Below are 52,872 nucleotides of genomic sequence, written 5' to 3'. Positions count from 1 at the left end.
CCTTTTTTTGGTTTTGGGTTTCCCTAAACAGCACTTGTGGGTGGTTTCCCCCCCCCCCCCCCCCCCCCCGGTGCAGGTCGTTCAGGGAGAAGCGGCCGACGTCGTCGCGACGGATGCCGAAGCCGGCGATGATCAGGTCAGTCACTGGCCACCCCCCTTCCCGCGCGCCTGGTCGATGGCGGCCGTGGCGATGGCACAGAATCTGTCAGCCGCGAGATTCGCCACGGTCAGATCCTCCCGCGCCGCTTCGAGTTCAGCCCTGCACTTGTCCCATTTCGCCTGCACTCGGTTCCGCTCGCCGGTAGCTATGCTCACAGCTCGATTGGACGCTTCGAGGGCGGCGGCGGCTTCAATCCGGGCATCGTGCTCGGCCATGATCGTCTCACGCATCCCGTCAATGTCGGCGTGCGCCGCTTCGAGGGCGTCGAGTAGCGCGGTGATGTCGCGCATCCGCACCGCAGGCCAGCCGTCCGGCTCGTGGTCCTGCTCCAGCACGCGCAGACCCTCGATCAGCTCACGCATGGCCCTTCTCCTGTGCCCGCTTCATGCGCGTGATCGTCCCGCGCAGCGCCGCGCGCTGCCGGCGCAGGGTCTCAATGGTGTCGGCGCGATCCCGCGCCAGGCGCTCGTAGTAGTCGCGCGCGGCCATCAGCTCGGTGTGGCGCTTGGCCATGGCCTCGGTGGCGTCGGCGATGCGAAGCAGGCAACCAAGCTGGATGTCTTCCCGGTTCGGGTTGCTCTCGCCGGCAACTTCACGGCCCCAGAGGGTCTTGGTGTTCTTGCGGTGGTCGATGAAGGGCATCACTGCACCTCCGGTGGGGCGCCCGCGCGCTGGTACTTCGCCTCGTACTCCCGCCACGGCACCTTCTCCCCGTCGACCAGGAAGCCCCAGCTGCCGCGGTAGGCCCAGGTGATGAAGAGCGTCCAGACCCCGCCCGGGCTCACGCTGGTGATGTGGTGGTAGTCGCCGTGCTTGATTGGCGCTGTGTCACCGGGGAGACGCGGCACGAGCAGACCGTAGGACGACCGCCGCATCGGCTTCCGCTCGACGTACCAGCCCTTGAGGATGATGGTCCGCGCGTCCCACGGGTGGTCGTGCGGGTGGTCGGCCTGGTCCTCGCGCAGGATGTGGTGGATCCGGACCGAGGGCAGCCACGGCCAGCGGCGGCGGTGGCGCGCGCTGTCGTCGGCCTGGTCGGCCTCGCCCTGGCTCCCACCGCCGTAGGGGTTGAACAGCCACCAGCGGCTCATGTAGCCGGGCAGGTGGAAGTAGGGCGCGCGCTGCGCGCGCCGGATCAGCCAGTCAGCGACCGAGCGGCGGGACACGATGAAGGCGACGATCTTCCAGATCACGGCAGGGGTTCCTCATTGGCCGGGGCGACGTCGTAGTCGGCACCGGGGTCGAAGTGGGGCGGGAGGTCGGCGATCTCGTCGCGGCCCAGGCGCTGAGCGCGGATCCACCGCTGCCGGCGGATCTCGAAGCGGCTGGGAGGGCGCACCTGGGGCTCGGGGCAGGCGGCCTCCGCGGTCATGCGGAGCCCCGCTGTACGATCGATCGCTTCCCGGCGGCGTCCGGCGCCGTGACCACGCCGAGCAGCTCGAGGGCTTCGATCAATCGCGCGGCCGCGTTGTATCCGAGGCCCATCTCGCGCTGCACCCGCGAGATGGAGGCCACGCCGGACTCCCGAACGATTTTCTCTGCGCGCGCGACTTCGGCGAACTGCTCCGGAGCGCGGCGGAACTGCTCGGCGGTCAGCGTCACGGAGGGTCCGCCAGGGGTGCTGATCGTTACGGTCTCGATCCCCTCCATGGCTGTTGGCAGGGGTGCACTGCGCGCCCGCTTCTCCCGGGCTGGCGCTGCAACCCCACCATCGGGCCGGGACAGCCGCAGCGCAGGCTCGAGCACATCGAACAGCCGCCCGACCTCGCCGGCCATCAGCGCGAAGCGCGCGTCGAGCTCGGCGTGCACGTCTTCGTGGTCCGCCCCGTCGAGCGCGTCGACCGCGCCGTCCAGGAACTTGAGCTTGCGCACGACCAGGTCCTCGCCGAGGACGAAGGACACGTGGTCGTCGAGGGTCAGCGCCAGCCGCGTGACTTGCTTGCCGGCCTCGAGGTGCTCGCCGATCTCTTCGCCGCCCAGGTCCTGCCGCTGGCACCGGACGACCGCGCCGCTGTCGCCGGCGTCCTTGAGCTCGCACTCCTCGCCCAGCGACAGGCCATCCGGGAGCGGCTCGCCGGAGATCCAGCCGGTCAGCACGGTGCGCGGATCGACCTCCGCGTTAAGCGGCAGGGCCGGAAAGCTGCCCAGCGCCTGGCGCAGCGCGGAGACCACGGCCTCGCCGGCGCCGCGGGACGACGTGTCGACGATGCAGAGGCCGCGGGCCAGGTCGAGCATGGCGTCGGTGCGCGACGGCCGGACGAAGGCGCGCGGCAGCAGCTCGTGCACCAGCTCCTCCTTCATGCGCTTGCGCGCGCGGCCGCCCGGGCGCCGGCCTTCGCGCTGCTCGGCGTCGTCGATGCGCTTGGCCAGCTCGGCGTTGACCACCGCGGCCGGCAGCAGCCGGTCCTCGCCACCCACGGCCACCCACACGGCGTTGCCGACCTGGTGCGCGACCGCGGTAGCGCCGCGGCCCAGGGGCGGCACGAAGCCGCTGGACGAAAGCTCGAGAGGACCGACCGGCCGCAGCGGGCAGGTGGCGAGGGCTTCTTCCAGCGCGCTGAGGTCGAGCGAGGCGGGGAAGCGGAACATGGTCAGGTTGCGGAAGAACATCAGCGGGCTCCAATAGGGCGAAGGCGCATCGGGCGCCCGAAACGAAGGTCAGGGCGCTGGCCGCGGGCCCACGCGAGTTGAAAGGCCTGGCCCAGCTCGCGGCGAAGGCTGTCCATGCGGACGTCGGGCTGCATGCGCAGGAACACGGCGTCGAGGCCGTCGCCCAAGAGCTGCAGCGGCTCGGCTGTGGGTGCTGGTGCGCGCCGGCCATGGGGAGCCGTAGGAGGGCGGCGTAGGGTCTTCACCAGCAGCCGGGCGTTCACGCTGCCTCCCACTGGACGGTGTGGTCGTTCCTGACGGGAACGGCAGTGGATCCCTCGGGAAGGGAGGGCAGGCCGATTGACGCGGCGCCTTCGCGCATCGCATCCGCCTTGCTCCCGGCGTAGACGTGGACCGGACCGGACAGCCCGGGGACCAACACGACGTAGCGGAGGAGGGCGCTCACCTCGGCGCCTTCCTGCGCTCGGGGTAGATGCCGGACTCGTATGCCCGCGCCAGGACGCCCTTTGCGTAATCGGACACGTCGTCGAACTCGAGGATTCGCGCCGCCATCTGCAGATCGGCTGAGGACTGGACCTTCTTGCGGCACTCCGCCTTCATCACCACCCGCATGTGGCGCAGCTCGCCGACGATCAGCAGCAGCGGGATCGATGCCAGGAGCGCCACGGCCAAGACGGCGCTCAATGGAGATCTCCGGAGCGCAGCACGACCAGCGACTTGCTCACGACAGAGGACGCGACTCGAAACCCCGCAGCGAAGAGTTCTTCAGCCGGATCACGTTCCAGCCAGCTGGCCCAGGCACGGGCGTCTTGGAGGATCGCCTCGGCGTATCGGGCATAGGTCAGATGGCGCTGCCGCTCGTGCTCGCGAAGCTCGCCCCAGGCGACCTTCCCGTCACCGCAGCAGCCCGCGCACTCGCTTTCATGACCGCATTCGCAGCAGTCCGCGACCCCTTCGCCATGGCACTCCAGGCAATCAACCAGCGTCTCGTCGTCGGTCTCCTCGAGCTGGAGCTTCTGCCAGGCCTCGAACCTGATGGGCCGGAACGATGCGCTCATGCCTGCGCCCCGCGTACCGCGACAGCGGCCGAGAGTGCGAACGCGTCTGCGGAGCGCTTTGCAGGACGGTGGACGCCATACCACAGCGGCCCGAGCTGCTGGGTCACGCGGGCGTCGATCTCGCACTCGGTGGCCAGGCGCTGGACCTCGCGCAGCTCGCGGCGGGTGGGCTTGAACGCGCTCATGCCTGCGAGTCCCAGAAGGCCAGGCCGGAGATAACGCACTGCGAGCGGGCCGACAGATCACCGGGGAGGGGAGAAGCCCCGGTGGGGACCGTCGAGGGGGCGACGCTGTCGACCCGCTCACAGGCGAGGGGAAGGGCATAGGACTCGGACGCCACGGCGTCGACCGCGTCGAGCGCGGCCTGCCAGCGGTAGTCGTCGAGGCCGTCGCCCAGGATCGTGACGAGCTCGGGGTAGCAGTCGGGCACCCCGGTCGTCTTGAAGAGGTTGAGGTTTGCGCGGGCAATCACCGCGCGCTGCGACCAGTCGTCGGCCGTGGCCGTGGTGTAGACCGCCACCGCAGCGCAGGTGCGGGTGTCGTGCACCCGGACGGCGGCGAGCTCGGCGTCGCGGTGGTCGGCGACCCAGCCATCGGCCCGGTTGAAGAAGACCACGCCGGCGATCAGCGCGGCGACGATCAGGCCGGCCCGCGCCGCATGGTTGCGGTCGGTGGCGCGGCGCCTACGGTTCTGCTCCCCCATCTCCGTCTCCAGTGCCCCGGTCGGCGGCTGCCGGTTTCGTGGGGCGTGTCAGGAGACTGACAGTTGTCGCGAATGCTGTCAACACCCTGACAGGTGGGAGATGAAAATGCCCGCCGAAGCGGGCTCGAAAAGGGCTGTACACTACGCGGGCAGCGACCTGCGCACCCGGTGCCGAAGGGGCCTGCGCATTACTTCTTGGGGGGAGAGGGATGGCAGATTTCGCGTTGAAGCACAATAAGCACGCGGCGCACTTTACCTGCGTGGCTACAGGGATGGCGGTGTCCGGCCCCTCCCCAGATGGATTCGTCCACTTGACCTACTATCGGGATCGTGTGGACCTGGTCGAAGAGTTGTTCGAGATGCCGGATGGCACGGACATGTCCAACCCCGCCGGGCCCGTGACCCTGACGAAGAAGGACCCCCCCAGCAGAACAGAGATCAGTCGCGAGGACGTGGTCACCGTGCTGGTTCCCGTCGCACTGTTCGAGAGCTTCAGCAAGGCGTTCTCTGGGATGTCTACGAATCTGGCGACGTTCGGCGAGGGCCCCTGATGTCGGCAATCGACGCCGCCACAACGAATTCTTCAGGCTTCACCCAGTACCCTGTGGCGGTGGTTTCATCCGGACCACCTGGCAAAACAACGGTTTCTGTAACGCTGAGCCAGACCGCGTCGAAGCTCATCGTGCACCGAGATTCGGTGACGACCGGAGGAGATGAAATGACCGACCTTGCCAAGCTTGATGAGAGGCTGAGATGCGTCGAGCAGGACGTTGGCGTCATCAAGGAGCGACTGACGCACATGCCCAACAAGGCCGACCTCTGGAAGGCTCTCGCTTGGGCTGCAGGCTTAACTCTAGCGGCGATCGGCAGTGGGGGACTCTGGATCATTCAGCAGTATCTATCCCCAATTCTCCAGAAACTCGCGCAGTAGAGAAAAGCCCCTCGCGAGAGGGGCTTTTTGTTTCTTCTGGCTCGCTCCGGACTACTCGCCCGGAGGGCTACCTAGCCCGGATCGAAGCTGCTGCTCCTGCATCTCGAACAGCACCTCCTTCGCCTGCTGGAGGTCGTCCGCGATCCGGAAGAACACCGTCACGCACTCCAAGCCGATGCGTGTGGCCAAGATCCCGACCACGGACGTGACCACCATCGTGGCGTCACCGGCAAGGACGCCGTAGACAACCCCTATCCCGCCGCTAACCAGCACCAGAACGAAGACGGCGACGGCCAGCCACGGCGTCACCATCGTGCGGAAAAGGATGAATCCGTCCTTATCCTGGCGTGAAGTGCGGCGAGCGCGCACCGACACCAGTGCGCGCGCTTGGGCGCTGGCCGCCGCGGCTTTCCTCTGCGCCTCCACGTTCGCGTAGATCGCCCCGCATCCCGGGCATTCGGTCTCCGGCGCCTGGTCCTCAGGCCGTCGCTCGTACTTACACAGCAGACACAGCTTCCCCATCCCCTTGCCCTCCCTGTTGGCCCCTCAGTTGAATCGATCCACCCGGTTCCGCAGGTACACCTTGCCCGCAACCAAACCACCCTTCGGGAACGGCAGGGTGGGGTAAGCCTTGTTGTCGCTGTGGACGTGGATCCCGGCGGCCTCGCCGTGGTCCACCAGCCGCTTGATCTGCTGCCCGTTCCCCAGGTTGACCAGGTAGATGCCATCCCCGTCGTATGTCTTCACGCCGGTGTCCATCAGCAGCGACTCCCCCGGTTCGATCGTGGGCAGCATGGAATCCCCGCGCCCCGTCACGAGGACCAGCCGCCCCGGAGGCGGCACAAAACCGACTAGGCCCCGGATGTACTTCTGCGTGTAGTCGACCGCCCGGATCACCTCCGGGAAATCGTCGTTGACCCTTCCTTCCCCCATCTCTCCCTCCGTGCCCATGTCAACGGCACGAACATAGTCGGGGGGCGTCTCAGTCACGGAGACCGTTTGGGGAGCCACGCCGTCTATAGGGAACCCATCGTCGTCGCTGGTTAACAGCAGCCACTGGGGACGCACCTTGTAGGCGCTCGCCGCAGCGTGGAGGTAGTTGCCGCTGATCGATTTGGCGTCCTTCTCCCAGCGGATCACCGTGGTACGACCGCAGCCAATGGCGTCAGCCGCCGCCTGCTCGTTGGCAAAGCCAGCGCGCTCGCGAGCGAATCGTGCGCGGGTAGGGAAGTCGCGAGGCTGCTTCGGCATGTCAGGAAGCTTACAAAGCGCCTCAGTCAGTCGGTTGACATGAGCTGTCAGCAGGCTGACAATCGGCGGCATGATCACCAAAGAGCAGGCCATCTCCCTGTTTGGCTCCGTCAAAGAGCTGCAGGCCGCCCTCGGGCTCAAAACGCACTCCGCCATCTACATGTGGCGCGACGGTGAGCCGATCCCCGAGAACCACGAACTGAAGATCCGCTACCAGCTTAAGCCGGAGGCGTTCAGCGCTGATGGACAGCTCCTCTCCGGCACCGCTGGTGCCCAAGGGCCGAGCGCCCCGCTCGCGGAGGGCGCCTGAGATGCCTGGGGTAGAACCGCTGGTCACGCCAGCTGCTCGTGCTGAGCAGGCTGCGCGAGCGCGCGCGTATGCGGCGGCCAGGCGCCGGTGCGACCAAGCGCGGGCCGACTGTCTCGACGTGGAGGCTGAAGGACTGGAGGAGCTCGCCGCCTCGGCTACGGGGAGTTTCCGCGAAGTGCTTTCTCTGCGGTCCACCCTTGCATCTCTTGAGTCATCGCGAATTCGAGATCGTCTTGACTCATCGAGTTCACCTGCGCCGGAAGCCAGTTGTGCTTCTGCATCAAGTAGTACCGAACCGCCTGAATGCCGTCCAGACGCTTCCAGCCCTGCTTCGCCGCGAGCTCGTCGCCGAAAAGCTCCATCAGGTACGCCAACTGGCCCTGCGCCTGGTGAAGCCCCGAGCGAGGGTCCTCTGTGAACGTCCTCTTCGTCATGCCGGTCTCCGGGTGGGTTGGTGTGGTCGCACACCCAGCCTACACCGGAGGCCGGCACCTTCTTTCTGCACCAGACAGGCGCAATGGCCGCCGGCCACCACAGGACTGCAGCCAGCTCGCCCGGGCCCGTAGCCACATCGAAGTGGCGCAGCAGCCCTATTCGGAGCGGGGCAGGGAAGCGGATCACGTTCATGGCCCCAGCGTGCCGCGCGCGCGCCGGGCCGTCTCCATTCGAGGTGCCCGCCCGTGAATGTCCAGGACGCGGCCTACGCGACCGTCCGCTGCTATCCGGGGGGCTCGGAGTCCCTGGCACCCCGGGTCGGAATGACCGGGGCGGTGCTGCGCAACAAGGTCAATCCGAAGAACGACCGCAACGTGCTGAGCCTAGCCGATGCCGATGCACTCATGGGCGTGACCGGCGATCACCGGATCCTCCACGCCCTGGCAGCCGAGCACGGATACACGCTGCAGCCCATCGAAGGCGATGGCCCGGGCTGCCTGATGGACGCCGTGCTAGCGACGTCGGCGGCGAAGGGTGACCTCTCCTCGGTGATCGCCCGCGCGATCGCCGACAAGGTGATCAGCTCCAACGACCTGTCCGAGATCGGGCGCGCATGCGCAGCTGTGCACGCCGGCCTTGTGGCGATCGCGCAGGAGGCCGCGGCCGACGCCGCGCGCGCCGCGCAGGCCCCGGGGGACCGCCTGTGATCAGCTCGGCGCCCGAAGGCTGGAAGCTCGCCGCGTTCCTGTTCCACCGGCTGGATGACCAGCACCGGGAAGAAGCCCGCGCACTGGTTCCCGAATACGCGGCCCTGGAATGGGTGCTCGCGCACCGCGGCATGGAGCGGAAGATCCTCGCCGAGCGCATGGCGCGCCGCTGGCGAGTGTCCAAGTCGACGGCCTACCGCTGCCTGGCGTGCATCGATGAGCTGGCGCTCCCGACAGGGGAGGGCACCGCGGCATGAGCCACGAGGCCACCAACTGGGCATGGAAGCAGCCCGTGCCGAACAGCGGCGCGAAGTTCGTTCTGCTGGCGATGTCCAATCGCGCCAACCCGGACCAGCGGGGGCGGGTGGTGGCGTTCACGAGCATCAAGTACCTGGCCGACGCCACCGCGCAGGACCGAAAGACGGTGGTCACCAACCTCGCGAGGCTTCGCGAGTGGGGCTTGATTGAGGACACCGGCGAGCGCGTTGGGAAGACCAAACAGGTGCCCGTGTACGAGCTGCGGTGCCCTCCTGACCTGTTCTCGGAATACACCCAAAACCGGAACAGTTCCGAAAACGGACCGGTTCCGAAATTCCCGGCAAAGAGTCCCGTTTTTCCCTCGAAACAGGCCCAAAAACGGGACACGGATTCTGCTCTTGATTCTTCTTCTGATTCAAGAGCGAGCGTCGCCTCCGGCTCCCGCCTCCCCCTCGACTGGAGTCCTTCGGACGAGGACCTCGCCTTCGCTCGTCGGGAGCGGCCCGAGATCGACGCAAACGCCGAGGCCGCGAAGTTCAGGGACTACTGGGTCGCCGCCCCGGGCGCCAAGGGCCGACGTGCCGACTGGCCGGCCACCTGGCGCAACTGGATCCGCCGCGCCGACGCCCCGAAGGCAGCCCCTGGCCAGCCTGTGACCGGAAGCCGTGCCCCGGCGGCGCCGCAGCGGGACTGGCGAGAGGCCAGCGAATCTCCGCTGCAGCGCGAGATCGCGCACATCCAGCAGCTGCACAGCTACGGCGCGCTCGGTGACGGCCTCGAGGCAGACACCGAGCGCGAGCGCCTGATCGCCGAGGCACGCAACAAGCACGCCCATACCCGCCACGAGGAGTTCGAGCCCGCATGAGCGACGAGAGCCGTGAGTACCTGCGCGACCTGGCCATGCACGTTCTGGCCGAGTGCGGCGTGGGCGAACTGACCGCCGCCGAGGTGGCCGAGCGCATGGGCGTGTCCGCATTGGCGGATGGCCACCCGAAGCGTGCATGGTCAGGCATCGATGGCTGGACGGTGTCCGGCGTCCTGCGCCGGCTGGAGAACGATGGCCTGGCCGTGCGCGGCGGGACGGTCCGCAGCGCGAGGAAGGGCAGGGACGAGCCGACCTACCGCATCGCCGCGCACGCCGTGGCCGAGCGCTGGCCGGTACCGCTGCCGCCGGAGCACGCCGCAGCCCTGCCGCCGCTGCCGGATGGTCAGGTGCTGGTTTCAGATGCGCGCCTGCTCGGTGGTGCCATCGTTCGCCACACCGCCGACGCGTCCGCTATCGACCAGGGGGACATGGGAGAACCATCCCGCTGGGCCGACCTGTCGCGCGCCGAGCTCGAGGCGCTGCTGGACTACGCCGACGCCCAGGGTGACGTTACGCGCGCCGCGGCGCTGCTCACGGCCGTGCGGAGTGGCGGCTGATGGCCAAGGCCCCACGCGCGCTGCGCTACCAGGCGCCGGCCTCGATGCCCACGGGCATGCGCGCGTTGTACGACAAGCAGCACGGCTACCGCCCTCCGGCAGCGCCTACGGCTGCACGCGGCAGCAAGTACGGCGCCAAGCCCACTGTGGTCGACGGCATCCGCTTCGACTCCCAAGCCGAGGCCCGCTACTTCCAGAACCTGAAGCTTCGGGTCGCCGCCGGCCAGGTGGAGTTCTTCCTCCGGCAGGTGCCGATGCACCTGCCTGGAAACACCCGCTACGTCCTCGACTTCCTCGAGTTCCTGCCCTGCACCTGCGGCGGCTGCAGCTGCAAGCGCGCCCGGTTTGTTGATGTGAAGGGCGTCGAGACCCAGACGTTCCGCCTGAAGAAGCGCCAGACCGAGGCGCTGTACCCCATCACCGTGGAGATCGAGAAGTGAGGCAGGAAGACACCGTGTCGGCGCGCGTGCGCGCAATCGTTCAGTACCACGGCGGGGAGGTCACGCTCGAAGAAGTGCAGGCCGATGTCCCCGAGGCCACTGGCAAGCTGCTGTACGCGCTGACCAAGGCCGGGCACCTGAAGCGCACCGGCTCACCGCGGAACTTCGTCTACAGCCCCGGCAAGTCGCCGCGCGTGTATGGCGGCACCCCGGAGCAGCGCCGCGCCACGCGCCAGCGCCACCGCGAGCGTGCCGCGGAGCGGGCGAGGCTGAAGTACGCCGAATCAGTGGGCGGCGCCGTCCGCAGCAGGAAGAAGGCAGCGGCGCCGGCTGCCAAGCCCAAGCCGGCGGGCCGCCAGCGGGTGGTGATCACCCCTCCCGTGGTGGCGATCTTCGCCCCACAGCCCACGGCCAAGGGCAAGCGCATGACGTCCCAGGAGTTCGAAGCCATGGGCGGCGTCATCGAGCGCCTGCCGCGTGGCGCCGTCTCGCGCTCAGAGCTTCGCCACACCTACACCGCCTGACCACCGCGCCTCGCCAGGGCGCCAACCCAACGGAGTGACCCCGTGAACCAGATCCAGACCATCCCCCTCGCGAAGCTCAAGGCCTCGCCGCTCAACGTCCGCAAGACCGGCGGCAAGAAGATCGAGGAGCTCGCCGCGAGCATCCGCGCATCCGGCCTGCAGCAGAACCTGGGCGTCGTTCCTACCGGCGACAGCTTCGGCGTCGTGTTCGGCGGCCGGCGCCTGCGCGCGCTGCAGCAGCTGCACAAGGCCGGCGAACTGCCCGACGCCCTGGTCGCTGGCGTGCCGTGCCGTGTGGTGGACGAGTCCGAAGCCCAGGAGGCCTCGCTCGCCGAGAACACCATCCGCGAAGCCATGCATCCGCTCGATCAGTTCAATGCCTTCCAGGCGCTGGTCGACGATGGCAAGGACGAAGCCGAGGTCGCCGCGCGCTTCGGCGTCACCGAGACCGTGGTCAAGCAGCGCCTTCGCCTGGCCCGGGTGTCCCCGAAGCTGCTGCAGGCCTATGGCGACGGCGACATGACGCTCGAGCAGCTCCAGGCCTTCGCCGTGACCGAGGACACCGAACGCCAGGAGGCTCACTGGAAGCAGGTGCGCGGCAGCAGCTACCAGTCGGAGGCGGCGAGCATCCGCCGTGACCTGCTGCGCTCCGAGGTCAGCCAGACCGACGATCGGGTGAAGCTGGTGGGGCTCGACGCCTACACCGCCGCCGGCGGCCGGACCCGGGAGGACATGTTCTCCGACGCCGTGGTGCTGCTGGATATCCACCTGCTCGACAAGCTGGCGGCTGAAGCGCTCGAGGAGGTCGCCGCCCTGGTCCGCGCCGAGGGCTGGAGCTGGGTCGAAGTGGGCGGGGAGCGCCCGAATTGGAACTCCCCGAAGGTCGCCGGCACGGGGATCGAACTCACCGAAGCCGACTGCGCGGAGATCGACGCCTTCGAGGAGAAGGACCCGATGACCGCCGCAGACTGGGTGCGCCTGTCGTGGCTTGAAGACTCAACGAGCTACACGGAAGAGGAGAAGGGCGCGGCCGGCGCCCGCGTGATGCTCAACCACGGCCTGACCATCTACCGCGGCCTGCTGCGGGATGGCGAGGTGGCCCCGGCGAGGGAGCAGGCGGGCGAGCAGCAGTCCGAAGGTCCGGCCAGCACCGTCCAGGTTGGCACCCACGAGCGCACCGCGAAGGTTCCCGGGGAGCCGTCCTTCGGTGCGCTGCAGCGCCTGCAGGCCGAAGCCAGCGCGATCGTGCAGCTGCAGGTGGCCAAGGCTCCGCACATCGCCATGGCCCTGCTCGTGGCCCGCCTGGCCGCGGACCTGTATGACGGCTACGGCGGCCCGCGCCGCTGGGTCTGCATCGGGCGCGAGGCCAGTGGCCGGGCAGGGGGCCCGCACCGCGCAGTGGTCGCAGAGGGCCCGTACGGCGAGCGCCTCGATGCCCTCAACGCCGAGTGGAAGGCCAAGCTGCCGCGGAAGGCCGAAGACCTTGCTGCCTGGGCGGTGGAGCAGTCGCCGCAGGACCTGCAGCAGCTGCTCGCCTTCCTGGTCGCGCGCGAGATCGATGCCGTGGACTGGAGCCCCGGCGCGAAGGACGGCGTGGTGCAGCTGGCCGCGGTCGCGCGCGCTGACATCGCCGCGGAGTGGCGCCCCACGGAGGAGTGGCTGTCCACCCTGCCCAAGCCGGTGATCGTGGCGATGGTGGCCGACGCCGCCGGCAAGAAGGCCGCGGACCCCCTGGAGAAGCTGAAGAAAGGCGAACTACCCGCCGCCGCACTGCCGCTGTTCCCCGAGGGCTGGATCCCGAAGCAGCTGCGCCCGGCGGAGAAGCCCAGGAAGGAGAAGGCGCCGCGTGGCAAGGCCGCGGCCGCGGGAGACGTCGAATGAGCGCCATGACAGACAGCCGCGCCCTGGAGGTGTTGGCCGCGATGCGCAAGGACGGCGGGACCGTAGCGGAAGCGGACTACACGGCAGCCATCGACCACGCCATCGCCCGCCTGCGGGAGCCTGCGGGGGTGGGCGGGGATCGTGAAGCCGACCGCGCCCGATTCAGCGATGCAGCGTTCAACGACTGGCTGGACACCGGCATTTCAGACGCCGGGCATACCGTGTGGGATGCGGTGGGGGACGTTCAGGCGGCATGGGCTGGATGGGAAGCTCGCCAGTTCGCAGGCGACGCTGTGCTGATCGCCGAGTGCTGCGGCCGTGAGGAATGCGGCGGCGAGTGCGGAAACGAGTGGCGGGGGATGGGCATGTACCGCAAGCCAGAAGCCGCCCCCCAGCCCCATGCCGAGGCGCAGGCAGAGGGCGGCGGGGAGGTGTGGCATTCGATGGACACCGCGCCGCGCGATGGCACCGGTATCTTCGCGCTGCTGCCCGACAGCGATTTTCCGGTAAGCGTTCGCTACTGCGACGGAGGCTGGCACGTTGCGTGGGACGGTGAGCGCCTCGGGGAGTTCGACCAGCCGCATAAGTGGATGCGCATCCCCGACGAGGACGAGCGCACCGCACCCCCGAGCGCGCCCGTGGGGGTGGAGGAAATGCAGTGCCGGCTGGACCGCGAAGAATCGGACCACGGGCGGACCATCGACCAGCGCGACGCCGCCGAGGACGCGCTTGGCCGCATGTTCCAAGCCGTCACCGGCCGCCCGGCGGAATGGTCGAGCGCGTGGGGATTCGTGGACGCGGTAGAGGAGGTCGAGGAGCACGTCGCCGCTCTCGCCCAGCAGCCCGCAGCCGTGGATGAGGAGCCGGACTGCCCGCACAGCGCGTTGGATGGGTGCGACTGCTACGCCGCCCAGCCCCAAGGGGGTGCGTGATGAGCATGTTCGCGCGCCCCGGCAGCATGGAGGCTGTGAAGGAGTGGAACGAAGCGCGCGCCGACCGCGGCGACGCGGAGCGAGCGTATGGCGAGGCGCGCGACCGTCTGTGGCTGGCCAAAGTCCGCATGGCGAAGGCTCACAAGGCAGCGCAGGAGGCTGTAGGGCCGGAGCATTCGTGCGCTATCAATTGGTTCCCGGGTGACGGAGACCGCGACGCGATATTGACCGCCGCCCTCGCCCAGACCCAAGGGGGCGCCGACCGATGAAGCGCGGTCGGTCTACGGGGGCAATGACGAAGCCCGAGGCGGCCTGGGTGGACGCGATCAAGCGCCGCGGCTGCATCGCCTGCGACGAGCGCGGCTACCGCGTCGACCCGCGCCAGGGTGAACCGCCCCTGGTGGAAGCCCACCACCTGCTGTCGGGCGGGATCCGCCGCGGCCACATGCACACGGTCGGGCTCTGCCTATGGCGCCACCGCGGCCGCCTCCTGGTCGAGGGCTGGAACCACGCCATGCACCGCACGCAACTTGGCCCCGCGCTGTCGGAGGGCTCCGTGCCCTTCGCCCGGGCTTTCGGGGACGACGACACCCTCATGGAGAAGCAGATGGCCATCTTGAACCGGGTGCACGCATGACCGCGGCGGCATCCCTCGACCTCACCAAGGTGAGCAGCGACGACCTGCGCGCGGAGCTGGCGCGCCGGCAGGCCGCTGCAAAGGCCAAGGGCAAGCCGATGAAGCACGCCAAGAAGTCCGACTGGGCTCGCGCCCGCGCGGTGGAACTGCGCGCGAACCTGGCTGAGGTGCGGGGCGGCTATCAGACCGGCCACCGCGGGCACCGGGATAAGAGCGCCCAGGAGCGGACACTCGAGGCCGAGATCCAGAAGTTCGACCGGCTGGCTGCGAAGTACGAGCGGGAGGGCATCTGAGCATGGCGCGACCCAAGCAGGTGGCGGACACCTACAGCACCGAGAAGCGCGACTCCCTCGAGCTGCTGGCCCGGATGCTCGTGGGCGGTGGATACCGGCAGCCGGTGGAGGGAAGGGCGTCCACGCCAGGGCTGCAGGCCGTCGACATCGCCGGCGCGGTGGGCTTCATGGGGAAGTGGGACGCCCTGGGCCGGGATACCGCCGTGGCCGTGGCCACGCGCGCTGACGAGCGACAGTTGGCTCGGCTCGCGGCCTCGGCCTACCGGGAGGTGGTTCGCACGGTGCGGAAGCTGCGGCCGGCGCCGTTGGACATGGACAAGCCCGAGGACCGGTGGCGCCTCCGTATCGTGATTTTCGACGCAGCGCACGACTTGGTGTGGCCGACGCAGCGGGTGCCTTTCGCCCAGCTGGCGAAGGACGCGAAGATGCGCAAAGCCAGCTACATGGCCGTGCACAGGTGTGCGAGTGCGGTGTTCGGGGAAGCGTTGGACAGCGGCCGGAGCGGTTTCAAGCGAGCGCTCTGGGGTGGCTAGCGGCTAGGTGTGGCGCTTTTTTCATCCACACCTAGACCACACCAACGCCACACCAGCACCACACCTAGGGTTTCTCCACCACATGTTGCGCGGGAACCGGCGCCTACCCATTGTGGCTATCGTGGCCACCGATCCCCCCGATCGAAAGCCATCCCGAGGCCTCGGCAGCTACCCAGCTCCGGGGCCTCGACCATTTCAACGGGTCGGTCATCACGGCCGCCGCCGCGCCGCAGCCGCTTCGAAGGCAAGGCCCGTCGTGAGACGCGCTGCTGCTGGCGCCCTGGCACAACTCTGGTCACGCACGCGGTGGGAACTGGCGCTTTCTCTCGCGCCGCCCAGGGCAGCGGTGGCCGTGCCGGCCCACCCATAGGAGTACGCGCCGGTGCGCGAGATCACCAAAATCATCATCCATTGCTCGGCCACCCCGCCGGACATGGACGTGGGTGTCGCGGAGATCCGCCACTGGCACACCGACCCGCCGCCCAAGGGCAACGGCTGGAACGACATCGGCTACCACTTCGTGATCCGTCGCGATGGCCGGTTCGAGCGCGGGCGGCCGGTGGAGATCCAGGGCGCCCACTGCGCGGCCCAGAACGGCAACAAGGCCAGCATCGGTATCTGCATGGTCGGGGGCGTGCGGCGCGGCCTGCACCCGAAGACCGGGAATCCGGCGCTCCTGGTCGAGAACAACTTCACGCACTCCCAGTGGCTGACGCTGGAACAGCAGGTCGAGCTGCTGCAGATCCGCTTTCCGAAGATCGACACGATCCTCGGCCACCGCGATCTGGACCCCGGGAAGGAGTGCCCGAGCTTCAGCGTTCGCGACTGGCTGCGCCGGCAAGCGCTGGCGCGCCCCGTGTGGCCTGACTTCTCCAACGTGGTCAGCGAGGTCACAAGCACCGAAGAAATGGTCGAGAGGCCCGCACCATGACTGCACAGAAGACCGCGGCCGTGGGCGCTGGCGTGATCGTGATGGCCCTGATCTCGCTGCTCGGCAGCACGCAGTTCCTCGAGTTCTCCCGCTGGGTGGTGGGCGAGCTCCGCATCTTCTGGCAGCTGCCGCTGTTCGGCGCGGTGGTGGTGGCGACGATGGTCGGCGCAGTGGCGCCGGCGTGGCTGCCGCACCTGCTGCCCGACTCCTGGCCGCGCCCGCTCACCCTGCGCGTCACGCGCTTGCTGGCCAGCGGCATTGCCTTGGTGATGGTGGCCAGCCAGTACCGCTCCCTGGTGGGCCTGCAGTACGCCTGCTTCGCCGCGACTGGCGCGTACGTGCTCTGGACCATTGGCTCGAACTGTATCTACCAGCGCTTCCCCGACCTGCAGCCTGCATCCCTTCGGCCGTGCCAGCAGCTGGGCTACACCAGCGGTCGCCTGGACGCGCTGCGCGAGGTGGTTGCCGTGCTCGAGCGCGAGCCGGTGGACGTGGACGCTGTGCGCATGCGGCTCCGGCAGGAGCTCGCGGCCCCGCACGCCAAGCCTGACCGGCAGGCCGCATGAGCCCGCAGGCGTCCAAGGAAGCGGCAGCATTCGAGCAGGAGCTGGGGCTGACCGAGGTGCGTGCGGCACGTCAGGCCGAGCAGATCATCAAGCTCCACTTCGAGCGCCAAGCGCTCCCCACCCGGGACGAGAACAACGTGCTCAGGCTCGGTTGGAATCGCCAAGTTGAGCGCCACCCCGAACCGGTGGAGGTCAGCTCGTTGCGCCTGCGCAGTGAGATCGCCCAGACCAGGCAGGTGCTGCACCGCCGCGTGTTCGCGCTCCAGGCGCGACGCCCGATCAGCGTGCTGCGCCTGTCGGTGCTGTACGCGATCGCCGACCTTCTGGGGCCGGACCACGTCGAAGCCTGGGAGCCGCTGTGGCAGGGCATCGAGGCCGGCGACTGGCCCAAGGTCATGCAGGAGCTGCTGCGCTGCAACTGGAACGGCCTGGTGGGACACACCGAGCAGAAGCGGATGTTGTTCTCGAAGCTGATCACCGCGCTGATCGCTGACGCCACGTCTCCGGCGTGGGGCGACTGAGCCATGCCTGCAGCTTCGCGCATTGCGGCCTGGTGGTTTGCCTGGAAGTGGGTCGCCATCCTGCTGCTGCTGCTGGTGCTGAGCGTGTGGTTCAACCTGCGGCAGTGGCGGCAGGCGGCGATTGCGCCCCTGCGCGACGAGATCGCCGCCAAGGACCAGGCGCTGGAGCTTTCCGCCGAGATGCTGGCCAGCGCGCACGAGCGCGCCCGCGTGCTGGACCAAGCGGCGACCACGGTAGCCACGAGGTTGGGGCAGGCCGGCCGGGACTACCGCGCCGCCACCCGTGCGCGGCCTATCACCGACCCCGTCTGCGCCCCCGGTGCCGACAGGGTGGATGCCATCAACCGTGCGCTCGGCGCTGAGCAGGTGAAGCCGTGAGGTATCTCGGGCTGCTGGTCGTGCTGGCCACGCTGCTGCTGTCTGGCTGCCGCAAGGACCAGCGTGACGAAGCGCCTGTCGCCGACGCCGATGCCACCTGCTACGCGGCCTGCACCCCGTCGCTGACCGACACCGGGTTCCGCTGGTTGATCGACCCGGAAGACCCGCAAGCGTGGGACGCCCTGGGCGAGGAGGTCGTGGGCGGCTTGGCCGGTGCGCTGCTGCAATGCGAGCGCCGGCGCCAGGCATGCGCCGGCTTCATCGAAGACATCAAGCGTCGCGGTGTGATCCGCGGCGCGCAGCCCGCGCCTGAGCGGCGCACCGGAGATCAGCCATGACCACCCGCATCCGCGTCACCCTCACCGACACGGCCACGCCGGTCACCCCCGTCGAGGTCATCGACCTTCGCGACAACGCGGTTGCCGCAACGCTGCGCGCGGCCGGCGACGTGTTCGAGGACAGCATCTACGGTCCGAAGCAGTTCCTCGTCGCCGAAGAGTCCGCCGGCCGTGCCGAGGCGGACCGGACGGCCGACTCCCGCGATCCCGTCCAGGAGGTCGCTGCTTCTCTCGTTGGTTCGCTTTGCCGGCGCATGGGGATCGAGGTTCCTGTGGACGTGATGGCGTGCCTGGACGAGGACATGCGGTGCCAATACGAGACTGCTGCCCGCGACGCGATCGAGGTCTATCGCACGGTCACCGTCCGCGGCCGGGTGAGTTATCCACAGACCCGGCCTGCCTGTTGATAAGTGGCCGGCTCGGGGGCCCCTGGGCGATCCGCGGCCAACCACGGGGGAGCAAGGCCGCGGTGAGCGACAGATTTTCGGGGCTCCATGCGCTCCACCACAGGTGGCGCGGGACCCCTTAAAAACAAGGGGTTAGGAGGGTGTGCGCGCTGCGCATCACTGAACATGGGTGAAGTTCGCGCATTCCAGTCGGGCTGGTCTATCGCCAGGCTCGCCGACGAGCTGGGAATGGACCGCCGCACAGCCACGAAAAGGCTGCGTGATGCGGGCGTTCCGCCATGCGGAAAGCGCGGTGGCCACGACGTATATCGGCTCGCCGATGCAGCGCCGGCGCTGGTTGATCCCATTGGGCCCAGCGTCGAGAGCGGCGTGGTCGACCCGCGCGACCTGCCCCCGAAGGACCGCAAGGACTACTACCAGTCCGAGAACGAGCGGCTGAAGGTCGAGGTCACCATCGGCCAGCTGATCCCGGCGGTAGAGGTCGAGGCCGACTATGCCGAGCTGGTGAAGAAGGTGGTGAAGGTTCTGGACACGCTGCCGGACATCCTCGAGCGCGACTGCGCACTGGCACCGGAGGCTGCAGAAACCGTGCAGAAGACCTGCGATTCCATCCGCCAGCAACTCTACGAACTGGCGGTCGCCGAGGACGACGACGATGTTCGCGACCGCGCGTAGCGTTCGCCTGGACGTCGCCGAGGCACTCAAGCCGCCGCTCCGAGTGTCGGTGAGCGAGGGCGCTCGAGCCCTTCGCGTTACCAACGCGACCGGCAGCGGTGAGGACTGGGACTACAGCGTCACGCCGTACATGCGGCGGCCGCTGGACGCGACGAGCAGTCGCCGGCATGAAGCAGTGATCTTTGTGGGGCCCGCACGGTCCGGCAAGACACTGGCACTGGTCGACGGCCGGCTTGCCTACACGATCACCTGCGATCCCGCAGATACCTTGGTCGTCCAGTCGACGAAAGACGCAGCCGAGGACTACAGCAAGACGCGCATCAGGCGTGCGATCCATGAGAGCCCAAAGCTCAAGGAGCAGCTCAGTCGGCGCGCCCAGGACGACAACGTCCTGATGAAGTTCTTCCGGTCGGGGATGTCGCTCCGCTTGGGCTGGCCCTCGTTGTCCGTGCTCTCGGGCAAGGACATCAAGGTCGTCCTGATGACCGACGTCGACAACTTCACCGGCGATCTGAGCATCGATGAGGCGTTCGGATACGCGCTCAAGCGCATCCAGACTTTCATGTCCGGCGGCATCTGCGTGGCGGAGTCCTCGCCGGCGATCGACTACACCAACGGCAAGTGGACGCCGGAGTCACCGCACCAGGCCCCGCCAGCTGCCGGGATTGCGGCGCTCTACAACCGCGGCGATCGCCACCGCTGGTACTGGCCTTGCATGGAGTGCAAGGAGTACTTCGAGGCGCGGCCGGGCCTGGACCTGTTCGTGCTGCCGCCCAGCGACGAGCTCGCCGAGCGGGTGTTGCGAGAGGACACGCTGGCGCTGGCGCAGGCCTACGCGCAGATCTGGTGCCCGCACTGCGGCGCGCCGATCGAGCCGCGCTGGAAGAAGCAGCTCAACGCCGCCGGCGACTGGGTGGCGGAAGGGCAGGTGATCCACCCGGACGGGACGATCGAGGGCAACCCGGTTGCCTCGCGCACCACCAGCTATTGGCTGGGTGGCGTGGCCGCGGCGTTCCAGAGCTGGGAATCGCTGCTAGAGCGCTACCTGCAGGCGCTGAAGACGTACGTGACCACCGGCGAGGAGCGCCCGCTCAAGGCCACCACCAACGTCGACCAGGCGCTGCCCTACGTGCCCATGGCGGCGCGCTCGGACGGCAATCCTTCGGAGCTGCAGCAGCGCGCCGAGGAACTTCCCGCTGGCGCGGTGCCGGCCGGTGTGCGCTTCCTGACTGCCTCGGTCGACGGCCAGAAGAACCGGTTCGTGGTCCAGGTGATGGGTTGGGGGCTGGGGCCGAGCGGCGCGCTCGAGCGCTGGATCGTCGACAGCTTCTCGCTGCGCACCTCGCGGCGCGACGCCGGCGGTGCAGACGGCAGCTTCCTGCCGCTGGAGCCGTCGAAGTACATCGAAGACTGGGAGCGCCTGGTCGACAAGGTCATCCAGCGGCGCTACCCGCTGGCGGATGGCAGTGGCCGGTCGATGCCGGTGCGCGCCGTGGGCATCGACTGGGGCGGGTCGAAGGGCCACGCGCCGCGCGCGCTGGAGTTCTGGCGATCGCTGAAGAAGCGCGGCCTTCACTGGCGCGTGCGCCTGGTGAAGGGTGGCGGCGACGGCCGTAGCGAGTGGATGTGGCGCGAGACGCGGCCCGACGCCAGCAAGCGAAAGGACCGCAAGAGCGGATCCGTCGGCGACGTCCCGCAGCTGCTGCTCAACTCGAACCGCTTCAAGGACATGGTGGCCTCGAACGTGAAGCGCGCGGAGCCCGGCCCGGGCTTCTATCACTTCCCGGACTGGCTGCCGACCAGCTTCTACGAGGAGCTCACCGCCGAATCGCGCACGCCCACGGGCTGGCACAACCCCGGCAAGGCGCGAAACGAGCAGTTCGACCTCGCGTACTACAACGAGGGCCTGGCCCAGTGGCTCAAGGTGCCGGCCTTCAACTGGAACAGCCCGCCGCCCTGGGCGGCCGACTGGGACACGAACCCCGACGTGGTGGCCGACGGCGAGACGCCGCAGCCGCCGCCACCCACCCGACTGCGCAAGCCGCGGGTGATTCGCTCGAGCTACGTGAGGCGCTGACGCATGGCATGGACCACAACCGATCTGGCTGCGGTCGAGCAGGCGCTGCGCACCGGTGTCACCACCGTGAAGTACGGCGACCGGTCGGTCACCTACCAGTCGGCGAAGGAACTGCGCGCGCTGCGTCGCGAGATGCAGCGCGAGATCGCCGCTGTCGCCAACCCGCAGCCCCGCCGCAGCCGCACCACCCGCGTCTATCAGTCCGGCCGGGGCTGGTGAGGTGAGCGAGATCTTCGCCGCGGCCGGACAAGGCCGCCGCGCGCGCATGTGGCGCGCGACCAACGTGGGGCCGAATGCGGTGAACCTGGCCGGCGCCGGCGTGATCCGCGCCCGCGCGCGCGACCAGGTGCGGAACAATCCGTGGGGATCCGCAGCGCTCGACAAGTTGGCGGCCAACGGCATCGCCACCGGCATCCAGGCCAAGGGCGTGTGGGGCTCTCCGGAGCATCGCAAGGCCGAGGCCGCGCTCTGGAAGCGCTGGTACGCCGTGATGGACGCCGATGGCACCTGCGACGGCTACGCCCAGCAGGCTCTGGCCTGGCGTGAGTGGAAGGAGGCAGGCGAAGTCTTCGTCCGTTTCCGGGCGCGGCGCGAGAGCGACGGCCTGCCGGTGCCGCTGCAGGTGCAATTGATCCCCAGCGAGCAGTGCCCGAACGAGCTCTACACCACCGCCAGCAACGGAAACTCCGTGCGCGCCGGCATCGAGTTCGACCTGATCGGCCGCCGCGTCGCTTACTGGATGTACCGGGAGCATCCCGGGGACTACCACCAGGCCGTGAACGGCAACGAGCTCGTGCGTGTGCCCGCCGACCAGGTGGAGCACGTGTTCCAGCCGAAGCGCGCCGGCCAGATCCGCGGCACGCCGGACATCGCGCCGGCGCTGATGCGCATGTTCAACCTGGACCGGTTCGCGGACAACGTCCTCGAGCGTCAGGCCATCGCCAACCTGTTCCTCGGCTTCTACACCCAGAAGGCAGGCGAAGAGGAAGACGGCCCCGAGGGCGGGCAGGGTGCCCCGATCGGCGACGGCGCCGAGCCCGGCGCGGACGGCGTGCAGCTCGCGGGCATGGAGCCGGCGACCATGCAGGAGCTCCCGGCCGGCATGGACGTGAAGTTCAGCGACCCGCCCGACGCGGGCGCGAACTACAGCGACTACATGCGCAACGGCCTGATGGAGATCGCGGCCACCTACAACATCCCGTACGAGGTGCTGACGGGTGACCTGCGCAACATCTCCGACCGCGCGCTGCGCCTGATCCTCAACGAATTTCGCCGCGTCATCGAGATGTGGCAGTGGCTCACCTTCATCCCGAAGTACTGCCAGCCGATCCGCCAGCGCTACCTCGACTTTGCGGTGCTGGCCGGCAAGCTGGACGCGCCCGCCTACGCCGAGAACCGCGTCGAGGTTGCGGAGACCCTCTGGGTTCCGCAGGGCTGGCCCTACAGCCACCCGGTGCAGGACGTGGACGCCGACATCAAGGCGATCCGCGCCGGCCTGCAGTCGAAGTCCAGCACCGTGCTTGCCCGCGGCGAGGACCCCGAGCGGGTGGACGAAGAGATCGCCGAAGACAACGCCCGCGGCGACGCCTACGGCTTCGTGCTCGACAGCGACGCCCGCAAGACCAGCGCCGCCGGTCTCACCCAGGCGCGCTCGCCGGGGACCGCGCTGCCCGACACCACTGGAGATGACGCATGAACAAGGCCACGCGCCTGCTTTCCCGACTCGCCGGCCGGAGCAACCCGGCCCCCGTGGTGTCGGCGCTTGCCTTCGCCGCGCTCAACCGGCCACTGCTGGCGCATCCCGCCATGGCGCAGTCGCTGATCAACGGTTATCTGACCGGCGCCATCACCAGCGACGACACCATGCTGGCCACCGAGCGCGTGCCGCTGCAGGTGGCCACGGAGCAGGGCGTGACCACGGTGGGCACCATCGGCGTGCTGCCGATCACCGGTGGCCTGGTCAACCGGCCCATGCCCGGCGCCAGCGGCCCCGGCCCGATGAGCTACGTGGCCATCCGCGAGCAGTTCGACGACCTGCTGGCTGACGACGACGTCACCGCGATCGTCCTGCGCATCGAGTCGCCCGGAGGCATGGCCTCGGGTTGCTTCGACCTGGTCGACCACCTGTACTCCAGCCGCGGCGCGAAGCCGATGATCGCGCTGGTCGATGACTACGCCTACAGCGCGGCCTACGCCATCGCCAGCGCGTGCGACCAGATCTGGGTGAGCCGCACCGGCGGCGCCGGATCCGTGGGTGTCTGCTGCTCGCACGAGGACTGGAGCGGCTACAACGAGCGCATGGGCGTACGGGTCACCGAGATCTACGCGGGTGCCCGCAAGGTCGACTTCTCGCCGGACGCGCCGCTGAGCGACGAGGCGAAGAACAACCTGCAGCAGTGGGCGAACGACGACTACGACGTGTTCGTGGCCACGGTCGCCCGCAACCGCGGCATGCCGGAAGAGGCGGTGCGCGCGACCGAGGCCGGGATCTTCTTCGGCCAGCGCGCCATCGACGCGGGCGTGGCCGACCGGCTCGGCACGTGGGACAACCTGGTCGCTGACCTGGGCGCGCCCGGCGCCGACGCGCCGGAGCAGCCCGGTGACGATGGCGAGCAGGGCACGGGGATGGAAGGCTCGGCCGCCACCATCACCGGCGACGGCACTGGCGAAGCGCTGCCAGCGCTGGAGAGCGCTGCCGCCGGTCCGCTGCTCGAGGCGGTGGTCGACACCCTTACCCCCGAGGCCCTGATGACCCCGGAGCAGCGCAATCAGTTCGCGCGCGGCGCCATGGCCGATGCGGCCGCGGCCGCCAACCTTCCCGGCCCGGTGGCCCTCGCCCTGGTCCAGTGCATCGGCCACGACACGGACATCGGCGCGCGCGTCGAGCACGCCACTGCGGTCATCGACCTGGTGGCCGCGTCGGGCCTGGGCGTCGATCCCACGCCCTACGTCCGCAAGAACACCGAACTCGCGCAGGTGCGCGCCGACCTGCTCGAGGCCAAGGCCAAGGCGGATGAGGCGGTACCGGTGCAGACCACACTCCCGGCCAATTCCGCCGAGAAGCCCAAGCCGGCCCACCGGCTGAATCCCTCCTCCATCTATCGCAAGCGAGGCTGATCATGAACATCCGACTCACCGCGGTGGCCACGGCCGCTTTCCTTCTGGCCGAAGCCAATGGCGAGCGCAGCCGCGCGCTCTTCACCGTCCCGGCGAACACCGACGCCATGGTGCCCGGCACCATCGTGGCTGCCGACGGCACGCCGGCGGCGACCGCTGCCGACGCCGTGGGTGTGCTCTACGGAGCCGTCGACGAGTCCACCGTGGTGCAGAAGGCGACCGTGATCGCCCGCGATGCCGAAGTGCACGGCGAGTTGCTCGCCTGGCCGGACGCCACCACCGACGCCACCAAGACGGCCTACGCCGAGCAGCTGGCCACGGTCGGCATCGTCGTCCGCTGGACCGAGCGCCCGACGGGCCTGGAGACGGACGCCGGCCTCGCCGACGACCTGCCGCCGGTCGAACCCGAAGTCTGATCCACAGCTACAGCATCGCCCCACGAAGCCCCGCACCCGCGGGGTTTCGGCGTTCTGACAACCCCGTTTCCGCTGCCCCAGGAGGCACACCATGGAACTCGAAACCCTGCTCGCGCTCGGCGTTCTCCAGATCGACCAGCTGACCGCCGACATCAACGACCTGCCGTTCACGCCCACCCGCATCCGCGACATGGGCCTGTTCGAAGAGCAGGGCATCACCACCACCGTGGCCATGATTGGTCTCGACGGCAGCAAGCTGACGCTGGTGCCGGCCGTGCCGCGCGGCGCGCCCTCCCAGCCCAAGGCGCTCGGCCCGAAGTCGGCCAAGCCGTTCATCGTCCCCCACCTGCCGCAGCGCTCGACCGTGATGGCCGACCAGCTGCAGGGTGCCCGATCGTTCGGCGCCAACGGCGCGTCGGAGTACGAGTCGGCGGCCGAACGCGTGACCGCGCTCAACGTGGTGCACCGCCGCGACCTCGACTTCACCATCGAGTACCACCGCTTGGGCGCCATCAAGGGCACGATCCTGGACGCCGACGGCAGCGAGATCTTCGACCTCTACGACGAGTTCGCGGTCACGCAGCCCACGGAAGCTTTCGCGCTCGCCACGGCCACGACCAAGGTGCTGACCAAGACCATGTCCGCCAAGCGGAAGATCGAGGCGGCGCTCGGTGGCATCCGTCCCCGCGGCTTCCATGCCTTCGTCGGTTCGGAGTGGCTGGACAAGTTCGTCGAGCACGAGAACGTGATCCGGGCGTACGAGCGCTACCAGGAAGGCGCGAAGCTCCGCAGCGACAATCGCAGCGGCTTCGAGTTCGGCGGGGTAGTGTTCGAGGAGTATCAGGGCTCGCACGACGGGTCCAACCTGATTGCGCCGACCGAGGGCTTCATGTTTCCCATCGGCGTGCCGGGCATGTTCATCACCCGCTTCGCGCCGGCGGACTACGTGGAGACGGTCAACACCGTGGGCCTGCCGTACTACAGCAAGGCGCAGCCAATGGACTTCGGCAAGGGCATCCAGCTCGAGTCGCAGTCCAACCCGCTGAATCTCAACACCCGTCCCGCGGCGGTGGTGAAGCTCACCACCAACTGAGGCACGGGGCCGGCTTCGGCCGGCCCCTTCCTCCGGGAGGATCACCATGAGCAACCACGGCTTGGACGACCTGGACGCCATCATCCACGGCGCCATGAGCGCAGCCGGCATCGCGGATCGCGCCGAGTACCGCGCCACTCCGGATTCACCGGCCGTCGCCTGTCGCGTGTTCGTGAACCGCGCCATGCAGCAGATGGGCGACTTCGGCCAAGTGTCGGGAGCGCGCGTGCTGATCGAGATCCTGCGGGCGGACGTGGCAAACCCGGTGCGCGGCGCCATCGTGACTCTGCTTGATCCGAGCACCAGCCTGCCAACGGGAGAGGCCTTCCGGCTTGAGAGCCTCGAGGCCGGTACCGACGAGAGCATGTCCCGCTGGGTGGTCGGCAATGGCCAGTAAGACCTACCCCATTCTTGAAGCTGTCGGCGTACAGCTGGCGGCAATCCGCGTCGATGCCGGGTTCAACACCGACATCGGCACCAACATCTTCCTTGACGACCGCCAGCGCGAAGGCAACGCGCGGCCGTCCATCTGCATCGGATCAAGGTCCGGACGCATCAGCCGCAGCGACGAACGGAACGGCTCTGGCCGCGTGCTGTCGGCCAAGGCCCGCGGCATGGACCTGATCATCGAAGCGGCCATGTCGGTCGGCGCCGATGGTGCCCACGACGCCGGCCACGAGATGCTCGAGGACATCGAACGCTCCTTCGACGCTCGCACCTGCGCTGCTCCGCTCGGTGTCATCGACGTGCGCCTCGACAGCTGGCAGATCCTCGACCGCCCCGACGGCATCGACGCCGCAGTGCTGCAGATCCTCGGCAGCGTCGACTACGTCCGCAAGTAACTCCGGCCCAGCCGGCACCCCCCGAAGCCCCGCATCCGCGGGGCTTTTTCGTTTCCAAAGGAGCTCCCCATGTCCGGTCTGGTTTGCGCACTCGACGTGCGCGTGCGTCATGTTGATGGCGATGGTGTCCCCACCGGCGCCTACATCGGCCTCGTCAACCCCGTGGTCCTCGCCATCGAAACCCCCGAGCCCGAGCGTCAGCAGCGCATCTCGAAGCTGCGCGACAGCTTCGGCCAGGCGCTGGACGAGATCGTCACCCCGCAGCCCACCACCCTCAACTTCAGCACCGACGAGACCGGCGATGCCGAGGTCCTGGCGTGGTCGGTCAACGGCCAGGTGGGCGATTACACCCAGGCGGCTGCCACCGTCGTGGAGCAGGAAATCACCGTGGTGAAGGGCGACTGGTACCGGCTGCCGCACCGCATGGTGAGCGAGCTGGTGGTCGAGCCCGTCGGCGGCGGCACCGCCTTCGAGCCCGACATCGACTACCAGCTCGATCCGGCCAGCGGCATGGTCAAGTTCACCCAGGGCGGTGCCATCGCCTCGGGCCCAGTCGACGTGTCGTACACCGCAGCCGCGGTCACCGGCAAGAAGGTCGGCGCCGGCAGCCGCGCCAGCATCCAGGTGCGCATCGAGGGCGAGGGCATCAACAAGGCCAACGGCAAGCGCGTCTCCGTCCTGGTGCGCCGCGCCAGCCTGTCGGCCTCCGGCGCCATGGACCTGGTGGGTGACGACTTCCTGGTCGCCGAGCTCACGGGTACCGCCCTGCGCGTGGGCCAGAACGACCCAGTCGAGATCGTCCTCTTCGACTGAGGCCAGCAGCACCGCAACACCGTGGCATCCAGCGCCGGCCCTCGTGGCCGGCGCTCCTCTTTCCGGCTAGGGGGTTATGGCCAATCGCGCTGACTTCGACATGCGGGGCGCACGGCGCCTCGCCGATCGCTTGACGCGATCGAAGGGAAAGGCAGTCGACGTCTCGCAACGCGCGGTGTCGACGCTCCAGCGGCGCCTCCGGCCTGAGACCGCCCGCGCGATCTCGACCGACGTGCTCAACCTGTCCGCGCGGCGCGTCTCGCCGTACGTGCAGGTGGACCGCCGCAAGGTGGCAGGCGCCGACGTGCTGACCGTGTCGACCGCGCGCACGCGCATCCCCCTCGCCGACTACACCCCGCGCGTCAGCCGCAAGGACGGCGTCACGGTCACCACCTGGCGGGATGCCGGCCCCAAGCGCTACCCGCACGCCTTCCGCCGCAAGGACAAGGCCGGAATCTGGCAGCGCATTCCCTCGGGCAAGCACGGCGTAAACCCCACGCCCAGCGGCCTGGTGCAGCGCCTGCCCATCGTGGAGCGCAAGGGTCCGTCCATCCACCGCGTGTTCGTCCACGGCGGCCGCTTCGGCACGCACGTCGACCTGCGCCCGCGGCTCGCCGCATTCGTTGAAACCACGCTCGCGCAGGAAGTGGCGCGGCTCCTGAGGGTGCCCCGCTGATGGCCGGCAACACGTACGAAGAGGTCCTCCGGTTCCTGATCGAGGCCAAGGGCGACGAGAACGTCGCGCGCCTGGCCAAGCAGATCCTGTCGCTGGGCGACGCCGGCGAGGAGGCGCAGACCCAGACCGCGGCCATGCTCGACGAGTTCGGCAAGGCCAAGGGCCTGTCGCGCACCGCTGACGACTTCCGCACCCTCGGCACCCGGGTGGTGGAGCTCACGCAGCGCTACGGCGACCTGCGCACGCGCACCGAGGCGGTGGCCACTGAGATCGCGGCCGCAGAGAAGCCGACGGCGCGCCAGGAGCGCGAGTTCGCGAAGCTCACGCGCCAGCTCGGCGAGACCGGCCGCGAGCTGTCCGATGCGCGTGGGCAGTGGTCGACGCTCCGCGGTGTGCTGGAAGACAGCGGCGTCGCCACCCAGCGTTACTCGGACCTGCAGGAGCAGGTGGCGCAGAAGCAGCGCGCCGCGGCCGACGCGATCCGCGACTACGCCGCCCAGCAGCTCGAGGTGCGTGACGCCGCGCGCGACACCGCCAACCGCCTGGAGGAGCAGGACGAGGCCTTCCGCAAGCAGGTGGCCGCCGGCCGCCAGGCTAAGGAGGCGCTCGAGGCCTACCGGGAGCGCGCTGCAGCCGCGGCCGACGAGACCAAGAACCTCGCCGGCGCCGCCCAGGCATCCACGGGGATCCTGAGTGCAGTGAAGACCGCCGCCGCTGGCGTGTTCGGCTTCTTCTCCGTACGCGGGATCGTCGACGGCATCAAGGCGATCGTCACCGAGGGCTCGAACGCCGAGGACGAGCTCGCGCAGCTGCAAGCTGTCCTGCAGTCCACCGGACGCGAGGCCGAGTTCACCGGTGGCGAGCTGCAGAAGCTGGCCGACGACCTGGCCGAGGTCTCCCGCTTCAGCGCCGGCGAGATCGTCAACGCCGAAACCCGGCTGCTGAGCTACACGAATATCCTCCGGGACGAGTTCCCGGACGCGATGCAGATCGTGGTCGATCAGTCCGCGCGCCTGGGCATCAGCCTGGAGCAGTCCGCGGAGATCGTGGGCCGCGCGCTGCAGACGCCCACCAAGGCCATGGAGGCGCTCGGTCGCCAGGGCTTCGTGCTCGAGGACAGCCAGAAGGCGCTGCTGAAGCAGCTGGAGGCCACGGGCCGCGAGGCCGAGGCCCAGCAGATCATCATGGACCTGCTGGTCGAGTCATACGGCGGCGCGGCCGCGGCGCAGAAGCTGAACAATGCGCGCGGGCTGTGGCAGAGCCTGACGGAGCGGATCCGAGACTTCCAGACCCAGGTGGCCGAGGCCGGCGTCCTCGACTACTTCAAGCGCCAGATGGCCGACCTGCTGGAGTCAGGGAAGCGGCTGGCTGCTGACGGCACGCTCGCGCGCTGGGCCAAGCAGACGAGCGACGCGATCGTCGCGGTCGCCGAGGCCGTGCGCGGCGGTACGCGGTTCCTGGTCGACCATGCAGGCGCGCTGGCCTTCATGGGCCGGGCGTACGCCGCGCTGAAGCTGGCGCAGTGGGCGGTGGCGCTCAACGGCTGGCGCGTCGCGCTGGTGGCATCGACGCAGGCCGCCCTGCTCAATGCGGGCGCGCTGGACAGGAACGCCGGGGCCGCCACGCGTCTGGGCCGCGCCGTCCGCGCGATCCCGACGTCGATCAAGATCGCCGTGGCGCTGGTGGGCATCGATCTCGCCATCAAGGGCTCGCGCGCGTTGGGCGAGGCACTGGCCAAGAACAGCGACGCCGCAAAGCACGCCGCCGAGATCTCGGGGCGGGTACGGGAGCAGCTGCGCCTCGAGGCGCAAGCGCGCGCGGAAGTCATGGCCGGCCTGGCCGAGTACAGCAAGACGGCAGTCCTCACCGCGGACCAGGTCGCCTCGCTCAGCGACACCGAGCGTGAAGCCTACGAAAAGCGGCTGGCCGGTCTGCAGGACTACCTGCGCGCCCAGCTCGGATACCTGCTGCGGCAGAAGGAGATCGGCCTTGCCACCCAGGAGCAGCTGGCGCAGCTCGCCGAGCTTCCGGCGCGTCTGGCCGCAGTGCGCGCTGGCTACGTGGCGATCGGGGACGGCGTGCGCCTCGCGGCGACCGCCATGGAGCAGGTGCTCAGCCCGGCCGCGCAGCGGATCATCGAGAAGCTGGGCCAGATCGACCGCGACGGGAAGCTGGCCGCATCCTCAATCCGCGACCTCTTCGACGGCCTGAACTTCGTCGAGGGCAATGCGCTGGGGGACGTGGGCCTGGCGCTGGCCCAGATCGCCGTGCAGAGCGCCGGTGCTGACCGCAACGTGCGCGACGGCCTGCAGGCGACCCTGCGGCAGCTCAGCGGACAGGACCTGCTCCGCTTCCAGTCCGCAGCTCTGGCCGCCTTCGCCGAGTTCAAGCGCGGTCCAGCCGAGACAGCGGCGGTACTCGACAGCACGCTGCTCGCGGCCATGGAGCGCCTCGGGATCTCTGCCGAGCGCATGGGGCTGCGCTTCACCGACGTCGGCCGCGATGCCACCGCGGCGTTCAGCACCATCCTCGAGAACGCCAACGCCACCAGCCAGCAGATCGAGACCGCGTTCTCGGCCGCGCTGAGCAAGGTCGCGACGCTCGAGGAGGCGAAGGCGCTCGGCGCGCTGCTCAAGCAGGCCGGCCTGGACGGGAAGATCGGATTCGACGAGGCGGAGCGCGCGGGCGCTGCGCTGGAGAACCGGATCCGCGGCATCACGAATGCCATGGACCCGCTCAACGACCAGTTCGCGCAGCTGGGTATCCGTTCGAAGGCCGAGCTCGACGCTGCTGCAGACGCGGCCCGCAGCGCCTTCGAGGCCATCCGCGAAGGCGCCAGCCGCGGCGAGGCGGCGGTCGAGGACGTGCGGGCGGCCTTCCAGAAGTACTCCGAAGCCGCGCGCGCCGCGGTGGCCAATTCCGACATCTACGCCCAAGCCGAGGTGGAAGCGAAGTTGCGGGTGCTCGACAGCATCCACAACGTCAACGCCGGCCTGGACGAGATGGGCCGGAAGGGTCGTGAAGCTGGATCGGGCATCGTCGAAGGCGCGAGCGGAGCGGCCAGTGCGCTGACCGAAGTGGCTGGTGCGGCCGAGCAGGCTGCCGCCGCACAGGACAAGGTCGCGAAGTCCGCTTCCACGGCTGGATCCAATGCCTCACTCGCCGGCAGCAAGACCGGGGAGTTCAAGGCCCAGCTCAGTGGCCTCACCGACCAACTGGTCAAGGCCTACTTCGCCGCCAACCGCTACGTCAGCAGCATCGACACCGGCATCTGGTCCGAGACCGTGAACCGCATCACCGCAGCGCACCGCCAGCAGGCCGAGGCCCTGGCACGCGTCAACGCCGAGATGGACGAGCAGCTGGCGAAACAGGATCCGCTGGCCAAGCAGATGGAGCGGCTGAAGGACCAGTACCCGTATCTGGAGGAAGCCCAGCTTCGGGCGTCCGCCGAGAAGTCGAAGCGCCTCGAGGACGAGAGGCAGCGGGCAGCTGATGAGGCGAAGCGGCTGCGCGATGAGGCGCGTCGCGAGCGTGAAGCAGCGCTGGCGAACTCCGGGGCCACTGCAGCACCGGTAAGCGGCCCCGTGCAGAGTGCCGCGATTGTCGAGCGCCGCGTCGCAATGGATCTCCGCACTGACGAGGGCGACTTCACCCTCGAAGTGCCTCGGGACCAGGAAGAGCTCGCGTACTCGGTGTTTGCCGCGCTCAACCAGGCCAAGCGCATGTCCACGCGCGCCATCGGGCGAGGAAACCGCCGATGAGCACCCTAGGCCTGATCGATCTCCCTAGCGACATGCGCTGGGTCGACGAATACACCTGGCTGCCAACTGCGTCCCAGGTGGAGGTCGCCTGCAACGGCGCGCTGTGGGTGGAGGAGAGCGCCCAGCTTGCCGGGCGTCCCATCACCTTGGAGAGCGGTACCGACAGCGCGACGCGGCACTGGGCCCTCGCCACCCGCGCCACCGTCGACGCCCTGCGCGCCCTGGCCGCGGTAGTGCACGCCGCGCCGCTGGTCTTGGCGCTCGAGGACGGCCGCAGCTTCAACGTCCGCTTCCGGCATCACGACGGCATCGCCGTCGAGGCACGCCCCGTGCGCCACATCGTCCCGCACCACGCGGACGACTTCTACCACATCACCCTTCGCCTCATGCAGGTCTGACGAATGTCCGAGATCAAGCTCTTCCGGCCCCAGCGCCTGACCGACAACCCCGACGGCGGCGGCCTGGCCACGGCCACCGTGGTGGTCGATGGCGAGGTCAACAACGTCTTCGACGACATCAGCCGGATCGACCGCGTCAACGGCGAGCTGTCGCTGCGCAAGGTATTCGCCATCGCCGATACCGAGGACACCGAGCTGTTCTCGGACCTCCACGCGATCGTCCAGGCGCCCCCGCTGGATCCGCGCGTGTCGAGCGTCATCTTCCGCACGAACACCGGCTGGGGCGACGAGCGCGAAGACGCGCAGAACTACGTCGAGCGCTACCTCGACCCCTCCGTGATCACCCGGATGATCCCGTACGACCGGCAGCTGCAGGGTCAGCGCACCGTCCTGGTCTACCAGCGCGCCGAGCTGGGGCTCCCGGAGATCGGCGAGGTCTACGCCCTGGTGAACGACACCACGGGCGCGAGCGAGTTCTTCCGCGTGCAGGACATCGACCACGAGGTGCAGACCTTCACCGACGAGCGCGGTGACTACTCGGCCCGCATCATCACCCTGACCATCAGCCAGCCGCTGTCGCGCGAGTTCCCGGGCAGCCAGCCGAACCGCTTCTTCAGTGCCGGCCCCACCGCGAGCCTGGTCCGCCGGACGATCGCGAGCGACGCGGCGCGCTTCCGCGGTGTGGTGCGCCTGGCGCAGGACGCGCAGGTGGGCGACCTGACGGTGAAGGTGGAGTCGATCTTCTCGCAGCTGGTGCCGGCGGCGACCAGCGAGACCGCGGTGACCGATGCGCCTCCGGCCGGGACGGTGTCGCTGGTGGCGGCAGCGGTGAACCGCGTCACCGCATCGGATACCTCTCTTCGTGACTGGACCTTCCCGACCTCGATCGAGCCTGGCTCAATCACGCTGGCTGGCTCCTTGACCGGCGCCGATGACGCTATGGGGCGCCTCGTTTTCTCCAACGGAAACGTCGGCGGCTCTGTGGACTATGTCCAAGGCGCAGCAACTCTCAACTCGGTCCCTGGCGGTGTCAGCTTTACGTACCGGCCGGCCGCCGCAGTTTCGAAAGCCGCGCACACTGAGATCACCCCGGTCACTCTGAGCAATCGGGGCTACGTCTACCCGATCACGTTGCGGCCGATCCCGGCAGCCGGCTCGCTCTCCGTGAGCTTTCGCGCGCAGGGCCGCTGGTACACCCTGCAGGATGACGGCAGCGGCGCGCTGCGCGGCGACACCGGCGTCGGTGTGGGCACGGTCAACTTCCAGACCGGCACGGCCTCCGTGTCCCTGGGCGCCATGCCCGACGTTGGCTCCGCCATCGTTTGGGCATGGGGCATCGCCTCCGAGTACCAGATCCGCACCGGCGACATCGAAATCCAGCCGCCGCGCTTCCGCTTCCAGCTCACAGAGGGAAACTGCGAGCCCGGCACCCTGCATTGGACCTGGTTCTCTGGCGGCACCCAACGAACGGCTGCGGCCGCGGCCGACGGCACGATCTCTGGCGCCGCCGCTGGTCGGGTGATCCACGCGACTGGCGAAGTGCTGCTGCTCCCCGCGGTGCTGCCTGACAGCAACACGCTGTTCACCGCGGAATACGAAGCCGGCACCAACACCACCGAGGTCTTCACGCCGAGCGCGAGCGGTGGCTCCGTGGTGCTCACGTTGTCGAACCTCCCGCGTCCGGGCTCCTTGGCGCTGACCTTCCAGACGTTCGGTGAAGGTCGGTACGGCGAGACCCTGACGACCCAGGTCGCGCTGACCGACGATGGTGAGGGTGGCCTGGTGAATGCCGCCGGGATCCCGGTGGTCGGCGCGAGCGTCGCGTACGCGACCGGTGTGGTCACCATTCCAACCACCTACATGACGCCGAGCGCGTCGATGATCCGGGGCGACTACGCCGGCACGCTTCCCACTCGGGTCCAGGCGGTCGACACCCAGCGCTACGGGCTTTCGCAGATGCTGGCCCGGCGGATCCTCGGCACCGAGACGGTCAGAGTTCTCGCGGGCTTCATCAACGGGTCCCCGGTCTCCGTCACCTACAAGGCCGACGACGTCGTCGACGCGGAGATCATCGAAGATCATCCCGCCGGGTCGCTGGAACTCGACCTGACGCCTGGCGTGACCAATCGCGTTGTGCCGGGCGGTGTCAACTTCAGCTTCCAAGGCCGCACGTACTTCGAGCGCGCTGGCACCCTGTACTACGGCTCGGACAGCCGCGCGAGCACGGCGACGCCTGCCGGCACCTTCGACCACGCGAGCGGCATCGCCTCCATCACCGCCTGGCAGGGCGGGGGCGCGCCGGACCTCACCGTGCGGGCGCTGCTGACGGAGGTGGCGGCCATCCCCGTGTTCGTGGTCCATGGCCGCACGCCGGGCGCGCCTCTGCGTCCCGGCACGTTCACGATCCGGGCGCTGCGAGCGCGTGACAGCGTCGAGCTCATGGCCACTTCCGACGCCAACGGCAACCTGACCGCACCGGGAATCCATGGCGTTGTCGACAGCGTCAACGGGGTTTTCAGCGTGGGCTTCGGTGCCTACGTCCTGGACAGCTCGCTCTACCCGCCGGATCGCCTGGAGCCGTGGTACAGCCCCGAGTTCATCGACGACGACGGCTACATTTGGCGCCCGGAGGAAGTGCTCCCCACGTCGGTTCGCTTCAACTGCGTGGTGCAGGTGTCCCTGCCGATCGACCCCGCCATCATCAAGGTCAACCCGGTGCGCCTGCCGATGGATGGCCGGGTGCCCGTGGTGCGCGCTGGCGATACCCTGGTGATCCACGACCCGCATCCTTACACACTGCCAAACCCGCTCACGCCCGGCGCGCTGATCACGCTGCCGCGGGACGGGCTGGCCAACGTCGCGGTGTACGACCAGGTCGGCCTGGGCGTGCCGTTGAGCGCGCTCGGGGAGGTGGACCTCGAGGCCGGCGAGATCACAGTGGCGGATCCGCTGGACCTGGGCGGCTACGTGTTGCCGCTGGTGGCGATCCACTCGGTGGAGGACATGGCGCTCTGTCTGGATGCCCAGATCACAGGCGAGGTGGCGCTGGCCCAGCCGCTCACCCACGACTACACCGCCGACAACAGCCTCCTCAGCACCGCCCTGATCCTCGGCGATGCCCAGGCCCGCTACGAGCACCTGTTCGCGCAGAACACGTGGACGAGCGTCTGGAGTAACGACCTCATCGGGTCGCCACCCACTGGCGGCGCGCAGTACAACGACGCCCTGTTCCCGCCGGTCGTGGTGAACGCCCACGCGATCACGCAGCGGTGGCGGCTGGCGTTCACCAGTGCGACCAACTTCAACATCATCGGCGAGGGGCTCGGTGTCATCGGTACCGGCACCACGGCCACCGTCGCCGCTCCCATCAATCCTGCGACAGGCGAGCCCTACTTCGAGATCTTGCCGGGCGGCTTCGGCGCCGGCTGGGCGAATGGCAACAACCTCCGCTTCAACACGGTGGCGGCTGGCGGCCCGATCTGGATCGCCCGCACGGTGCTGAGCGGCCCCGCGACCCACGAGGACGACCGCATCCGCATCCAGACCCGCTGGGACAAGGACTGAGCCATGGCCGATCCCGCGACCGACACGACGTATCCGACGATCCTGGACCTGCTACCGCACGTACCGCCGAACGCGCGCGAGAACGATCCTGGCCTTGAGCATGACATCGTTCACACCCGCGCAAACGCTGTCCTCAATGCCCTCATGCGCCTGGTCGGTACGGTGGATGCGGCCGATCCGTTGTCGATTCTCGGCCGGCTGCTCCTGATCGAAGAGGGCGGGGTCGTTAATACCATCATCCCCGGCGACGGAATCTCGGTAGACAACACGGATCCAGAGAACCCGGTTGTCTCGGCCACTAGCACTTCCAACGACCTCACCATCATCACCGAATCCAGCGCCTTCACCGCTGATCCGGTAGTGCACGCCGGCCTGCACCGCTACATCCGGGCCGGCGGTGATGTGACGTTCGACAGTGCCGAGACCTATACGGAGGGACAGGTGTTCAACATCAGATCCATAGGGGCGCTGGAGCTGGTCGGTGCCGGAGTGACTCTGAGCCCCACCTATGGAGGCACCCTGGATCTTGAGTTCGGGATGGGCGTGCAAGTGGTGATGACCGGCCCGACGACAGCCGATGTGAACGGCCTGACGGTCGCGGCATGAATTACGGCTTTGTTATGATGGCGGCCGGACGAGCCGGCCCTAGGCCGTGGACCCCAGCCGATCTTTCTGCCCCCCCCAAAGTGTGGGTGGACTGGGGCAGCAGCATCACGAATGTCTCTGGAAGCGCCAGCGCCTGGAGTAATGCCAAAGGCGGCTTTGGTGGCCAATTTACACAGGCCACCGCCAGCCGAAGGCCGCAAATAATTACCCTCCCGGATGGAAAGACCGCGCTGCGTTTTTCCGGCGTCGGGCCGCCAATCATGGATGGCAGCACGCCAATCAGGGCGCTGTATCGCAATGCCACAAGTGGATGGGCGTTCATTGTCGCTCGGAGGATTTCTCTTGACGTGTCGCCAGTGACCCGGCCGGTGCTATACGTCCAGCAAGGGGCGAGCACGAATCCGCGGGCGGCGGTTTACACCGGAGCCGGATCGGCAGGTAACGCCAATAAATTCGCTGGCGGTTCCGGGCGGGTAGATGGATCTTCCCCGACTGTGGTATTTGGCTCTGCCCTAGGCACTGACCTAGAGATTATCCATACAGATTTCGGCTGGTCAGGTGGGTCCATAACACTGCACAGAACTGGAGCGCTTGCCGCAACCGGCTCGCTTCCGTCTTCGGGGAGTACGTCAGACACGATATCCGGGGGCGTGTTCCTTGGTGGATTCACCGCCAGCCTTGTGGCAGACGCTGATGTTTTAGCGGTGCTGGCGGGGAGCAGTGCACTGGCGTCGGATGATCGCCAGAAGCTGGAAGGCTGGGCAGCATGGGAGTGCGGGCTAGAGGACAGACTGCCCCTGGGCCATCCGTATAGGCTCGAAAGGCCGATGGTCGAGCTTGGGGCGCCTGCAGGTGCTGCGCTTGAATCTGTATGGGTTGGGGGTGCTCGGTGAGCGGGGTAAGCGTGGTGGCAAAGGTCAGCAGGCCGGCATCACTGCGGCTGGCCGTCGATGTCTCGTCTGCGTTCACCAGCCCTGTATTCTCCAGTGCGGTGGAGGCCATTGACGGAACTGCACGACTTGAAGTTGATGGCCTATCGCCTGCCTCCGAATACCATTGCGCAATTGAGATAAACGGCGTGCTTGACACTGGCATGGCAGGAAGGTTCACAACGCTTCCGCCTTCTGGGCCGGCGTCCTTCATGTTCGCCCTGTCCGGCGACGCCGACACGGGATCGAATCATCAGGTTTTCAACGAGGTCCTAAACCATGGCCCGCTGTTCTTCATTCACCTTGGTGACCTGCACTATGAGGACATCGCTGTAAACGATGTTGGCTTGTTCCTGGCTGCATATGACACCGTTCTGGCCGCGCCTAGACAAGCCGAGTTGTATCGCCAGATTTCCACGCTATACATGTGGGACGACCACGACTCTGGGCCGGACGACGGGCACGGCGGATCTCCGGGGCGTGACGCCGCTTGCGAAGCTTATCGTCAGCGGGTCCCCCATCCGCCGCTGGTGGAAAGTGGCATAACAGATGCGATCTACTTCGTGTACGAGGTTGGCCGGGTGATGTTCATCTTCACCGACCAGCGGTCAATGGCGAGCCCCAAAGGCGCTCCGGACAATGCATCGAAGTCTATTCTCGGTGCTGCACAGAAGGCTTGGTTCAAAGGGCTGCTGTCTGACCCAGCGAACGGCGACAAGCTGTTTGTATGGGTGTGCTCGCGCGTGTGGGGCGGCGTACCCACGACGGGCGCGGACCACTGGGGCGGATTCACGACCGAGCGCCGGGAAATTGCGGACCACGTTAAGGCGCATTGCGCCAAAAGGTTCTGCGTGCTGTCCGCAGACATGCACAGCCTCGCCATAGACGCCGGCAGCAACCACGACTTCGCCACCGGCGGCGGAGCTCCTATGCCGACGTTCCAAGCCTCTCCGTTGGACAGGAGGGGGGCCGAAACCTACGGCGGGGCAGCCTATAGCCAAGGCGGTCGGCACATGGACAACGGCCTGTTCGGCACGATGGAAATCACCGACACGGGCGGAGGCGGTATCGGCGTGAGCTGGAAGGGGTACAACACTGCGGGCAGCCTGCTAGTGCAGTACGACTGGGCGGCTCAAGTGGATCCGGTGGCGCCATGAGCGTTCGGCCGTATCGGGCTCCCACGCCATACCGGTCGGCAGCGCTTTTCCGTCCAGGGTGGCGCTCGGGCACTTCCTACCGCACCGGAACTCCCTATAGGAAGCCGTCGCTGTATCGCGGGGACGATGGTCGTACCGGCGTGGCCGTTCCACGTTTCGGGTCATTGGGTGGGCTGTGGTGGGACGCGGCATCAGTCGGATCCGCGATCACTGCAGCAGCGTTCGAACAATCCAATGAAGCGGGCGCGTCAGCCCAGGTCGCCTGGGGCACCAGCTCAAGTTTCAGCGCCAGCCAGGCTCTTCCCTCCCCATGCCCTGAATCGTTCGAAGGGACCACGCTCATGCGCTGGGAGGCCACCAGCGTGCACGCATGGCGCTCCGCTGCCTTGCGGGTTGAGGGAATGGCAGCGGAAGGCTCGCTCTCGGCCCTGCCCTGGGACGCGACTGGCGTGCGTGAGGCGCGCTTCGCGGCGCTCCCTTCCAGGGCGCTGGACCCACATTCGGGAGCTATTGCACTGCCGTGGCGGCGCTATCTGGGTCACGCAGCGTCGGCCTCGTTGTTCTGGCGCCGCATTGCTGAGCGCGGCGGCTTCGTCGCACTCCCATGGTCGCCGATCGCCGCGCGCTCCAGCTCCACCGTCATCGTGTGGCCGCCGACCCCGCCGGTCGACGACGACACCATCCTTGTCCCCGACCTTCCGGTGTACGTGATGCTCCCGACCATGACCGCCGTCCGCCTGCCGGACCGCACGCCGCTCCCGCTGCTGTCGATCTCGCTCAACGAAGAGCGGGGCGGCTACCCGTGGTCATTCAGCGCGCCGATGCGCCGCGAAGGCCTCGACCTGGTGAACCCCGACGACGGCACGCTGCCGGAGATCGAGGTGACCATCAACGGCTATCCGTGGACGCTGGTGGTGGAGGCCTACGACGACAACCGCCGCTTCGGCAGCAACACCGTCAGCCTCCGAGGCTTCAGCCGCTCGACACTGCTGGCGGCCCCGCACGCGCCCACGCGCACCTACACGGCCGATTCCGACCGCACCGCTGCCCAGCTCGCTGAGGAAGAGCTGCCGACCGGCTGGACGCTGGTCTGGGATGCGGTGGACTGGCTGGTTCCCGGCGGAACCTTCAGTTACGCCGACCTGGCGCCCATCGAGGCGATCGCGCAGCTGGCCAGCGCGATCGGTGCCGCGATCGAGAGCGATCCGCAGGAGCGGAAGATCCGCGTGGCGCCCACCTACCCGGAAAGCCCGTGGGCATGGGGTGAGGCCGCACCGTACGCCGTGCTGCCGGCCGGCGTGCTGGCCAGCGGCTCGAGCACCTGGAAGGGCGGCACCAACGCCGACGGCGTGTACGTGTACGCGCAGAACGCCGGCAGCGGCGCGTTCGTGAAGCTGGCCGGCAGCGCCGGTGCCGTGCAGCTGCCCATGGTGGTGGATCCGCTGATGGTGCACGCGGACGCCCAGCGCGAGCGCGGCCGCCAGGAGCTGGCCGCCGCGGGGCGCGCGCGCACGGTGCAGCGGACGGTCCCCCTGTTCCCGACGCCGGCGCCCGAGGGCATGCCGGAGCTCGGCGTGGTGCGCACCGGCGTGCTGCTCGAGATCGAGGACACCGACGAGACCTGGGTGGGCATGGTGGTGGGCGTGCGCATCGACGCGCAGCGCCAGGGCCGCGCCTTGAGCGTGCGCCAGCACCTGACGATCGAGAGGCAGTACCGATGAGGGTCTGGGACGAGTTCGACCAGGTATCGAGCGACCCGCTCCAGGTGGCCGTGGTGCTGGAGCACAACGCCGACGGCACCACCACCGTGCAGTTCCCGAACGGCTCGACCCTGAAGGTGATGGGGCAGGGCGTAGGCGTTGGTGACTACGCCTTCATCCGAGGCGGCGAGATCCGCGGCGAGGCGCCCCCCGTGGTCCCCGTGACGTTGGAGGTGTGATGTGGTGAAGAAGGCAGGAAGGCGCATCCGGTACGAAGTGCTGCCCGAAAAGGACGGCGGCTGGTCGGTCACCCGCGATCGCGTCGTGACCGGGAGGTTCATCACCAAGGCGGGCGCGGTGGAGTACGCCGCCGGCGAAGGGCGCAGGGCCTGGGCGAAGGGCCTGCCGGCGCAGCTGTTCATCAAAGGCCGGGATGGCAGGATTCAGGACGAGCGGACGTATGGGAACGATCCGCGGCACATCCCCGGCTGATCGGGGTGGCGACCTAAGGCACGTTCAGACTTTTCCGACTGTGACGGGTGCGGCAGCTGGACGATACTGCGCTCACGCCAGCAACGCCCGGAGCTCGCGCAGCCACTACCGGCACGGTCCGGCTGCAGCCATCCACCCGGGCGGGCGCCGCATGGATAGCGGCGCTGCTGGCGACTCTATGCTTCGGTGCAGGGCTCGTCGTCACCCGGCACCAGGCCGGTGTCCCGAAGAATGCATTGCAGCTGCGACCACACGTGTTCCTGGTCCTCCAGTCTGGCGTCCTCGAGGACCTCGTCGGCCACGCCCGCGAAGGCGTCCATCTGATCCTTCTCCTCCATGGCGAGGATCTCCGTCATCTGCGCGCGCAGATCGGCAATCCGCGTGTCGAGTTCAGCCCTGGTCGGGTGTCGCCCGCGAGCCTGCTCGATCACGTCGTCGGCCCGCTCGTCTGGCACGTCGCGCCCGGTATCGGCGCGAATGTCCAAGAGCGCCCCGCGCACGGCCTCGAGCTCGGCCCCGCCCGCCGCCATCGCGAGGATGCGGGCGTCCTCGGCGTCGAACCAGTCCCAGAACTGCCGGTAGGTCTTGCCGTACCAGTGCTCGAAGCGCTGCCCCGCGCTCAGGGCCTGGATCGCTTCCTTCAATTCGTCGCGCATCATGCTGCCTCGCGGTGTTCGTAGTAGGGGCGCTCGCGGTCGTCGAGCACGGCTTGGAGGTCGTCGAGGTTGGCGCCGGGCGCAAGCCACCGGTCCAGGTTTCCGCGCCGGATCGGGATGATGCATCGATCATGGCCCGCCGCGGCAACCTCGGCTGGTGGATCGTCGGTTATGGCTGCGAACGACAGCAGCTCCTCGCCGTCCTTGCCGATCCAACTGGACCAGAGGCAGGCGACCAGCATTTCGCTGCCGTCCTGGGGCCGGAACTCCAGCACTTGGTCTTTGCCGTCGCGCTCCACGTGCTCGTAGAAGGCGCTGGCCAGCATCACGCCGTGGGTCTTGCCGAACAGGCCCTTCCAGAAGCCCTCGAGGTTGTCCCGCCTGGCGTTGTAGGTGCCCGGGTACTTGCGGTCGTAGAACTCCGGCTTGCCCGCCGGCCGGCATTGGTAGCGCATGGGGAGCACTACCGGGCCGCCGTCCTGCCAGACCATCACCGGCGCGTAGTAGCCCGGGTAAATGCGGCTGTCACGCGGCTTCGGCTCCTTGCGGCGCAGGTCGACCAGGCGCGCCTCGAGCTGCGCGACCTTGTTGCCGCCGATCCGGACGTCGTCGGCAGCCTTCTTCGTCAGCTTCTCGGCTAGCGCCAGCTCACCGTCAGCCACGCGCCGGCGCTGCTTCACGAGCTCGCGCTCGGCCTCGGCGATGTCCTGGGCGATCCAGAACCGGACCGCGTTCCTCAGCTGGGTGGCCTCCGGCGCGGGGTGGGCGGCCGCGGTGTCGCGCATCGCCTTCGGCCACTTCGGCCGTTTCCCCTTGCCGGGATCCGCCATCGCCTGGGCGGTGAAGTCCTCGAGGGAGACCGTGGCGCCGAACTCGCGCACATAGCGCCGATAGTCAGCCTCGATCAGGGCGGAATAGCACATCGCGGGGCTCCTGGCCGGAGCGGTCAAGGATACGCCGGCGCCCGTCTCAATCCCTGTGAGGGGAGCGGGTAGGATTCCGCCCCATGTTCACCTGGCACCGGCTCGCTGGCGGCCTCATGGGGCCCAAGGACTCGCTGCAGGCCTGCGGCTACGAGATTGCGCGCATGACGCAGCGGGTCGACGGAGCCTGGCTGGCGATCACCCGCCGCAACCTCCCGCACGAGCTGCAGCACACGCACGAGTGCCAGAGCTTCGACTCGGGCGTGGCCGGGTGCGAGGAGTGGGCCGAGCGTCACAGGGAGGCGTTGCTGGCCTGGGGCGAAGACCAGCACCGGCAATGGGTTGCGCGGCAGCGGTGGAGAAGCGCGTAGCCCCCCGTTCCACCGGTCAGCCGTTCCAGTCCCGAGCGCTTGTTACGTGGCGTGTTACGTGGCCAAGAAAAAGGGCCTGCGGATTTCTCCACAAGCCCTTGAATTCCTTGGCGCCCGAAGTTGGACTCGAACCAACGACCCCCTGATTAACAGTCAGATCTTCAACGAGGATCAAGCGGCTTCACGTCGCGCGGGTAAGGCGGGATGAACAAGCGAAGGCGATAGCACAAGGATCTCCGAGGCGCGCCGCTTCACCTGGGCGTAGTAGGTGAGGCTAGTTCGAAACAGCGGGAGCCCAGAGTACAAAGATTCAATCTGCGGAGCATCATCGTATGTGAGCATCCAGCGCACTTCGAGGCTCTTGACCAGTTTTGCCAGTCGCACGTGGTCAGAGTGCTCATAGAAGCTGAGGTAGAGGTCGCGACCCTTGCTGTAGTAGGGGGGGTCGATGTTTACGAGGCCGCGAGGAGGCAACGCTTTCTCCCAACGGCGGATACACGTTTCTGCGTCGTGCCTCGTGAGCGTGATCACATCTCGATAAGAGTGAATTCGCTCAATCTTGGATATGATTTCCGTCTTATTGAAGCGGCAGTCTAGTTTATAGGTGCCGTTCTGTTGCTTTCCGCCGATCACACCGCCTTTCAGAATGCCAGATCTGTTGGTGCGGTTCAGGAAGAGCGCTGCGTATCCGCGCTCCTGCCTGGTGGAACTCGTGTCCTCTAGGACTCCACGCTGGCGATGCCATTCGGCCATGCTTACTCTGGAACGTCGAATACGTTCACAAAGATAGTCAGGTTCTCGCAGAATGGTTGCCCACAATGCATGAACGGCTCGGTCGAGGTCGTTTAGCCAGATCTCTGACACATCACCTTGGAACAGCAACTTTAGAGCAGCTCCCGCTCCGCCGGCGAAGGGCTCGGCGTAAACGCCACCCGCCAGATTGTTGTGCCTGAGCAAGGAAGCGATAAAGGGGACGAGCTGAGTCTTTCCCCCGGGATAGCGTAGAGGGGAGTCGGTCACAGGCATGGGAGCACTCTACTCAAAGCCGGGAGATCTGGCCAGCGGACCGCCGCACAAGATTGTCACCGCCCAGATTCTGGGATGCGTTCCAGCATCTCCAGAAGAATAGGTTGCCAAGTGTCTGCCCAACCCTTGATGTCATCAGGCCCCGGGACAACGCCACCGTGGAGGGCGTTCCCTAGGCTGTGAAGGCTGTACGACGTAGCTGGATTGCCTGTCGCTTTCGCGAGCGCTGACATGCCCCGCCCTGCAAAGCCTGCCAGTTTCAGCCGCTCGTAACACGCAGCCGTAAGCTTCGCATCAGTCCGGTCGGACGGAAGCGCCCCCTGCGAGCGCAGGTACAGCGTCATCACGCCCTCCACAATCGCCCTCAGGAGATACGTGGACGCAAAAAGGTAGTCGGCGACCGGCAGGTGCACAGCCTCGCTTCTCATTCGTCGGAGGACTAGGTCGGTGCTGGATATCGTGAATGATGAGTCGAACAGCGTTGGGCGCTTCTTAGGATCCCTCTGCCCCCGCTTGGTCGGTGTGCCTGAAGCGGATTTCAGCGACCTGGTTGGTGCTGGCGGTGCGCTTGGAACTGGTAGCTGAGTTGTCGGCGCGATCCGCGACTTTACGAGCGAATGCGCATACGCAAGACGCTGAGAAGAGTTTGAACGCGAATGAACCGCACACGCGCCGTCCTTTGCGGGAGTGATGCTGTCGAGCACCAGCCGTTGCAGTGCGACATCAACCTCGTCCGCGTCGTGCGTGTACTGCAGGGAATTTGGGCTTGCTATTCCCAGAATGGCACGCACGCCTGGCGTTCCGAGATAGCGCGTGAGCGTGGTCACCTTCGCCGCGTCGCGCTCCTGCTTGGAGATGAGGCCACGCTGGACAAGCCGGTCTAGTACCAGCACTGCGAGAGTGTTGGCTCGCGCAGAAGTCTTCGTATTTTGGCCTGCAGCTCGCTGCTTCTGCGTTGAGCCCCACTCTTTTGTCCCTGCGCCGCCTTGCAAACCCAGGTGCCGGAGGTCTATCCACTGCTTCGCATCGCCAGCTGACTTGAAGACGTGTGCCTTTACAGCCTTCGGGTGGTTCGCCCCGCTTGCGATTCGCTCAATTTGAGAGCGAAATTTTGGCGGGGCCCGCCTCGGGTCGCCTAGAAGCATGAGCGCACACGTGCGCCGATTCCCTTCCAGGGAGACATAGTGGCCAGGGTTGCCGTCCATCTCCACGACGCCGAGCACCTCAAGCGGACTGAGCCCACCGCGACCCGCAATATCCTGAGCTAGCTCTGCGACCATTTCATCGTCACAGAGGTTCTCAATCGCTTCCGCCTCACTGGCCGCGGGCTCATGCCTCGGGTTGTTAAGGTCTAAGTGAAGCCTGTTGATCGGAATCGATACGTCACCTACGAACGCCTTTCCGCGCCCGGCCGCCGTCCTGCTTGACATGGAACCCCCTCCCATTCCCCAAGCTGGGAGTATGCCGCTGTTTCCAGTGTTCCTGCGTAGGGGAATGCCTACCCCCATCAATGCTGCCTGCCAGAGGCTGTACGCCGCCACCCTATCGATCTGTAAGCTATTGATCCGGTTGGCGTCGCAATGAAGCTTTTGACCTCGCCGAAATTGGTACTTTATCCTTCTGAATCATAGGCATGCGCCACACACGTGGCTTGTCTGGGGGACAAGTGGTCGTCGGTTCGAATCCGGCTACCCCGACCATTTCGAACACGAAGCCCGCCTCGCGCGGGCTTCGTGCTTTCCGGATCCGGGAACCTTCCGTGCGCGCCATGTTCCAACCGCGTCAACGCCAACAGGGAGAGAGCGGCATGCGTGGGAAGCAGACAGGGATCCTGGTCGTCCTGGCGATGTCCATCGCCATGGCCGCGGCGGGTGCACGGGCGCAAGCCCAGGACATGGAGCCGGCCACCAGCACCGCGCCGCCGCAGGCGATGGACCCCACCGCCACCGCGCCGGGCGGGGATCAGGCCGCGACTGCCGCCGACGACGACATCGTCGACCTCGACACCATGGTCGTCTCCGGCGCGCAGCCGGGTCCGGGCATGTGGAAGGTGCGCCGCGGCGACCATGTGTTGCACATCCTGGGGACGGTGTCGCCGCTGCCACGGCGGATGGAGTGGAGCTCCGGCAAGGTCGAAGCCGTCATCGCCGGCTCGCAGGCGGTCATCGGTGCGCCGTCGATCGAGGTCGATGCCGATGTCGGCCTCTTCCGCGGCATGGCGCTGCTGCCGGCGATGCTGCGCGCCCGCAACAACCCGGGCAAGCGGCCGCTCAGCGAAGTGGTGTCGCCGCCGGAGTACGCGCGCTGGCAGGTGCTGAAGGCGCGCTACATGGGCCGCGACCGCGGCGTCGAGAAGCGCCGCCCGCTGCTGGCGGCGCAGGCGCTGTACGAGGCGGCGCTGGACAAGTCGGGACTGCGCACGGGCGGCATTGTGGCCCCGGTGGTCCGCAGGGCGCGCAAGGCCGGCGATGTTCCGCTGGTCGAGACCACGGTGCGGCTGACGGTGCAGGATCCCAAGGCCGTGCTCAAGGAGCTGAACGAGAGTGACCTTGCCGACCGCGAGTGCTTCGCCGGCACCATGGACCGGATCGAGACCGACCTCGACAACATGCGCGCCCGCGCCAATGCCTGGGCCGTCGGCGACATCGATGGGCTGCGTGCGCTGCCCTACGAGAACCACTATGTGAGCTGTCAGGAAGCGCTGACCGGCAGCGCGCTGGCGCAGCGGCTGGGCGTCGCCGACTTGCCGCGACGCGCCGGCGAGGCCTGGCTGGATAACGTGGACCGGGCGCTGGCCGAGCACGACTCGAGCTTCGCAATGTTGCCGATGCACTACCTGCTCAAGGCCGACGGCATGCTGGAGAAGCTCGCGGCGCGCGGCTACGTCATCGAAGCGCCGTAGCGGCGCGGGCGGGCTTCAGCCGTTCGCGTCCTCGGCCTCGCCGGGAGCCAGCACCAGGCGGTTGCGACCGCTGCGCTTGGCCTCGTACAGCGCCGCATCGGCGGCGGCGATCCAGTGCTCGATGCGCGCGTGGTTCGCGCGCGCCTGCGCGATGCCGATGCTCACCGAATACACGTGGCCGGGCGCTTCGGCCAGCGCGATGCGCTCGACGGCGGCCCGGTAGGTTTCTGCCAGCCGCGCGGCCTCGTCCAGACCGGTCGCAGGGCAGACCACCGCGAATTCGTCGCCGCCATAGCGGCCGGCGATGTCGCCGGGGCGCAGCAGCGTGCGCAGCACGGCGCCGGCCGCGCGCAGCAAGGCATCGCCCGCGACGTGGCCACTCTCGTCATTGACGCGCTTGAAGCCGTCAACGTCGATCAGCAGCAGGGCCGCGGGCCGGGCGTAGGCGTGGACGTCATGCAGCGCCGCCGCGGCGTCGCGTTCCCAGTGCCCGCGCAGCGCCAGCCCTGTGACCCTGTCGACGCGGCCGAGCAGGTCGAGCTCGCGGTTCTTCTGCAGTACCTTGCGCACCAGCTGCTGCCGGCCAAGACTGACCATGCCGGTGTGGATCAGCAGCATTGGCAGGCAGGCCAGGATCACGGCGGTACTGGACGCAGGCTGGAAGGCGAATCCGGTTGCCAGGCCGCCGAGCAGAAGCGCGGCCAGCGACACGGGAAGCGTGCGCCGGAAGATGCCCGGCACGTCGGAGTTGACCTTGTCCGCCGCGGACAGCGCGACCAGCAGCACGCTGGGCAGCAGGTTGAAGTGCATCAGCGGGACCCACAGCGCGGCGATCGCGGAATCGACCAGCAGGTTGCGCTGCTCGGCCTTGAAGGGGTCGGCGCTGCGCCTGGCCATCAGGTAGGCGATGTGCGGCCAGGCCAGTCCGGTGAGCGCGCACAGAGTCCAGCGCAGCGGTCCGGCCTGGAGCTCCCACAGCACCATTGCCGTCGCCAGGGCGCCGAGCCCCATGCCGAGCATCCGATAGCGGTAGACGCGCCGGGGCAGGGCCGCGCGCGCCCGCGGCGAACTGAACACGTTCGCGTGCGCGGCGTCTCCGCGCAGTGGTCCTGTCTTCACTGGCCCTCCCCACCGTCGGCCGCCCCGCGCCGACGCGCGGGATGCCCGGAGTATAGGCCTTGCGGCCGGCCTTCAGCCCGCCGCGCTTCGCGGCCCCGTGGCCTCGGCGTGGCCTGCCTGCGGCCAGCGTTCCAGCACCGCCGCGCGGATGCCCGCGGCGTCGATGCCGGCCTCGGCCAGGAGGTCCTCGCGGCTGGCGTGGTGCTGGAACGCGTCGGGCAGCCCGAGGTGCAGCACGGGCAGCAGGACGGCCTCCGCGGCCAGCAGCTCGGAGACGCCCGAGCCGGCGCCGCCCATCACCACGTTGTCCTCGATGGTCACGAAGCCTTCGTGCGTGCGCGCCAACTCCAGCAGCAGCTCCCGGTCCAGCGGCTTCACGAAGCGCATGTTGACCACCGTGAGGCCGAGTTCGGCACCCACGGCTTCGGCCGCGGGTACCGTGGCGCCGAAGGCGAGCAGCGCGATGCGCCCACCCTCGCGGCGCAGCTGCGCCTTGCCGATGGGCAGCGTGTCCAGGCCCCGGTCGATCGCAACGCCGGGGCCGCTGCCGCGCGGGTAGCGCACGGCGGCCGGACCGTCGAAGCGGAAGCCTGTGGACAGCATCTTGCGGCACTCGTCTTCGTCTGCGGGTGCCATGACCACCATGTTGGGCACGCAGCGCAGGTAGCTGAGATCGAGGTTGCCGGCGTGGGTGGCGCCGTCGGGGCCGACCACGCCGCCGCGGTCGATCGCGAACAGCACGTCCAGCTCCTGCAGGGCCACGTCGTGCACCAGCTGGTCGTAGCCGCGCTGCAGGAAGGTGGAGTAGATCGCGACCACGGGCTTGGCGCCTTCGCAGGCCATGCCGGCGGCGAGCGTGACCGCATGCTGCTCGGCGATCGCGACGTCGAAATAGCGCTCGGGGAACTCGCGGCTGTAGCGCACGAGGCCGGAGCCCTCGCGCATCGCCGGGGTGATGCCCATGAGCTTCGGGTCGGCGGCGGCCATGTCGCACAGCCAGTCGCCGAAGATGTCGGTGTAGGTCGGCTTCTTCACCGCGCCGGGCTTGGCCACCAGACCCTGGTCGGGATCGAAGGGCGACACCGCGTGGTAGCCGATCTGGTCGCCTTCGGCGCGCTCGTAGCCCTTGCCCTTGGTAGTGATGACGTGCAGCAGCTGCGGCCCCTTGAGGGTGCGAAGCAGCTTCAGCGCCGAGGCCAGGGCCTTGATGTCGTTGCCGTCGATCGGGCCGGTGTAGTGGAAGCCCATTTCCTCGAACAGGGTGGACGGCACGAACATGCCCTTCCAGTGTTCTTCCCATCGGCGCACGAAGCGCGCCGGCGACTTGTTCTTGTCGCCCAGGAGCTTCTTGCCGCCCTCGCGCAGGGCGTTGAGCGTATGGCTGCCGGTGGCCCGGCCAAGCATCTTGGTCAGGCCGCCGACGTTCTCGCTGATCGACATGCGGTTGTCGTTGAGCACCACCAGGATGTTGGGCTCGGGCTCCATGCCGCCGGCGTGGTTGAGCGCCTCGAAAGCCATGCCCGCGGTCATCGCGCCGTCGCCGATCACCGCGACCACCTTGCGGTCGTCGCCCGCGCGGGCGGCGGCGATGGCCATGCCGAGCGCCGCGGAGATGCTGGTGGAGGAGTGGCCGACGCCGAAGGTGTCGTACTCGCTTTCCTCGCGCTTGGGGAACGGCGCGACGCCGTCCTTCTGCTTCACCGTGTGGATGGTGTCGCGGCGGCCGGTCAGGATCTTGTGCGGGTAGGCCTGGTGGCCGACGTCCCAGACGATGCGGTCGCGCGGGGTGTCGTAGATGTAGTGCAGGGCGGTGGTCAGCTCCACCACGCCCAGGCCGGCGCCGAAATGGCCGCCGCTCTTGCCGACGGATTCAATGAGGTAGGCACGCAGCTCGTCGGCGATGGCGGGCAGTTCCGCTTCGTCGAACTCGCGCAGGCGGGCCGGGCTGTCGATGCGCGCAAGGCGCGGGTGGCGAGTGGAGTCGATCATCCGCGCATTGTAGGACGCCGTGGCGTACTGCGCCGCATTGAGCGGGCGCCAGCCCGCGCAGGCCCCGTTCAGCGGTTGCGCAGGCGCCCCAGCAGACCAACGCGCGGCTTGGGTGGCTCTTCCGGGCGTGGCGGTTCGTCGCGCACCGGTTCGGCGAAGCCGGTGGCGAGGTTGGCGTTGACGAAGTCGGCGACGTCGGCTTCCGGCACCCCGCTGGCGGCGGCGATCGCGGCCACGGTGGCCGGCCCCTTCATCATCTGGGTGGCGATGCGGAAGTGGCGCGGGTATTCACGTTCGGTCTGCGGCCATTTGTTGAGCTGGAACAGGCTTGCCGGGTCGAGGCCCGGGAGCAGCGCACCGCCGCCGGCGAGCAGGCCGTCGAACCAGCGCAGGCGCGAGAGCGGCTGCGGCGCGCCCGCGGATGCGGTTTCGCGCGCCCATTCCGCGGAATCCACCGGTTCGAAATCCGCGGTCCCGATCCCGTGCCCGAAGGTGGACGCCAGCGGCTTGAGTTGCGCGGGGCCGAACCAGCTGTCGTTGGAGGCGTCGACCAGCAAGGTGGGATGCCCGTCCCGGCGGTAGCGCAACCTGCCGGTCATCGCGCCGGGCCGCAACCACGCGGCCAGTGCGCCTTCGGCCGGAAGGGTCGGGGCGGCGGAGGCGGCCAGGGCGTCGGCTGGCGTGGCGTCCGGAGATTCCGCTGCGTCACCGGAAATATCGTCTTCAGGCGATGCCTGCGCGGCTTGCGGCTCTGATGCCGCGCGCAGCAGCGGAGCGGAGGGCACGGGCGACGGCGCGGGCTCTGGCACCGGTGCCGGTGCCGGTGCCGGGTCGGGAGCGACGGCAGGCGCGGGCGCATCGCCGGCCGGGGGGACGGCTGCCACTTCGGTGGCGGGCGCCGGCGCAGGGTCCGTCGTCGATCCAGCCGTGGTGGCGGGCGGGGGACCTGCGGACGCCTGCTGCAGTTCGATGCCCATGCCGCGGGCGACGTCCACCAGCAGTTCGACCAGTTGTCCGGGATCGAAGGGCCGGCCGAGGCGGTAGTCGGTCTGCGTGCGCGGCGCCGAGGTCAGGCCGATCACCTGGCGGCCGGCGGCGTGCAGGCGCAGCCAGCTCATCGGACCGTACATGCTGTCCATGTCGACCACGATATGGCCGGCCTGCGCATCGGGCACCAGCGACCAGCGCTCGCCCAGGCGTGCGTTGGCCTCGATGAAGGCGGCCTTGAGTGCGGCTTCGGTTGCGGGGTCCATCCCGGTCAGGCCGAGGGTGAGCGACATCGCGCAGCATTCCTGACATTGAATTGACGGAGTGTTGCGGAGCCGGTCACGGCCGTCAACGCGCGCAGGGCGGCACTTGCGGCTGAGATGCGTCACTCCACGCGGTGTTTGGTGATGCCGGTCGCGTTCGCACTGCGACGGGATTCGCGCGGCAGGATGCCGTCAGTGGCGCCGGCGCTTCGGCAGCTGGCTGGAGAGGAAGGCCATCTGGTCGGCGAGGATGTTGCGGTTGGAGAGGATCAGGTGCTCGATCCAGCTTGGCCGGTACGGGATGGCGAGGAGCGGCATCGACGCCTGCGCCGGATTGCGGCCGCCCTTGCGCGAATTGCAGGCGAAGCAGGCGGCGACCACGTTCTCCCAGGTGTCCACCCCGCCGCGCGACACGGGCTGCACGTGGTCGCGGGTGAGCTTCTGGCGCGGGAACGCATGGCCGCAGTACATGCACAAGTGCTGGTCGCGGGCGAAGAGCGCGCTGTTGGTCAGCGCAGGCGTCGGGTCCAGCGCCCGTGCGCTGGCGTGGCCGCGCGCGGCCACGATGGGATGCAGCTCGACCAGGCTGCGCGCCCCGGTGATGCGGCTGATGCCGCCGCGCACCGCAAGGCAGGGTTCGCCAAGGGTCCAGGCCACTGCCCCGCGCACGTACAGACAGGTCGCTTCCTGCCAGCTCATCCAGTCAAGGGCGCGGCCGTGGGCATCCAGGGCCAGCAGGCGCACGCGACCCAGGGCCGGGACCCCCATGCCCGCGGACTGCGGGATCGCCGGCGGTGCCGGGGGTTCCATGCCGCTGACAAGGCGAAGTCGCGCTCTGTCGGATTCCATGGGAACAGCAGTTTATACGCTCCCCATGACGGCTTGTGTAGAGGCGGGCTCAGGCGTCGAAGTGCTCGGCCTCCAGCGCCATCAGCGACCCGGCGCCGGCGCGGATGGCGGCGGCGTGGGCCAGGGTGCGCGGCAGGATCCGGGCGAAGTAGAAGCGGGCGGTTTCGCGCTTGGCTTCCTTGAACGCCGCCGGCCGCGACGAACCGCGTGCCGCCACCGCCGCGCGCAGCCACCAGTACCCCAGGACCACGTAGCCGGAATAGAACAGGTAATCCCAGGCGGCGGCCCCGAGCTCGTCGGGGTTGCCGGCCGCACGGCCCAGCACGCCGGTGGTCAGCTCGCTCCATTCCGCACATCTGGCGCGCAGGGTGGCGATGTCGTCGGCGAGTCCGTCGTCGCCGGCATTCGCCGCGCAGAACGCTTCCACCTCGGCCAGGAACAGCTTCAGGCCCGCGCCGCGCGAGGAGGCCGTCTTGCGCCCGATCAGGTCCATCGCCTGGATGCCGGTCGTGCCTTCGTACAGCGTGGTGATGCGGGCGTCGCGCGCCAGCTGTTCCATGCCGTGTTCGGCGATGTAGCCGTGGCCGCCGAAGCACTGCAGTGCGTTGTAGGTGTTCTCGATGCCCCACTCGGTCTGGCAGGCCTTGGAAATCGGGGTCAGGAAGCCGACCAGGGTCTCGGCGCGTTCGCGCGCGGCCGGGTCGCTGGCATGGGCGGCCTCGTCAAGCAGGCTGCCGGCGTGCATCGCCAGCATGCGGCTGCCTTCGGTCAGGGCCTTGACCGACAGCAGCATGCGGCGCACGTCGGGGTGCACGATGATGGGGTCGGCGGGCTTTTCGGGGAACTTCGGCCCGGTCAGCGCACGCGACTGCAGGCGCTCGCGCGAGTAGCGGAGCGCGTTCTGGTAGGCGCGCTCCGACAGGCCCAGCCCCTGCAGGCCCACGCCCAGGCGCGCGGAGTTCATCATGGTGAACATCGCCTTGAGCCCGCCGTGCTTCTCGCCGACCAGGTAGCCCTGGGCGCCGTCGAAGTTCATCACGCAGGTCGCCGACCCCTTGATGCCCATCTTGTGTTCGATCGAACCGCAGCGCACCGCGTTGCGCTCGCCAACGGTGCCGTCGCGGGAAACCTTGAACTTGGGCGCGACGAACAGCGAGATGCCCTTCGCCCCCGGCGGCGCATCCGGCAGCTTGGCCAGCACCAGGTGGATGATGTTGTCGGTGAAGTCGTGCTCGCCGGCGGTGA

The 52,872-nt window shown here is 68.3% G+C and carries 63 protein-coding genes, 1 tRNA gene and 1 pseudogene (1 of these 65 only partly in view); 42 read left to right on the top strand and 23 right to left on the bottom strand.

Features of this window, described 5'->3' with window-relative positions:
- Positions 1 to 141: 141 nt before the first annotated feature.
- The 10 genes and pseudogenes from WCE39_RS08165 to WCE39_RS08120 all read right to left on the bottom strand — a co-directional run bounded on the left by WCE39_RS08165 (position 142) and on the right by WCE39_RS08120 (position 4,531).
- On the bottom strand, positions 142 to 522 hold the full coding sequence (locus WCE39_RS08165) for a hypothetical protein (protein ID WP_343276187.1): 381 nt from the start codon (positions 520 to 522) through the stop codon (positions 142 to 144).
- A complete protein-coding gene (locus WCE39_RS08160) occupies positions 515 to 802 on the bottom strand; it encodes a hypothetical protein (protein WP_343276186.1) in 288 nt (95 codons plus the stop codon). The genes WCE39_RS08165 and WCE39_RS08160 overlap by 8 nt, the downstream gene beginning before the upstream one ends.
- On the bottom strand, positions 802 to 1,353 hold the full coding sequence (locus WCE39_RS08155; RefSeq protein WP_343276185.1) for a hypothetical protein: 552 nt from the start codon (positions 1,351 to 1,353) through the stop codon (positions 802 to 804). Before WCE39_RS08155 ends, WCE39_RS08160 begins: the two co-directional genes overlap by 1 nt.
- Positions 1,350 to 1,499, bottom strand: coding sequence for a hypothetical protein (locus WCE39_RS08150; RefSeq protein ID WP_343276184.1), 150 nt, complete (start codon positions 1,497 to 1,499; stop codon positions 1,350 to 1,352). Before WCE39_RS08150 ends, WCE39_RS08155 begins: the two co-directional genes overlap by 4 nt.
- 29 nt (positions 1,500 to 1,528) lie before the next feature.
- A complete protein-coding gene (locus WCE39_RS08145; protein ID WP_343276195.1) occupies positions 1,529 to 1,810 on the bottom strand; it encodes a DNA translocase FtsK in 282 nt (93 codons plus the stop codon).
- Between the two features lie 60 nt (positions 1,811 to 1,870).
- A pseudogene (locus tag WCE39_RS08140) lies at positions 1,871 to 2,770 on the bottom strand (recombination-associated protein RdgC); the annotation flags it as partial.
- Positions 2,771 to 3,211: 441 nt separating this feature from the next.
- Entirely contained in the window at positions 3,212 to 3,454 is a 243-nt protein-coding gene (locus tag WCE39_RS08135; protein ID WP_343276183.1) for a hypothetical protein, read from the bottom strand.
- Complete coding sequence (locus WCE39_RS08130; RefSeq protein WP_343276182.1) at positions 3,451 to 3,828, bottom strand: hypothetical protein; 378 nt, start codon at positions 3,826 to 3,828, stop codon at positions 3,451 to 3,453. Before WCE39_RS08130 ends, WCE39_RS08135 begins: the two co-directional genes overlap by 4 nt.
- Positions 3,825 to 4,013, bottom strand: a complete 189-nt coding sequence (locus WCE39_RS08125; protein WP_343276181.1) for a hypothetical protein — start codon at positions 4,011 to 4,013, stop codon at positions 3,825 to 3,827. The genes WCE39_RS08130 and WCE39_RS08125 overlap by 4 nt, the downstream gene beginning before the upstream one ends.
- Entirely contained in the window at positions 4,010 to 4,531 is a 522-nt protein-coding gene (locus tag WCE39_RS08120) for a hypothetical protein (protein WP_343276180.1), read from the bottom strand. Before WCE39_RS08120 ends, WCE39_RS08125 begins: the two co-directional genes overlap by 4 nt.
- 209 nt (positions 4,532 to 4,740) lie before the next feature.
- On the opposite strand from WCE39_RS08120, the gene WCE39_RS08115 reads away from it, so the two are divergent.
- Both WCE39_RS08115 and WCE39_RS08110 read left to right on the top strand, forming a co-directional pair.
- Positions 4,741 to 5,082: a hypothetical protein gene (locus WCE39_RS08115; protein ID WP_343276179.1), complete on the top strand. Its 342-nt coding sequence runs from the start codon at positions 4,741 to 4,743 to the stop codon at positions 5,080 to 5,082.
- On the top strand, positions 5,082 to 5,462 hold the full coding sequence (locus WCE39_RS08110; RefSeq protein ID WP_343276178.1) for a hypothetical protein: 381 nt from the start codon (positions 5,082 to 5,084) through the stop codon (positions 5,460 to 5,462). Before WCE39_RS08115 ends, WCE39_RS08110 begins: the two co-directional genes overlap by 1 nt.
- A 51-nt stretch (positions 5,463 to 5,513) precedes the next feature.
- Here the strand turns inward: WCE39_RS08110 and WCE39_RS08105 are convergent, their stop codons facing one another.
- Together WCE39_RS08105 and WCE39_RS08100 are read right to left on the bottom strand one after the other, a co-directional pair.
- Entirely contained in the window at positions 5,514 to 5,984 is a 471-nt protein-coding gene (locus WCE39_RS08105) for a DUF4282 domain-containing protein (RefSeq protein ID WP_343276177.1), read from the bottom strand.
- A 24-nt stretch (positions 5,985 to 6,008) separates the two neighbouring features.
- Positions 6,009 to 6,785, bottom strand: a complete 777-nt coding sequence (locus WCE39_RS08100; RefSeq protein ID WP_343276194.1) for a helix-turn-helix domain-containing protein — start codon at positions 6,783 to 6,785, stop codon at positions 6,009 to 6,011.
- Here WCE39_RS08100 and WCE39_RS08095 point away from each other — a divergent pair.
- Positions 6,784 to 7,023 carry a helix-turn-helix domain-containing protein gene (locus WCE39_RS08095; RefSeq protein WP_343276176.1) on the top strand — a complete coding sequence of 80 codons (240 nt, stop codon included), beginning with the start codon at positions 6,784 to 6,786 and terminating at the stop codon, positions 7,021 to 7,023. The two genes, WCE39_RS08100 and WCE39_RS08095, sit on opposite strands and share 2 nt — an antisense overlap.
- 155 nt (positions 7,024 to 7,178) lie before the next feature.
- Here the strand turns inward: WCE39_RS08095 and WCE39_RS08090 are convergent, their stop codons facing one another.
- Positions 7,179 to 7,457, bottom strand: coding sequence for a hypothetical protein (locus WCE39_RS08090; protein ID WP_343276175.1), 279 nt, complete (start codon positions 7,455 to 7,457; stop codon positions 7,179 to 7,181).
- A gap of 246 nt (positions 7,458 to 7,703) precedes the next feature.
- On the opposite strand from WCE39_RS08090, the gene WCE39_RS08085 reads away from it, so the two are divergent.
- From WCE39_RS08085 to WCE39_RS07905, 37 genes are all read left to right on the top strand, one after another.
- Complete coding sequence (locus tag WCE39_RS08085) at positions 7,704 to 8,165, top strand: phage regulatory CII family protein (RefSeq protein ID WP_343276174.1); 462 nt, start codon at positions 7,704 to 7,706, stop codon at positions 8,163 to 8,165.
- Positions 8,162 to 8,422, top strand: a complete 261-nt coding sequence (locus WCE39_RS08080) for a hypothetical protein (protein ID WP_343276173.1) — start codon at positions 8,162 to 8,164, stop codon at positions 8,420 to 8,422. The genes WCE39_RS08085 and WCE39_RS08080 overlap by 4 nt, the downstream gene beginning before the upstream one ends.
- A complete protein-coding gene (locus tag WCE39_RS08075; protein WP_343276172.1) occupies positions 8,419 to 9,288 on the top strand; it encodes a hypothetical protein in 870 nt (289 codons plus the stop codon). The genes WCE39_RS08080 and WCE39_RS08075 overlap by 4 nt, the downstream gene beginning before the upstream one ends.
- Complete coding sequence (locus tag WCE39_RS08070; protein ID WP_343276171.1) at positions 9,285 to 9,845, top strand: hypothetical protein; 561 nt, start codon at positions 9,285 to 9,287, stop codon at positions 9,843 to 9,845. The genes WCE39_RS08075 and WCE39_RS08070 overlap by 4 nt, the downstream gene beginning before the upstream one ends.
- Entirely contained in the window at positions 9,845 to 10,285 is a 441-nt protein-coding gene (locus tag WCE39_RS08065; protein ID WP_343276170.1) for a DUF1064 domain-containing protein, read from the top strand. The genes WCE39_RS08070 and WCE39_RS08065 overlap by 1 nt, the downstream gene beginning before the upstream one ends.
- Complete coding sequence (locus tag WCE39_RS08060; protein ID WP_343276169.1) at positions 10,282 to 10,809, top strand: hypothetical protein; 528 nt, start codon at positions 10,282 to 10,284, stop codon at positions 10,807 to 10,809. The genes WCE39_RS08065 and WCE39_RS08060 overlap by 4 nt, the downstream gene beginning before the upstream one ends.
- A gap of 42 nt (positions 10,810 to 10,851) precedes the next feature.
- Complete coding sequence (locus WCE39_RS08055) at positions 10,852 to 12,690, top strand: ParB/RepB/Spo0J family partition protein (protein WP_343276168.1); 1,839 nt, start codon at positions 10,852 to 10,854, stop codon at positions 12,688 to 12,690.
- Complete coding sequence (locus WCE39_RS08050) at positions 12,687 to 13,622, top strand: hypothetical protein (protein WP_343276167.1); 936 nt, start codon at positions 12,687 to 12,689, stop codon at positions 13,620 to 13,622. Before WCE39_RS08055 ends, WCE39_RS08050 begins: the two co-directional genes overlap by 4 nt.
- Positions 13,622 to 13,891 (top strand): hypothetical protein, encoded by a 270-nt coding sequence (locus tag WCE39_RS08045; protein WP_343276166.1) that lies wholly within the window; start codon positions 13,622 to 13,624, stop codon positions 13,889 to 13,891. Before WCE39_RS08050 ends, WCE39_RS08045 begins: the two co-directional genes overlap by 1 nt.
- Before the next feature lie 23 nt (positions 13,892 to 13,914).
- Complete coding sequence (locus WCE39_RS08040) at positions 13,915 to 14,259, top strand: Ref family recombination enhancement nuclease (protein WP_343276165.1); 345 nt, start codon at positions 13,915 to 13,917, stop codon at positions 14,257 to 14,259.
- Positions 14,256 to 14,552: a hypothetical protein gene (locus WCE39_RS08035; protein WP_343276164.1), complete on the top strand. Its 297-nt coding sequence runs from the start codon at positions 14,256 to 14,258 to the stop codon at positions 14,550 to 14,552. Before WCE39_RS08040 ends, WCE39_RS08035 begins: the two co-directional genes overlap by 4 nt.
- A 2-nt stretch (positions 14,553 to 14,554) precedes the next feature.
- On the top strand, positions 14,555 to 15,085 hold the full coding sequence (locus WCE39_RS08030) for a TraB/GumN family protein (RefSeq protein ID WP_343276163.1): 531 nt from the start codon (positions 14,555 to 14,557) through the stop codon (positions 15,083 to 15,085).
- Between the two features lie 382 nt (positions 15,086 to 15,467).
- Positions 15,468 to 16,016, top strand: a complete 549-nt coding sequence (locus tag WCE39_RS08025) for an N-acetylmuramoyl-L-alanine amidase (RefSeq protein WP_343276162.1) — start codon at positions 15,468 to 15,470, stop codon at positions 16,014 to 16,016.
- A complete protein-coding gene (locus WCE39_RS08020; RefSeq protein ID WP_343276161.1) occupies positions 16,013 to 16,582 on the top strand; it encodes a hypothetical protein in 570 nt (189 codons plus the stop codon). The genes WCE39_RS08025 and WCE39_RS08020 overlap by 4 nt, the downstream gene beginning before the upstream one ends.
- Positions 16,579 to 17,103 carry a hypothetical protein gene (locus tag WCE39_RS08015; RefSeq protein WP_343276160.1) on the top strand — a complete coding sequence of 175 codons (525 nt, stop codon included), beginning with the start codon at positions 16,579 to 16,581 and terminating at the stop codon, positions 17,101 to 17,103. Before WCE39_RS08020 ends, WCE39_RS08015 begins: the two co-directional genes overlap by 4 nt.
- Before the next feature lie 3 nt (positions 17,104 to 17,106).
- Positions 17,107 to 17,481: a hypothetical protein gene (locus WCE39_RS08010; RefSeq protein ID WP_343276159.1), complete on the top strand. Its 375-nt coding sequence runs from the start codon at positions 17,107 to 17,109 to the stop codon at positions 17,479 to 17,481.
- Positions 17,478 to 17,819, top strand: coding sequence for a hypothetical protein (locus tag WCE39_RS08005; RefSeq protein ID WP_343276158.1), 342 nt, complete (start codon positions 17,478 to 17,480; stop codon positions 17,817 to 17,819). Before WCE39_RS08010 ends, WCE39_RS08005 begins: the two co-directional genes overlap by 4 nt.
- The gene (locus WCE39_RS08000; protein WP_343276157.1) at positions 17,816 to 18,226 is read left to right on the top strand and encodes a hypothetical protein; all 411 of its coding nucleotides are present in this window, start codon (positions 17,816 to 17,818) and stop codon (positions 18,224 to 18,226) included. Before WCE39_RS08005 ends, WCE39_RS08000 begins: the two co-directional genes overlap by 4 nt.
- Before the next feature lie 165 nt (positions 18,227 to 18,391).
- Positions 18,392 to 18,901, top strand: a complete 510-nt coding sequence (locus WCE39_RS07995) for a DUF1441 family protein (RefSeq protein WP_343276156.1) — start codon at positions 18,392 to 18,394, stop codon at positions 18,899 to 18,901.
- Positions 18,882 to 20,978, top strand: a complete 2,097-nt coding sequence (locus WCE39_RS07990; protein ID WP_343276155.1) for a terminase gpA endonuclease subunit — start codon at positions 18,882 to 18,884, stop codon at positions 20,976 to 20,978. The genes WCE39_RS07995 and WCE39_RS07990 overlap by 20 nt, the downstream gene beginning before the upstream one ends.
- Positions 20,979 to 20,981: 3 nt before the next feature.
- Positions 20,982 to 21,197 carry a phage head-tail joining protein gene (locus WCE39_RS07985; protein WP_343276154.1) on the top strand — a complete coding sequence of 72 codons (216 nt, stop codon included), beginning with the start codon at positions 20,982 to 20,984 and terminating at the stop codon, positions 21,195 to 21,197.
- A 1-nt stretch (position 21,198) separates the two neighbouring features.
- The gene (locus tag WCE39_RS07980) at positions 21,199 to 22,674 is read left to right on the top strand and encodes a phage portal protein (RefSeq protein ID WP_343276153.1); all 1,476 of its coding nucleotides are present in this window, start codon (positions 21,199 to 21,201) and stop codon (positions 22,672 to 22,674) included.
- Complete coding sequence (locus tag WCE39_RS07975) at positions 22,671 to 24,095, top strand: S49 family peptidase (RefSeq protein WP_343276152.1); 1,425 nt, start codon at positions 22,671 to 22,673, stop codon at positions 24,093 to 24,095. The genes WCE39_RS07980 and WCE39_RS07975 overlap by 4 nt, the downstream gene beginning before the upstream one ends.
- Positions 24,096 to 24,097: 2 nt before the next feature.
- Positions 24,098 to 24,511: a head decoration protein gene (locus tag WCE39_RS07970; protein WP_343276151.1), complete on the top strand. Its 414-nt coding sequence runs from the start codon at positions 24,098 to 24,100 to the stop codon at positions 24,509 to 24,511.
- Between the two features lie 91 nt (positions 24,512 to 24,602).
- Positions 24,603 to 25,604, top strand: coding sequence for a major capsid protein (locus tag WCE39_RS07965; RefSeq protein ID WP_343276150.1), 1,002 nt, complete (start codon positions 24,603 to 24,605; stop codon positions 25,602 to 25,604).
- A 46-nt stretch (positions 25,605 to 25,650) separates the two neighbouring features.
- Complete coding sequence (locus tag WCE39_RS07960) at positions 25,651 to 26,001, top strand: head-tail joining protein (RefSeq protein WP_343276149.1); 351 nt, start codon at positions 25,651 to 25,653, stop codon at positions 25,999 to 26,001.
- Entirely contained in the window at positions 25,991 to 26,446 is a 456-nt protein-coding gene (locus WCE39_RS07955) for a hypothetical protein (RefSeq protein WP_343276148.1), read from the top strand. The genes WCE39_RS07960 and WCE39_RS07955 overlap by 11 nt, the downstream gene beginning before the upstream one ends.
- A 69-nt stretch (positions 26,447 to 26,515) precedes the next feature.
- The gene (locus WCE39_RS07950) at positions 26,516 to 27,259 is read left to right on the top strand and encodes a phage tail tube protein (protein ID WP_343276147.1); all 744 of its coding nucleotides are present in this window, start codon (positions 26,516 to 26,518) and stop codon (positions 27,257 to 27,259) included.
- 175 nt (positions 27,260 to 27,434) lie between these two features.
- The gene (locus WCE39_RS07945; protein WP_343276146.1) at positions 27,435 to 27,935 is read left to right on the top strand and encodes a hypothetical protein; all 501 of its coding nucleotides are present in this window, start codon (positions 27,435 to 27,437) and stop codon (positions 27,933 to 27,935) included.
- Positions 27,935 to 31,696: a Laminin subunit alpha-2 gene (locus WCE39_RS07940; protein ID WP_343276145.1), complete on the top strand. Its 3,762-nt coding sequence runs from the start codon at positions 27,935 to 27,937 to the stop codon at positions 31,694 to 31,696. Before WCE39_RS07945 ends, WCE39_RS07940 begins: the two co-directional genes overlap by 1 nt.
- Positions 31,693 to 32,094, top strand: coding sequence for a hypothetical protein (locus tag WCE39_RS07935; protein WP_343276144.1), 402 nt, complete (start codon positions 31,693 to 31,695; stop codon positions 32,092 to 32,094). The genes WCE39_RS07940 and WCE39_RS07935 overlap by 4 nt, the downstream gene beginning before the upstream one ends.
- A 3-nt stretch (positions 32,095 to 32,097) precedes the next feature.
- A complete protein-coding gene (locus tag WCE39_RS07930) occupies positions 32,098 to 35,658 on the top strand; it encodes a hypothetical protein (RefSeq protein ID WP_343276143.1) in 3,561 nt (1,186 codons plus the stop codon).
- Between the two features lie 3 nt (positions 35,659 to 35,661).
- Positions 35,662 to 36,264, top strand: a complete 603-nt coding sequence (locus tag WCE39_RS07925) for a hypothetical protein (protein ID WP_343276142.1) — start codon at positions 35,662 to 35,664, stop codon at positions 36,262 to 36,264.
- A gap of 1,141 nt (positions 36,265 to 37,405) precedes the next feature.
- Positions 37,406 to 38,350 carry an alkaline phosphatase D family protein gene (locus WCE39_RS07920; RefSeq protein ID WP_343276141.1) on the top strand — a complete coding sequence of 315 codons (945 nt, stop codon included), beginning with the start codon at positions 37,406 to 37,408 and terminating at the stop codon, positions 38,348 to 38,350.
- 401 nt (positions 38,351 to 38,751) lie between these two features.
- Positions 38,752 to 40,071 carry a hypothetical protein gene (locus tag WCE39_RS07915; RefSeq protein WP_343276140.1) on the top strand — a complete coding sequence of 440 codons (1,320 nt, stop codon included), beginning with the start codon at positions 38,752 to 38,754 and terminating at the stop codon, positions 40,069 to 40,071.
- Complete coding sequence (locus tag WCE39_RS07910; protein WP_343276139.1) at positions 40,068 to 40,289, top strand: hypothetical protein; 222 nt, start codon at positions 40,068 to 40,070, stop codon at positions 40,287 to 40,289. Before WCE39_RS07915 ends, WCE39_RS07910 begins: the two co-directional genes overlap by 4 nt.
- A 1-nt stretch (position 40,290) precedes the next feature.
- Entirely contained in the window at positions 40,291 to 40,542 is a 252-nt protein-coding gene (locus WCE39_RS07905) for a DUF2188 domain-containing protein (RefSeq protein ID WP_343276138.1), read from the top strand.
- A gap of 176 nt (positions 40,543 to 40,718) precedes the next feature.
- Here the strand turns inward: WCE39_RS07905 and WCE39_RS07900 are convergent, their stop codons facing one another.
- The gene (locus WCE39_RS07900) at positions 40,719 to 41,201 is read right to left on the bottom strand and encodes a hypothetical protein (protein ID WP_343276137.1); all 483 of its coding nucleotides are present in this window, start codon (positions 41,199 to 41,201) and stop codon (positions 40,719 to 40,721) included.
- Positions 41,198 to 42,121 carry an SOS response-associated peptidase family protein gene (locus WCE39_RS07895; RefSeq protein WP_343276136.1) on the bottom strand — a complete coding sequence of 308 codons (924 nt, stop codon included), beginning with the start codon at positions 42,119 to 42,121 and terminating at the stop codon, positions 41,198 to 41,200. The genes WCE39_RS07900 and WCE39_RS07895 overlap by 4 nt, the downstream gene beginning before the upstream one ends.
- Before the next feature lie 83 nt (positions 42,122 to 42,204).
- Between WCE39_RS07895 and WCE39_RS07890 the strand changes: the two genes are divergently transcribed.
- Positions 42,205 to 42,492, top strand: a complete 288-nt coding sequence (locus tag WCE39_RS07890) for a hypothetical protein (protein ID WP_343276135.1) — start codon at positions 42,205 to 42,207, stop codon at positions 42,490 to 42,492.
- A 108-nt stretch (positions 42,493 to 42,600) separates the two neighbouring features.
- Here the strand turns inward: WCE39_RS07890 and WCE39_RS07885 are convergent.
- The 3 genes from WCE39_RS07885 to WCE39_RS07875 form a co-directional block, all read right to left on the bottom strand.
- Positions 42,601 to 42,684 (bottom strand) — tRNA-Asn (locus WCE39_RS07885).
- Entirely contained in the window at positions 42,664 to 43,518 is an 855-nt protein-coding gene (locus WCE39_RS07880) for a DNA adenine methylase (protein WP_343276134.1), read from the bottom strand. Before WCE39_RS07880 ends, WCE39_RS07885 begins: the two co-directional genes overlap by 21 nt.
- Before the next feature lie 56 nt (positions 43,519 to 43,574).
- Entirely contained in the window at positions 43,575 to 44,948 is a 1,374-nt protein-coding gene (locus WCE39_RS07875) for a hypothetical protein (RefSeq protein WP_343276133.1), read from the bottom strand.
- A gap of 377 nt (positions 44,949 to 45,325) precedes the next feature.
- Here WCE39_RS07875 and WCE39_RS07870 point away from each other — a divergent pair, with 377 nt between their 5' ends.
- On the top strand, positions 45,326 to 46,420 hold the full coding sequence (locus WCE39_RS07870) for a TraB/GumN family protein (RefSeq protein ID WP_343276132.1): 1,095 nt from the start codon (positions 45,326 to 45,328) through the stop codon (positions 46,418 to 46,420).
- A gap of 15 nt (positions 46,421 to 46,435) precedes the next feature.
- On the opposite strand, the gene WCE39_RS07865 is transcribed toward WCE39_RS07870, so the two are convergent.
- The 5 genes from WCE39_RS07865 to WCE39_RS07845 form a co-directional block, all read right to left on the bottom strand.
- A complete protein-coding gene (locus WCE39_RS07865) occupies positions 46,436 to 47,539 on the bottom strand; it encodes a sensor domain-containing diguanylate cyclase (protein WP_343276131.1) in 1,104 nt (367 codons plus the stop codon).
- Positions 47,540 to 47,611: 72 nt separating this feature from the next.
- Positions 47,612 to 49,528: a 1-deoxy-D-xylulose-5-phosphate synthase gene (gene dxs, locus WCE39_RS07860; RefSeq protein ID WP_343276130.1), complete on the bottom strand. Its 1,917-nt coding sequence runs from the start codon at positions 49,526 to 49,528 to the stop codon at positions 47,612 to 47,614.
- A 68-nt stretch (positions 49,529 to 49,596) separates the two neighbouring features.
- A complete protein-coding gene (locus WCE39_RS07855) occupies positions 49,597 to 50,808 on the bottom strand; it encodes a hypothetical protein (RefSeq protein WP_343276129.1) in 1,212 nt (403 codons plus the stop codon).
- 162 nt (positions 50,809 to 50,970) lie between these two features.
- The gene (locus WCE39_RS07850) at positions 50,971 to 51,588 is read right to left on the bottom strand and encodes an HNH endonuclease (protein WP_449284005.1); all 618 of its coding nucleotides are present in this window, start codon (positions 51,586 to 51,588) and stop codon (positions 50,971 to 50,973) included.
- 88 nt (positions 51,589 to 51,676) lie between these two features.
- On the bottom strand, positions 51,677 to 52,872 hold the 3' portion of the coding sequence (locus WCE39_RS07845) for an acyl-CoA dehydrogenase C-terminal domain-containing protein (protein WP_343276128.1). Its footprint extends 595 nt past the window's final position; 1,196 of the gene's 1,791 nt are visible here — the last part of the coding sequence; its start codon lies beyond the right edge, outside the window; its stop codon occupies positions 51,677 to 51,679.

Origin of the sequence: Luteimonas yanweni, assembly GCF_039548475.1 — a bacterium.
Lineage (GTDB): Bacteria > Pseudomonadota > Gammaproteobacteria > Xanthomonadales > Xanthomonadaceae > Luteimonas.
The sequence above is the reverse complement of the archived record's forward strand: the minus strand, read 5'-3'. Positions and strand labels throughout refer to the sequence as shown.

Bases quoted from the DNA above. Each gene is read 5' to 3' on its own strand.
- WCE39_RS08065 (WP_343276170.1), top strand. From the start codon at position 9,845: ATGGCCAAGGCCCCACGCGCGCTGCGCTACCAGGCGCCGGCCTCGATG.
- WCE39_RS08145 (WP_343276195.1), bottom strand. From the start codon at position 1,810: ATGGAGGGGATCGAGACCGTAACGATCAGCACCCCTGGCGGACCCTCC.
- WCE39_RS08110 (WP_343276178.1), top strand. From the start codon at position 5,082: ATGTCGGCAATCGACGCCGCCACAACGAATTCTTCAGGCTTCACCCAG.
- WCE39_RS07855 (WP_343276129.1), bottom strand. From the start codon at position 50,808: ATGTCGCTCACCCTCGGCCTGACCGGGATGGACCCCGCAACCGAAGCC.
- WCE39_RS08165 (WP_343276187.1), bottom strand. From the start codon at position 522: ATGCGTGAGCTGATCGAGGGTCTGCGCGTGCTGGAGCAGGACCACGAG.
- WCE39_RS07910 (WP_343276139.1), top strand. From the start codon at position 40,068: ATGAGGGTCTGGGACGAGTTCGACCAGGTATCGAGCGACCCGCTCCAG.
- WCE39_RS08030 (WP_343276163.1), top strand. From the start codon at position 14,555: ATGGCGCGACCCAAGCAGGTGGCGGACACCTACAGCACCGAGAAGCGC.
- WCE39_RS07960 (WP_343276149.1), top strand. From the start codon at position 25,651: ATGAGCAACCACGGCTTGGACGACCTGGACGCCATCATCCACGGCGCC.
- WCE39_RS07955 (WP_343276148.1), top strand. From the start codon at position 25,991: ATGGCCAGTAAGACCTACCCCATTCTTGAAGCTGTCGGCGTACAGCTG.
- WCE39_RS07890 (WP_343276135.1), top strand. From the start codon at position 42,205: ATGTTCACCTGGCACCGGCTCGCTGGCGGCCTCATGGGGCCCAAGGAC.
- WCE39_RS07920 (WP_343276141.1), top strand. From the start codon at position 37,406: ATGTTCGCCCTGTCCGGCGACGCCGACACGGGATCGAATCATCAGGTT.
- WCE39_RS07915 (WP_343276140.1), top strand. From the start codon at position 38,752: ATGGCAGCGGAAGGCTCGCTCTCGGCCCTGCCCTGGGACGCGACTGGC.
- WCE39_RS08045 (WP_343276166.1), top strand. From the start codon at position 13,622: ATGAGCATGTTCGCGCGCCCCGGCAGCATGGAGGCTGTGAAGGAGTGG.
- WCE39_RS08015 (WP_343276160.1), top strand. From the start codon at position 16,579: ATGAGCCCGCAGGCGTCCAAGGAAGCGGCAGCATTCGAGCAGGAGCTG.
- WCE39_RS07875 (WP_343276133.1), bottom strand. From the start codon at position 44,948: ATGTCAAGCAGGACGGCGGCCGGGCGCGGAAAGGCGTTCGTAGGTGAC.
- WCE39_RS07985 (WP_343276154.1), top strand. From the start codon at position 20,982: ATGGCATGGACCACAACCGATCTGGCTGCGGTCGAGCAGGCGCTGCGC.
- WCE39_RS07935 (WP_343276144.1), top strand. From the start codon at position 31,693: ATGAGCACCCTAGGCCTGATCGATCTCCCTAGCGACATGCGCTGGGTC.
- WCE39_RS08070 (WP_343276171.1), top strand. From the start codon at position 9,285: ATGAGCGACGAGAGCCGTGAGTACCTGCGCGACCTGGCCATGCACGTT.
- WCE39_RS07850 (WP_449284005.1), bottom strand. From the start codon at position 51,588: ATGGAACCCCCGGCACCGCCGGCGATCCCGCAGTCCGCGGGCATGGGG.
- WCE39_RS07900 (WP_343276137.1), bottom strand. From the start codon at position 41,201: ATGATGCGCGACGAATTGAAGGAAGCGATCCAGGCCCTGAGCGCGGGG.
- WCE39_RS07940 (WP_343276145.1), top strand. From the start codon at position 27,935: ATGGCCGGCAACACGTACGAAGAGGTCCTCCGGTTCCTGATCGAGGCC.
- WCE39_RS08050 (WP_343276167.1), top strand. From the start codon at position 12,687: ATGAGCGCCATGACAGACAGCCGCGCCCTGGAGGTGTTGGCCGCGATG.
- WCE39_RS08105 (WP_343276177.1), bottom strand. From the start codon at position 5,984: ATGGGGAAGCTGTGTCTGCTGTGTAAGTACGAGCGACGGCCTGAGGAC.
- WCE39_RS07880 (WP_343276134.1), bottom strand. From the start codon at position 43,518: ATGCCTGTGACCGACTCCCCTCTACGCTATCCCGGGGGAAAGACTCAG.
- WCE39_RS08160 (WP_343276186.1), bottom strand. From the start codon at position 802: ATGCCCTTCATCGACCACCGCAAGAACACCAAGACCCTCTGGGGCCGT.
- WCE39_RS08075 (WP_343276172.1), top strand. From the start codon at position 8,419: ATGAGCCACGAGGCCACCAACTGGGCATGGAAGCAGCCCGTGCCGAAC.
- WCE39_RS07895 (WP_343276136.1), bottom strand. From the start codon at position 42,121: ATGTGCTATTCCGCCCTGATCGAGGCTGACTATCGGCGCTATGTGCGC.
- WCE39_RS07970 (WP_343276151.1), top strand. From the start codon at position 24,098: ATGAACATCCGACTCACCGCGGTGGCCACGGCCGCTTTCCTTCTGGCC.
- WCE39_RS08010 (WP_343276159.1), top strand. From the start codon at position 17,107: ATGCCTGCAGCTTCGCGCATTGCGGCCTGGTGGTTTGCCTGGAAGTGG.
- WCE39_RS07930 (WP_343276143.1), top strand. From the start codon at position 32,098: ATGTCCGAGATCAAGCTCTTCCGGCCCCAGCGCCTGACCGACAACCCC.
- WCE39_RS07990 (WP_343276155.1), top strand. From the start codon at position 18,882: ATGTTCGCGACCGCGCGTAGCGTTCGCCTGGACGTCGCCGAGGCACTC.
- dxs (WP_343276130.1), bottom strand. From the start codon at position 49,528: ATGATCGACTCCACTCGCCACCCGCGCCTTGCGCGCATCGACAGCCCG.
- WCE39_RS08125 (WP_343276181.1), bottom strand. From the start codon at position 4,013: ATGAGCGCGTTCAAGCCCACCCGCCGCGAGCTGCGCGAGGTCCAGCGC.
- WCE39_RS08130 (WP_343276182.1), bottom strand. From the start codon at position 3,828: ATGAGCGCATCGTTCCGGCCCATCAGGTTCGAGGCCTGGCAGAAGCTC.
- WCE39_RS07925 (WP_343276142.1), top strand. From the start codon at position 35,662: ATGGCCGATCCCGCGACCGACACGACGTATCCGACGATCCTGGACCTG.
- WCE39_RS07870 (WP_343276132.1), top strand. From the start codon at position 45,326: ATGCGTGGGAAGCAGACAGGGATCCTGGTCGTCCTGGCGATGTCCATC.
- WCE39_RS07995 (WP_343276156.1), top strand. From the start codon at position 18,392: ATGGGTGAAGTTCGCGCATTCCAGTCGGGCTGGTCTATCGCCAGGCTC.
- WCE39_RS08020 (WP_343276161.1), top strand. From the start codon at position 16,013: ATGACTGCACAGAAGACCGCGGCCGTGGGCGCTGGCGTGATCGTGATG.
- WCE39_RS08035 (WP_343276164.1), top strand. From the start codon at position 14,256: ATGACCGCGGCGGCATCCCTCGACCTCACCAAGGTGAGCAGCGACGAC.
- WCE39_RS07950 (WP_343276147.1), top strand. From the start codon at position 26,516: ATGTCCGGTCTGGTTTGCGCACTCGACGTGCGCGTGCGTCATGTTGAT.
- WCE39_RS08040 (WP_343276165.1), top strand. From the start codon at position 13,915: ATGACGAAGCCCGAGGCGGCCTGGGTGGACGCGATCAAGCGCCGCGGC.
- WCE39_RS08120 (WP_343276180.1), bottom strand. From the start codon at position 4,531: ATGGGGGAGCAGAACCGTAGGCGCCGCGCCACCGACCGCAACCATGCG.
- WCE39_RS08100 (WP_343276194.1), bottom strand. From the start codon at position 6,785: ATGCCGCCGATTGTCAGCCTGCTGACAGCTCATGTCAACCGACTGACT.
- WCE39_RS08000 (WP_343276157.1), top strand. From the start codon at position 17,816: ATGACCACCCGCATCCGCGTCACCCTCACCGACACGGCCACGCCGGTC.
- WCE39_RS07975 (WP_343276152.1), top strand. From the start codon at position 22,671: ATGAACAAGGCCACGCGCCTGCTTTCCCGACTCGCCGGCCGGAGCAAC.
- WCE39_RS08090 (WP_343276175.1), bottom strand. From the start codon at position 7,457: ATGACGAAGAGGACGTTCACAGAGGACCCTCGCTCGGGGCTTCACCAG.
- WCE39_RS07965 (WP_343276150.1), top strand. From the start codon at position 24,603: ATGGAACTCGAAACCCTGCTCGCGCTCGGCGTTCTCCAGATCGACCAG.
- WCE39_RS08115 (WP_343276179.1), top strand. From the start codon at position 4,741: ATGGCAGATTTCGCGTTGAAGCACAATAAGCACGCGGCGCACTTTACC.
- WCE39_RS08095 (WP_343276176.1), top strand. From the start codon at position 6,784: ATGATCACCAAAGAGCAGGCCATCTCCCTGTTTGGCTCCGTCAAAGAG.